Annotated in this window: 44 protein-coding genes and 1 other RNA gene (1 of these 45 only partly in view); 14 read left to right on the top strand and 31 right to left on the bottom strand. The window is 40.9% G+C overall.

Going from position 1 to position 40,449, the window contains the following annotated elements; all coding sequences use genetic code 11:
- Positions 1-184: 184 nt before the first annotated feature.
- The 7 genes from BSO02S_RS09255 to BSO02S_RS09225 form a co-directional block, all read right to left on the bottom strand.
- On the bottom strand, positions 185-493 hold the full coding sequence (locus BSO02S_RS09255; RefSeq protein WP_066065764.1) for a thioredoxin family protein: 309 nt from the start codon (positions 491-493) through the stop codon (positions 185-187).
- 7 nt (positions 494-500) lie between these two features.
- Positions 501-857, bottom strand: a complete 357-nt coding sequence (locus tag BSO02S_RS09250) for a toprim domain-containing protein (protein ID WP_066065762.1) — start codon at positions 855-857, stop codon at positions 501-503.
- A 232-nt stretch (positions 858-1,089) separates the two neighbouring features.
- Entirely contained in the window at positions 1,090-1,473 is a 384-nt protein-coding gene (gcvH, locus tag BSO02S_RS09245) for a glycine cleavage system protein GcvH (RefSeq protein ID WP_066065759.1), read from the bottom strand.
- A 79-nt stretch (positions 1,474-1,552) separates the two neighbouring features.
- Entirely contained in the window at positions 1,553-1,909 is a 357-nt protein-coding gene (locus BSO02S_RS09240; RefSeq protein WP_066065757.1) for an arsenate reductase family protein, read from the bottom strand.
- Between the two features lie 299 nt (positions 1,910-2,208).
- On the bottom strand, positions 2,209-3,993 hold the full coding sequence (locus BSO02S_RS09235; RefSeq protein WP_066065754.1) for an acyl-CoA dehydrogenase FadE: 1,785 nt from the start codon (positions 3,991-3,993) through the stop codon (positions 2,209-2,211).
- 68 nt (positions 3,994-4,061) lie between these two features.
- Entirely contained in the window at positions 4,062-5,237 is a 1,176-nt protein-coding gene (locus BSO02S_RS09230; protein ID WP_066065795.1) for an acetyl-CoA C-acetyltransferase, read from the bottom strand.
- A 73-nt stretch (positions 5,238-5,310) separates the two neighbouring features.
- Positions 5,311-7,698 (bottom strand): 3-hydroxyacyl-CoA dehydrogenase/enoyl-CoA hydratase family protein, encoded by a 2,388-nt coding sequence (locus BSO02S_RS09225; protein WP_066065751.1) that lies wholly within the window; start codon positions 7,696-7,698, stop codon positions 5,311-5,313.
- A gap of 204 nt (positions 7,699-7,902) precedes the next feature.
- Between BSO02S_RS09225 and BSO02S_RS26290 the strand changes: the two genes are divergently transcribed.
- From BSO02S_RS26290 to BSO02S_RS09215, 3 genes are all read left to right on the top strand, one after another.
- Positions 7,903-8,037, top strand: a complete 135-nt coding sequence (locus BSO02S_RS26290) for a YuzL family protein (RefSeq protein ID WP_084374963.1) — start codon at positions 7,903-7,905, stop codon at positions 8,035-8,037.
- A gap of 105 nt (positions 8,038-8,142) precedes the next feature.
- Positions 8,143-8,436 carry a hypothetical protein gene (locus BSO02S_RS09220; protein ID WP_066065748.1) on the top strand — a complete coding sequence of 98 codons (294 nt, stop codon included), beginning with the start codon at positions 8,143-8,145 and terminating at the stop codon, positions 8,434-8,436.
- A 19-nt stretch (positions 8,437-8,455) separates the two neighbouring features.
- Positions 8,456-8,794: a spore coat protein gene (locus BSO02S_RS09215; protein WP_066065745.1), complete on the top strand. Its 339-nt coding sequence runs from the start codon at positions 8,456-8,458 to the stop codon at positions 8,792-8,794.
- Positions 8,795-8,856: 62 nt separating this feature from the next.
- On the opposite strand, the gene BSO02S_RS09210 is transcribed toward BSO02S_RS09215, so the two are convergent.
- From BSO02S_RS09210 to BSO02S_RS09200, 3 genes are all read right to left on the bottom strand, one after another.
- Positions 8,857-9,108 (bottom strand): YusU family protein, encoded by a 252-nt coding sequence (locus BSO02S_RS09210; RefSeq protein ID WP_066065792.1) that lies wholly within the window; start codon positions 9,106-9,108, stop codon positions 8,857-8,859.
- Between the two features lie 358 nt (positions 9,109-9,466).
- The gene (locus BSO02S_RS09205) at positions 9,467-10,636 is read right to left on the bottom strand and encodes an FtsW/RodA/SpoVE family cell cycle protein (protein ID WP_066065741.1); all 1,170 of its coding nucleotides are present in this window, start codon (positions 10,634-10,636) and stop codon (positions 9,467-9,469) included.
- A gap of 99 nt (positions 10,637-10,735) precedes the next feature.
- On the bottom strand, positions 10,736-11,494 hold the full coding sequence (locus BSO02S_RS09200) for a DUF4931 domain-containing protein (RefSeq protein WP_066065740.1): 759 nt from the start codon (positions 11,492-11,494) through the stop codon (positions 10,736-10,738).
- Positions 11,495-11,698: 204 nt separating this feature from the next.
- On the opposite strand from BSO02S_RS09200, the gene BSO02S_RS09195 reads away from it, so the two are divergent.
- On the top strand, positions 11,699-12,481 hold the full coding sequence (locus tag BSO02S_RS09195; RefSeq protein ID WP_066065737.1) for an undecaprenyl-diphosphate phosphatase: 783 nt from the start codon (positions 11,699-11,701) through the stop codon (positions 12,479-12,481).
- A gap of 181 nt (positions 12,482-12,662) precedes the next feature.
- On the opposite strand, the gene BSO02S_RS09190 is transcribed toward BSO02S_RS09195, so the two are convergent.
- Positions 12,663-13,325, bottom strand: a complete 663-nt coding sequence (locus tag BSO02S_RS09190; RefSeq protein ID WP_066065734.1) for an FMN-dependent NADH-azoreductase — start codon at positions 13,323-13,325, stop codon at positions 12,663-12,665.
- A gap of 238 nt (positions 13,326-13,563) precedes the next feature.
- On the opposite strand from BSO02S_RS09190, the gene BSO02S_RS09185 reads away from it, so the two are divergent.
- The 5 genes from BSO02S_RS09185 (at position 13,564) to BSO02S_RS09165 (ending at position 17,876) form a co-directional block, all read left to right on the top strand.
- Entirely contained in the window at positions 13,564-14,505 is a 942-nt protein-coding gene (locus BSO02S_RS09185) for a helix-turn-helix transcriptional regulator (protein WP_066065729.1), read from the top strand.
- Positions 14,502-15,356, top strand: a complete 855-nt coding sequence (locus BSO02S_RS09180) for an ABC transporter substrate-binding protein (protein ID WP_066065726.1) — start codon at positions 14,502-14,504, stop codon at positions 15,354-15,356. Before BSO02S_RS09185 ends, BSO02S_RS09180 begins: the two co-directional genes overlap by 4 nt.
- Positions 15,357-15,431: 75 nt before the next feature.
- Positions 15,432-16,130, top strand: coding sequence for an ABC transporter permease (locus BSO02S_RS09175; protein WP_066065724.1), 699 nt, complete (start codon positions 15,432-15,434; stop codon positions 16,128-16,130).
- Entirely contained in the window at positions 16,127-16,912 is a 786-nt protein-coding gene (locus BSO02S_RS09170) for an ABC transporter ATP-binding protein (protein ID WP_066065721.1), read from the top strand. Before BSO02S_RS09175 ends, BSO02S_RS09170 begins: the two co-directional genes overlap by 4 nt.
- Positions 16,913-17,117: 205 nt before the next feature.
- Complete coding sequence (locus BSO02S_RS09165; RefSeq protein WP_066065716.1) at positions 17,118-17,876, top strand: (S)-benzoin forming benzil reductase; 759 nt, start codon at positions 17,118-17,120, stop codon at positions 17,874-17,876.
- Between the two features lie 35 nt (positions 17,877-17,911).
- Here the strand turns inward: BSO02S_RS09165 and BSO02S_RS09160 are convergent, their stop codons facing one another.
- From BSO02S_RS09160 to BSO02S_RS09120, 9 genes are all read right to left on the bottom strand, one after another.
- Complete coding sequence (locus tag BSO02S_RS09160; RefSeq protein ID WP_066065709.1) at positions 17,912-19,285, bottom strand: HAMP domain-containing sensor histidine kinase; 1,374 nt, start codon at positions 19,283-19,285, stop codon at positions 17,912-17,914.
- Positions 19,263-19,976, bottom strand: a complete 714-nt coding sequence (locus tag BSO02S_RS09155) for a response regulator transcription factor (protein ID WP_066065706.1) — start codon at positions 19,974-19,976, stop codon at positions 19,263-19,265. Before BSO02S_RS09155 ends, BSO02S_RS09160 begins: the two co-directional genes overlap by 23 nt.
- A gap of 321 nt (positions 19,977-20,297) precedes the next feature.
- Positions 20,298-21,818, bottom strand: coding sequence for a flotillin lipid rafts scaffold protein FloT (gene floT / locus BSO02S_RS09150; RefSeq protein ID WP_066065703.1), 1,521 nt, complete (start codon positions 21,816-21,818; stop codon positions 20,298-20,300).
- Between the two features lie 18 nt (positions 21,819-21,836).
- A complete protein-coding gene (locus BSO02S_RS09145) occupies positions 21,837-22,379 on the bottom strand; it encodes an NfeD family protein (protein ID WP_066065699.1) in 543 nt (180 codons plus the stop codon).
- A 290-nt stretch (positions 22,380-22,669) separates the two neighbouring features.
- A complete protein-coding gene (locus tag BSO02S_RS09140; RefSeq protein WP_066065696.1) occupies positions 22,670-23,404 on the bottom strand; it encodes an amino acid ABC transporter ATP-binding protein in 735 nt (244 codons plus the stop codon).
- An 18-nt stretch (positions 23,405-23,422) separates the two neighbouring features.
- On the bottom strand, positions 23,423-24,121 hold the full coding sequence (locus BSO02S_RS09135; RefSeq protein ID WP_066065693.1) for an amino acid ABC transporter permease: 699 nt from the start codon (positions 24,119-24,121) through the stop codon (positions 23,423-23,425).
- Complete coding sequence (locus BSO02S_RS09130) at positions 24,108-24,932, bottom strand: amino acid ABC transporter substrate-binding protein (protein WP_066065690.1); 825 nt, start codon at positions 24,930-24,932, stop codon at positions 24,108-24,110. The genes BSO02S_RS09135 and BSO02S_RS09130 overlap by 14 nt, the downstream gene beginning before the upstream one ends.
- 242 nt (positions 24,933-25,174) lie before the next feature.
- The gene (nadE, locus tag BSO02S_RS09125) at positions 25,175-25,996 is read right to left on the bottom strand and encodes an NAD(+) synthase (RefSeq protein WP_066065685.1); all 822 of its coding nucleotides are present in this window, start codon (positions 25,994-25,996) and stop codon (positions 25,175-25,177) included.
- 41 nt (positions 25,997-26,037) lie between these two features.
- On the bottom strand, positions 26,038-27,114 hold the full coding sequence (locus tag BSO02S_RS09120; RefSeq protein WP_066065682.1) for a serine hydrolase domain-containing protein: 1,077 nt from the start codon (positions 27,112-27,114) through the stop codon (positions 26,038-26,040).
- Positions 27,115-27,279: 165 nt separating this feature from the next.
- Here BSO02S_RS09120 and BSO02S_RS09115 point away from each other — a divergent pair, with 165 nt between their 5' ends.
- Complete coding sequence (locus tag BSO02S_RS09115; RefSeq protein ID WP_066065680.1) at positions 27,280-27,792, top strand: acyl-CoA thioesterase; 513 nt, start codon at positions 27,280-27,282, stop codon at positions 27,790-27,792.
- 240 nt (positions 27,793-28,032) lie between these two features.
- Here BSO02S_RS09115 and BSO02S_RS09110 read toward each other — a convergent pair whose 3' ends face one another.
- The 5 genes from BSO02S_RS09110 to BSO02S_RS09090 form a co-directional block, all read right to left on the bottom strand.
- Positions 28,033-29,031 (bottom strand): DUF3231 family protein, encoded by a 999-nt coding sequence (locus BSO02S_RS09110; protein ID WP_066065677.1) that lies wholly within the window; start codon positions 29,029-29,031, stop codon positions 28,033-28,035.
- Between the two features lie 114 nt (positions 29,032-29,145).
- Positions 29,146-30,126, bottom strand: a complete 981-nt coding sequence (locus BSO02S_RS09105; RefSeq protein ID WP_066065674.1) for a cation diffusion facilitator family transporter — start codon at positions 30,124-30,126, stop codon at positions 29,146-29,148.
- A 153-nt stretch (positions 30,127-30,279) separates the two neighbouring features.
- A complete protein-coding gene (locus tag BSO02S_RS09100) occupies positions 30,280-30,513 on the bottom strand; it encodes a group-specific protein (protein WP_066065672.1) in 234 nt (77 codons plus the stop codon).
- A gap of 87 nt (positions 30,514-30,600) precedes the next feature.
- A complete protein-coding gene (locus BSO02S_RS09095; protein WP_066065669.1) occupies positions 30,601-31,602 on the bottom strand; it encodes an AI-2E family transporter in 1,002 nt (333 codons plus the stop codon).
- A 101-nt stretch (positions 31,603-31,703) separates the two neighbouring features.
- Positions 31,704-32,714 (bottom strand): polysaccharide deacetylase family protein, encoded by a 1,011-nt coding sequence (locus tag BSO02S_RS09090; RefSeq protein ID WP_066065666.1) that lies wholly within the window; start codon positions 32,712-32,714, stop codon positions 31,704-31,706.
- Between the two features lie 363 nt (positions 32,715-33,077).
- Between BSO02S_RS09090 and BSO02S_RS09085 the strand changes: the two genes are divergently transcribed.
- On the top strand, positions 33,078-33,299 hold the full coding sequence (locus BSO02S_RS09085; RefSeq protein ID WP_066065663.1) for a hypothetical protein: 222 nt from the start codon (positions 33,078-33,080) through the stop codon (positions 33,297-33,299).
- A gap of 112 nt (positions 33,300-33,411) precedes the next feature.
- Complete coding sequence (locus tag BSO02S_RS09080) at positions 33,412-34,053, top strand: DUF2085 domain-containing protein (RefSeq protein WP_066065660.1); 642 nt, start codon at positions 33,412-33,414, stop codon at positions 34,051-34,053.
- Between the two features lie 79 nt (positions 34,054-34,132).
- Here BSO02S_RS09080 and BSO02S_RS09075 read toward each other — a convergent pair whose 3' ends face one another.
- Positions 34,133-35,419, bottom strand: coding sequence for a DUF4309 domain-containing protein (locus BSO02S_RS09075; protein ID WP_066065659.1), 1,287 nt, complete (start codon positions 35,417-35,419; stop codon positions 34,133-34,135).
- A 570-nt stretch (positions 35,420-35,989) separates the two neighbouring features.
- On the opposite strand from BSO02S_RS09075, the gene BSO02S_RS09070 reads away from it, so the two are divergent.
- On the top strand, positions 35,990-36,631 hold the full coding sequence (locus BSO02S_RS09070; RefSeq protein ID WP_066065789.1) for a spore coat protein: 642 nt from the start codon (positions 35,990-35,992) through the stop codon (positions 36,629-36,631).
- A 166-nt stretch (positions 36,632-36,797) separates the two neighbouring features.
- On the opposite strand, the gene BSO02S_RS09065 is transcribed toward BSO02S_RS09070, so the two are convergent.
- Both BSO02S_RS09065 and BSO02S_RS09060 read right to left on the bottom strand, forming a co-directional pair.
- Positions 36,798-37,136 (bottom strand): YmaF family protein, encoded by a 339-nt coding sequence (locus BSO02S_RS09065; RefSeq protein ID WP_066065656.1) that lies wholly within the window; start codon positions 37,134-37,136, stop codon positions 36,798-36,800.
- A gap of 108 nt (positions 37,137-37,244) precedes the next feature.
- The gene (locus BSO02S_RS09060) at positions 37,245-37,952 is read right to left on the bottom strand and encodes a DUF421 domain-containing protein (RefSeq protein WP_066065652.1); all 708 of its coding nucleotides are present in this window, start codon (positions 37,950-37,952) and stop codon (positions 37,245-37,247) included.
- A 203-nt stretch (positions 37,953-38,155) separates the two neighbouring features.
- Here BSO02S_RS09060 and BSO02S_RS09055 point away from each other — a divergent pair, with 203 nt between their 5' ends.
- Positions 38,156-38,563, top strand: a complete 408-nt coding sequence (locus BSO02S_RS09055) for an LAGLIDADG family homing endonuclease (RefSeq protein ID WP_066065649.1) — start codon at positions 38,156-38,158, stop codon at positions 38,561-38,563.
- Positions 38,564-38,901: 338 nt separating this feature from the next.
- On the opposite strand, the gene ssrA is transcribed toward BSO02S_RS09055, so the two are convergent.
- The 3 genes from ssrA to rnr all read right to left on the bottom strand — a co-directional run.
- Positions 38,902-39,236, bottom strand: a transfer-messenger RNA (tmRNA) gene (ssrA, locus tag BSO02S_RS09050).
- 187 nt (positions 39,237-39,423) lie between these two features.
- Complete coding sequence (gene smpB, locus BSO02S_RS09045) at positions 39,424-39,891, bottom strand: SsrA-binding protein SmpB (RefSeq protein ID WP_066065646.1); 468 nt, start codon at positions 39,889-39,891, stop codon at positions 39,424-39,426.
- 89 nt (positions 39,892-39,980) lie between these two features.
- Positions 39,981-40,449: the end of a ribonuclease R gene (rnr, locus tag BSO02S_RS09040; RefSeq protein ID WP_066065645.1), read on the bottom strand. The gene runs 1,889 nt beyond the window's last position; only the last 469 of its 2,358 coding nucleotides appear in the window; its start codon lies beyond the right edge, outside the window; the stop codon is at positions 39,981-39,983.

The following is a 40,449-nucleotide window of genomic DNA, read 5'->3' as shown; positions in this document are numbered from 1 at the left end:
CACTCTGGATTCTCCACAGTGCCCGGGTGCGGCTTTTTTTGGCATCGACGGGCACTCTGGGCTTTTCACAATGCCCAAGCGGGGCTTTTTTTGACCTTGACGGGCACTCTTAGGCCCTCCACTTAGTAATCGTACGATGAAGCCACAAAATTCCTTACAAAAAGCAGATGCTCTCCGCATCTGCTTAAGCTAAATAGTATTTGATTTTCTCAAGTAAAAAGGGAACTGAATGAAAAGCATATAGCGTTTCTTTTACCATGCCTTCTTGTACAAATAATAGACAGGGAACACTTTCTATAGCAAATTTTCCAGCAAGATCAGGATAAAAGTTCAGGTTCATTTTCCCCATCTTAATATCTACCAGTTCCTCAATAACCTGCAGCATCCTTGATGCAACTTGGCAGGTGCCGCATAGAGGCGTATAAAAATATATCAGGCCGCTTTCCTGTTCATCGAGGAATGTTTCTACATCATTTCGATTCCATTTGTTCATATACTCATTAACCCATTTCTAAATACTCAGAATGAACATCAATATTTGCCCCGAGGAGAACGGTCGCCAGATGGTGCACTGGTGCGGTCGCTACCTCGCGATACATCCGATCAATATATAAATGCTCAGCATCTGGAAACTCCCGTTTAAACCGCTTGCGCAGCTTTTCACCGGCTTTATCAGCATCAACAAGAATATAGACATCCTTGTCTTCGAGAAATTCAATCAATTCATCTAATTTTGTAAAACTAATGGTTCCGTTTGTACAAATAATCTCAACCGGTTCCTTTACAATTTTCTTCACTTTTATTTTATCCGACTTTCCTTCGACAATAAGAACTTTGTCAACATACGAATCATTCATATCCATCACCTGTATTAGAAGTTGTTTATGTTAACATATTCTAAAATATTGATTACGTGTGCCTTCTTCTTAGTATGTTAACCATATCATTATTGTCATTGTAAAAATAGGGATTTGTTTATAGACTGCAGCTACTTCCCTCATCGTTTTATTATAGACTCCCCTAAAATAGTCGAAGAAGAAGTGGTAATTTAAGAGAAAAAGCACCCATTAGGTGCCTTTTCCGGATTAATTAGTCTTCTTTAGTCATTTCTTCATACTGTTCAGCAGTCATTAGCTTGTCTACTTCGCTGCTATCCGAAAGTTCAATCACAACCATCCACGCTTTTTCATATGGTGATTCGTTAACAAATTCGGGGCTGTCGCTTAAATCTTCGTTCACTTCTACCACTTTACCGCTTACTGGGGCATATAGCTCAGAAACTGTTTTAACAGATTCCACACTGCCAAATGGTTCGTCAGCGGAAATTTCATCGCCCACTTCTGGGAGCTCAACAAAAACGATATCCCCTAATTCATGCTGTGCAAAGTCAGTAATCCCAACGCGCACTCTTTCCCCTTCAACTTTTACCCATTCGTGTTCTTCAGAATAACGTAATTCTTTTGGTGTACTCATTAGCAAAAACCTCCATTTTTTTTCTAAAAATTTATCATCGAAATAAATCGATTTCTATGAGTAAATATTGAAGAGCAGGTTACAGCCACATTTTCTCAAACTCTTCTTCTTTAAAACCAACTGTGACACGTTCTCCATTCGTTAAAATCGGCCGTTTGATTAACATACCATCAGATGCAAGTAAATCTAGCAGTTCATCATCTGTTGCAGACTTTATCGTATCCTTTATCCCTAATTCGCGATATTTCAAACCGCTGGTATTAAAGAATTTCTTTAACTCTAGTCCACTTTTTTGATAAAATCCCTGCAATTCCTCCCGAGTTGGAGGGTGATCTACAATATGTATTTCATTATAAGAAAGATGTTGTGCATCCAGCCATTTCTTTGCGTTTCGACATGTGCCACATTTCGGATACCAGTAAAAAGTCAGAGACATTCATTTCACCGCCTTTTACCAAAAAAATCAATGACTTACAATTTAAATTTTAACATAACGTTTTTCAAAATCCTAACGTAAAAATATCTATACTGTGAAAGATTCGACGAATTTCGTGAAAATCCTTCCATATCACAGTAATTATTTTTATAAAGAAAAATCGCCGATTGGCGAAGAAAGAGGCGTAGTTGAACTTATTCGAAATAGGAAAGTATAAACTGCCGAAGAAAGTTTATACTTTCCTATTCGCTAAAAAGAAGGGCCCCTTCACAGTAGAAGGGAACCCAGGCTAAGTTTTATTAAACAATATAACGTTCAGCTTCAATCACTACGTCGGCAGCTTCCCGTTTTTTCGCAATCACGTTGATTGGTGAGTGACGGGTAAATTTGCGAAGTGATGACAACATCATACGAAGAGTGTCGCCCACTTCAACAGCCACTAATGTTTCTTTTGCATCTGCCTCTATTTTATTAAAGGCTTCTTGACAGAAGATTTGCGTATATAGAAGCTTTTGATTATTCTTTTCTTGGCCATCTTTTGCAATCGCTTTTTCTGTGCGTAGAACAACGGATTCCATTGCATATACGTTGGAAGCGATATCGGCAATATTAGCAAGGATTTCTTGCTCTTTTTCAAGCGCTTTGCCGAATTTTTGCGCAGCTAAACCAGCCGCTAATAAGCCGATTTTCTTCGCGTTTTTAACAAGATATTTTTCTTGGGCAAGCGGCTCATCGCCAGGATCTTCCGGCATTAACATCATTAGTTCTTCTTGAAGGGCCATTGCTTTTTGGAACAATGGAAGCTCACCTTTAAACGCCTTTTTCAAGAATGTTCCTGGAACAAGAAGGCGATTGATTTCGTTTGTTCCTTCAAAGATTCGGTTAATACGGGAATCACGGTAAGCTCTTTCAATTGGATATTCCTGCATAAATCCATAACCGCCGTGAATTTGCACGCCTTCATCAACAACATAATCCAATACTTCACTGGCAAAGAATTTATTGACGGAGCACTCAATCGCATATTCAGCAATCGATTCAGCAACCTTTTTAATATCTTTTGCATCTTCAGAAGAAAGCTTGCCTTGGTTATCCTCATACAATCCAACCGTACGGTAGACAGAGCTTTCGGCAGCATAAATTTTGGATGCCATGGTACCAAACTTTTCTTTCGTTAAATTGAATTGTGAAATTGGCGTTTTGAATTGTTGGCGTCCATTGGCATATTTAACCGTCATTTCAAAGGCCGATTTGGCACCGCCAACGCCGCCGACTGCTAATTTATAACGTCCGATGTTTAAGATGTTAAAGGCAATAACATGGCCGCGGCCGAAATCACCTAATAGATTTTCGACAGGAACAGGAACGTCTTCTAAAATAAGTGTACGAGTGGAAGAACTCTTAATCCCCATTTTCTTCTCTTCTGCACCCGTAGATACGCCAGAGAATTCTCTTTCAACAATGAACGCTGTGAAATGCTCGCCATCAACTTTTGCATAAACCACAAAGACATCTGCAAAGCCGGCATTTGTGATCCACTGCTTTTCGCCATTGAGGATATAGTGAGTACCTTCCGCATTTAATTTTGCCGTTGTTCTGGCGCCAAGGGCATCTGAACCTGAGCCCGGCTCAGTTAAGGCGTAAGCAGCAAGCTTTTGACCTGATGCCAGTGCCGGTAAATACTTTTTCTTTTGCTCTTCATTTCCGAATAAAACGATTGGCAGGGAGCCGATTCCAACATGTGCCCCGTGTGAAAGGGAGAATCCGCCGGCTTTTGCCATTTTTTCCGTAAGTAGTGATGAAGTAATTTTATCTAAGCCGAGACCATCGTACTCTTCAGGGACATCAGCTGCTAAAAGACCCAGTTCCCCGGCATGCTTTAACAGCTTTACCGTACGTTCAAATTCATGCTTTTCTAAATACTCGAGCTGTGGAAGGACTTCTTTTTCAACAAAATCTTCTGCCGTTTTAGCAATCATTAAATGCTCTTCTGAAAAATCCTCAGGTGTTAACACACGATCGTAAGAAATATCTTCAACTAAAAAGCTTCCGCCTTTAATGGTCTTTTTCGTTTGGTTTGTCATGCAATTTCCTCCTAATCTTCTATTCTTGCTAGGGGACATAACTTTCTGCCTGCCCCCTCGTTATTTAACTAAAGTAATTCAAATACTCCGGCCGCACCCATACCGCCGCCGATACACATGGTAACGACACCAAATTGCTCGTTCCTGCGTTTTAATTCATGAATAAGCGACAAAGTCAGCTTGGCACCAGTACAACCAAGCGGGTGTCCTAGGGCAATCGCACCGCCATTTACGTTAACGATTTCATCATTAAGCCCTAATTCACGAATGACTTGCAGTGATTGTGAAGCAAACGCTTCATTCAATTCGAATAAGTTAATATCGGATAATTCTAAGCCAGCAAGTTTAACTGCTTTCGGAATCGCAACAACTGGGCCGACACCCATGATTTCCGGGGGAACGCCGCCAACAGCAAACGATCTAAATTTAGCTAACGGCTTAAGGCCAAGTGCTTCAGCCTTTTCACGGTCCATGACCAACAAGGCAGCCGCCCCATCACTTGTTTGTGAGGCATTTCCGGCCGTTACCGAACCAGTTACAGAAAAGGCTGGGCGCAGCTTTCCTAATGTTTGCAGATTTGTATCGGGACGAACTCCTTCGTCTTGTGAAAATTGAATTGTTTTTTCAATGAGTTTATTGTCGCTTCCGACTGTACGGATGGTTACATCGACTGGAACAATTTCATCGACGAATTTCCCTTCGGCAATCGCTTTGAATGCACGTTGGTGACTTCTTACCGCAAAGGCGTCTTGATCTTCGCGGGAAATGCCGTACTTTTTCGCTACTTCTTCCGCGGTATGACCCATGCCCATATAATATTGCGGGGCTGTTTCGGCTAGTTTAATATTGGGACGAACGACATGCCCCATCATTGGAATCAAGCTCATTGATTCTGCTCCACCGGCAATCGCCGTGTCTGTGTGACCAAGCATGATACCTTGCGCTGCATAGGCAATCGCCTGCAGACCTGACGAACAAAAACGATTGACGGTGATGGCCGGGACCGTATAGGGAAGTCCTGCCAAGGCCCCGATGTTGCGGGCCATATTATTTCCCTGCTCCGCTTCAGGCATCGCGCAGCCCATAATTAAATCATCAATAGTACCTTCGTAATTTCCTGCACGCTTTAATGTTTCCCTTACCACCAATGCTCCCAAATCATCAGGGCGAACATGGGCAAGCGTACCTTTCTTCGCTTTACCAACCGGGGTCCGGGCTCCGGCTACGATTACCGCTTCTCTCATGCAAGTTCCCTCGCTTTCTTTCAAGTTTAAAAAATACGAATCTATTTTTGTTAAGGGGTCTGACCCCATGCAATTAGTTTCTTAACGGTTTCCCCTTAACAAGCATATGCTGCATGCGCTGTTGCGATTTCGGCTCAGCAATTAGGCTTAGGAAAGCTTCCCTTTCCAAATCCAATAAATACTGTTCATCCACTTCTGTTCCGAATGGCACTTTGCCCCCGGCAATCACATAGGCAATCTTCTTGGCAATTTTCAGGTCATGCTCGGAAATATAGCCGGATAAACGCATCGCTTCCGCACCAAGTAACAGGGTCGCGTAGCCGGTTTCACCAACGACTGGTACCTTCTTGCGCACCTTTGCCTTATATCCTTGTTGGTGTAAAGCAAGGACAACCTGCTTCGCATCATAGAGCTGGTGATCGCCATTTACACTGATTCCATCCCCGCTATCTAAGAAATTGTTCTCACGCGCTTCTTCACCCGACGTAGAAACTTTTGCGGTCGCAATCGTTTCAAACACTTTATTAGCAACATTTTGCAGATCAAACGGGACACCGTTTGGAAGGTTTTCTAAATGCTTCATGTAAAGCTCTTTGTTTCCGCCGCCTCCTGGAAGTAAGCCGACACCGACTTCGACTAGACCCATATACGTTTCGGCAGATGCCTGAATGTGAGCCGCCGGTAAACAAACCTCTGCTCCGCCGCCGAGTGTCATTCCAAATGGTGCGGCGACAACCGGCTTCGAGCTGTATTTCACTTTCAATAATGCACTGTGAAGGTGACGAACAATCATGTCAAGCTCGTAAATATTGTCATCCTGCACTTCCATCAGCATCATCGCCAGGTTCGCACCGACGCAGAAGTTCTTTCCTTGGTTGCCGATGACAAGGCCTTTATAGTTTTTCTCGACTTCATCGACTGCAAAATTAATCATTTGCACAATATCAAGCCCAATCGCATTGCTTGGTGAATGGAATTCTAAGAGAGCAACGCCATCACCTATATCAATTAAACTCGCACCGCTGTTTTTTTTAATTACACCTTTTTGCTTCTTTACTTTTTTAAGATCAATCACCTTTGGATTAAATTCAACCAATTTATATTCACCGTGGTCATAGAAGTAGAGCTCGCCGTTTTCTTCCTTATAGAAAGAGGTAAAGCCCTTCTCAAGCATTTCCGTCACCCAAGCAGGAACTTCGCCGCCGGCTTCTTTAATCTTTTGAACGGATTTCTCGACGCCAATCGCATCCCATGTTTCAAAAGGACCCATTTCCCAGCCAAAGCCCCATTTCATCGCACGGTCGATAGCTAAGATATCATCAGCAATCCCGCCTAACAATTGTGCTGAATAGACAAGCGATGGATTTAAGGTATTCCATAAAAATTGTCCGGCACGATCATTCGTATAAACAAGCGCTTTCAATTTATTGGCGGTACCTTTTTCCTGCTTGCTCATTTCGGTTGCAGTCGTCGTCAGCTTTTTCCGCGGGCCATATTCTAATGTATTGGGATCTAATTCAAGAATTTCTTTGCCTTTTTTCAAAAAGAAGCCTTGTCCGGATTTGCTTCCAAGCCAGCCTTTTTCAAGCATGGCTTTCATAAATGCCGGTACTTCGAAGACTTCCTTCTCTTTCCCTGCTACTTGTTCATAAACGTTGTTAGCCACATGCGCGAATGTATCTAATCCAACGACATCAAGCGTTCTGAAGGTAGCACTTTTTGGACGGCCTACTAATGGTCCCGTGATGGAATCAATTTCGCCAACACTGTAGCCGCCTTTTAACATTTCTTGAACGGTAACAAGCAGGCCATACGTCCCAATTCGGTTCGCAATAAAGTTTGGAGTATCCTTCGCTTGAACGACGCCTTTACCTAAGACATCCTCACCAAAAGTTTTTATAAAAGAGAGAACTTCTGGTGCCGTATATTGAGTTGGAATCACTTCGAGCAATTTTAAATAGCGCGGCGGATTAAAGAAGTGCGTTCCAAGAAAGTGCTTTTTAAAATCATCGGAACGACCCTCAACCATTGCTTCCACTGAGATTCCGGATGTGTTCGAGCTGATAATGCTGCCTAGTTTACGGTATTGGTCAACTTTTTCAAAAACCTGCTTCTTGACGGCTAAGTTTTCAACAACGACTTCAATTACCCAGTCGACATCTTTTAGTTTTACTAAATCATCTTCTAGGTTCCCTGCTTCAATCAGTGCTAAATTCTTTTTAACAGCCAATGGCGCCGGCTTTTGTTTCAATAATTTTTGGATGGATGCAGTGCTGATACGATTGCGCACCTGTTTATCTGCTAATGTCAGTCCTTTTGCCTCTTCTTCTTTGGTAAGTTCACGTGGCACGATATCCAATAATAGTGTTGGAATGCCGATATTTGCTAGGTGGGCAGCAATTCCCGACCCCATGACTCCGGATCCCAAGACAGCTGCTTTTTTTATCAATTGCTTCAACATTGTCTCCCCCTTCAAACTTTGAATGAATACTCATTCATTTTTTTGTCAAAAAAAATTAACAAATGAATGAGTTCTGTTACTTCTTACTATAAAATATTTTGAAAATTTGTGCAATCAATAAACGCGGAAAATTGAAATTTTTTGAAAAATAATTCTTTAAATAATTCTCTTTAAATGGGTAACCTATTAGTTGAGGTGATAATTATGGCTAAAATGAAGAAAGACCCTTCTAAGGCTGGAGTAAGTGCGGCAAGTGTGAAGGGCGATGCCGGCCCAACTGTCGAAGGTGATGGCGGCGGCAAAAGAAACAGCCAAAATAATCAATTTAAGAAGAGGTAAGAACACAGGCTGAACTGTTCAGCCTGTTTCTTATTTTTGCATAAAAATTCCTATTTGAGAGACCCTATAGTCGTAAAGATAACATTGAAACAGGAGGGTTAATCTATGCAGCAACAAAATATGAATTTGCCAAACATGAACATGCAAAACCAACAAATGAAGATGCAGCAGCCGCCAGGGGTTATTTCAACAAAGGATTCTCTTTATTTAACCGATATGATGTCATGGAATTTACTATCTGCAAAAAAGGCCCATTTCTTCGCTGGGCAATGTCAGGATCCCGAGTTAAAAGCGGAGGCAGAAAAAGTCGGCCAAATGCACCAACGCCATTACCAGCAGCTGCTTAATCACCTTGGTCATCACGCGAGCCAGCAACAGCCTTTAAATAATATGCAATAGGAGAAGGAGATAATTTTCAATGAACCAAAACCAACAAAAGATTCAAAACCCTGAGACACAAGTTCCGAAAACCCCACAAATGAACGAGCGCGATTTCATTAATGATTTACTGACAACGGAAAAATACATGACCACATCCTATAACATGGCTTTGCATGAAGCTAGCCATCAAGGACTATATCAGGACATCATGCAGATTTTTACGGAAACCGAGCAATGCCAGCGTAATCTATATGACCTGATGTTCCGAAAAGGCTGGTATTCAATCGAAGCAGCCGAGCAACAGAAGCTGCAGCAATCCTATCAGCAGTTCCAGGGGTATACGAACCAGTTTCCGAATGGCGGAACACTGCAATAACAATCACGACAAAACCCGGTGGCTTTTCGATTGCCTCCGGGTTTTTATTTAAATCATAAAGTTTATTTCTGCGCTGAATTTCGATGCTGTTCATTCAGCTGTTTAATTTCATTAATCATTTGCTTCATTTCTTCCCTTGCTTTAGGGTAAAGTCCAGTCCAATGGTTGATTAACGCCGGCATCGACTTGGCAATATGCGAGTACAACGCCCATGCCTTCACCTTTTCCTTTGTTTCATCGCTAGATTCTCCAACTAATAGTTCACTATATTTCTCAAGCAAAGCTTCGAACTGATCCACAAATGCTTTCTCCATCATGACACCTTCCATCCTTGGGTAAATGCGTGCATGGAACAGGTCTTGCAGCGCTTACCTGCTGGCACCTGGTGAGAAAAGTAGCAGGTCTTTCTTACTCTAATCTCATCATCCCATTCTTCCATCTTAAGTTCTGTTTCATATGTCTAGAATATGTAGGCAGCAATATTTTCCTACTAAATTAATTATACCTTTTTATGATTGTTTCTAGCAGCGATTCTGCTCTTTTTGGCACGGCTGGGTCCTCTCGCCTGGGGATTCCGCCAACTTTAGCAGGAATTCCGCCAATCTTCACTTCGATTCCGCCAAACCCATAAAGCAAAAAAAGAGCGAAAACCCATTCGCTCTTTTTTCATTGTTAGGCTGTTGTCGAAAACATATATTTTTTATAATGGTAACGAATCGAAAAGATTAATCCCAGTCCCATCATGTTCCCCATTAACGCACTGCCTCCATAGCTGATAAACGGCAGTGGAATACCCGTGATTGGCAGAACGCCAATCGTCATGCCGATATTTTGAAAGACGTGGAAGGTAATCATGCTGATGACGCCGACACAAATATACGTATAGAAGTTATTCTTTGTTTCCATACCAACCTTTGTAATATGGTAAATCAATAAGAAAAATATGCTAATTAATATACTTGCACCAATAAAACCATATTCCTCGCCAATGACACTGAAGATAAAATCCGTTTGACTTTCTGGTAAATAAACTTCGCGGTTTCCTAGTCCTTTACCGCCAGTTTGGCCGGAGCCGATGGCAAGCAGGGATTTTGTCAGCTGATAGGCGTCTGTGCCCTGGTAACTATAAGGATCAAGCCATGAATAAATCCGACGGAGTTGATAATCTCCCACCCCAAAATACTTTGCCAAAAAATCTGGGTTCCAAAGAACAAAATAAAAAACAGTTCCAATAAGCGCAATTCCCACTGAAAACATGGGCACAAGTAGTTTCCATGAAATACCGGAGATAAAAATCATCCCTACTAAAATCGCTAGGAAAACAAGCGCAGTTCCTAAATCCTGCTTGACAATAAGTAATAATGGAAACATTGTGACCATCCCCATCTTGACCAAAAGCCAAAGATCGGATTGAATCGTCTTTACCAGGTTTTTTTGATGATGTTTGTCAATGACCCATGCAAGACCTAAGATAATAAATATTTTCATAAACTCTGAAGGCTGTATAGAACCGATCTTAGGAAGCACAAACCAGTTTTTCGCTCCATTAATCACTGGAGCGATGCTTTCAGGTGCAACAATTAAGAATCCCAATAGAAAAATTCCAAAACCATAGGTGTACCAGGTAATCTTACGTAACTGATCCGAATCAAGGGTCATTACGACTCCAATAATAACGCAGCCGACCACATACCAACCAATTTGGTAAACCAAAAAGTTTCGATCGTATTGACCACTTTGTTGGGCACTATATATGGCTAAACAGCTCGCCAAAAATAGAAGTAATAATATAAGAACAAGACTGTAATCCAGTTTAGAAGTTGTATTGTTATTTGAAGTCATTTCGGTTCCACCTTACTAAGAACTTGTACATTACTCCATTATATTTTTAAAAACAATAAATCACAACTTATAAACAGCGAATGGTTTATTTTACATGCCTTAATAATAAATTCGCTTTACCTCCTCCGCCATCCACTCCAGATTATTAGGTACCTGGGGAATGCCGTATCCGATATACAACGGGGTCGTGACAAACCTTGAGACCACTTTTGCATAGATTTTATTATCAATATGATGGAAAAAGAGATTATAACTCGTTGCCTTGAATGGAAAATGGTTGAGGATATAATGAACAGCTATTTGCAAGTATTCTGAAAAACCTTCTTGATAGCTGGAATCTTCCATCTCAATATTAAACTCATAGAAGCCAACGCGCGGCTTTGTCGAGAGCGTAAACCGGACACTATCTTTTTCAGCAATCACAATCCCGTTAAACATTTCATGGCTGTCCCTTTCCTTATAATCAATATCATCTAAGCCAATAATCTGCATATGTGGATGGGCAAGCGTGCCCCCTGATAATGGACCATGATTTTTGAAAAAAATAACCGATCGATAGCGGCCGGTTTCCTCCAGGTCTAACCAATGCTTGATCCCAAACCTAATCAGTCTATGTAGATGCTCTTTTGGATAGGTCGAGAGTTCACCATGGCAATCGTCCGTTTCAATTAACACGGTTTGATAAGCATTTTCTAAAACAGGGTATTTATTCTTCAAAAGAATAATCGGACCATCGACAGCAATGAGGTCGGTAAGCTGATCTCGTTCGCAAAAAGGACAGGCCTGTTGTTTGTTTCGAATATTTTCCGGCTTTTTGATGCCAATAGATGTATTAAAGTGCAGATGGGAATTTTCCACACGCGTTTCTCCTCTCCAAAACTGATATGGCGCTCCGCCCCTTTTCCAAAGTGGGTATATTTCTATTTTATGGGAGGATGCGTTGGATTTGCACTTATTTTGTTTTATTAATTTCATCGGTAAATCAAAGCCTCATTAAATAGTTACATTTTGCATATATTTAAATGTACAGGCTTATCATTACGTTAGAATGAGAGGGACTTTATGTTAACAAAACTGGAAGCACTTATTCTCGGAATTATCCAAGGTTTAACGGAATTTTTGCCGATTAGCAGTACGGGACATCTTTATTTAGGAAGGAATTTATTTGGCTTGCAGGAAGCGGGTCTCCTGCTTGATACGATGCTTCATGTCGGCACATTACTGGCTGTGTTTGTATTTTATAAGGATGAATTTATAAAAATTATTAAAAATCCATTTAGTAAATTAACGTTTTTATTGATCGTTGGGACGGTTCCTGCCGTTATCTTTGGGCTCGCATTTAAAGATTATATTGAAGGGATTTCAAAGACAGGGGTGACAATTGGCTGGGAGTTTCTAATCACCGGGGTCTTCCTGTGGCTCGCTGATTCGGCAAAAAATGGCTATAAGAAAATGGACGAGATTAGCTATAAGGATGCGCTAATCATTGGTACTTTTCAGGCGGTGGCGATTATGCCAGCGATTTCCCGCTCCGGGATGACGATTGTTGCCGCGCTTTGGCGAAAATTGGACAGGGAAACGGCTGCCTACTTTTCCTTCTTATTGTCAACACCAGCAATTGCTGGTGCGATTGTCCTGCAAACGAAGGATTTACTTGGCGGTGCTGGGGAGGAAATCTCTTTATCGGCCTTGCTCGTCGCGATTGCCGCTTCTGGCGTCTTCGGTTATATCGCTGTCAAATGGATGATTGGTTACTTAAAGAACCATTCGTTAAAACCGTTTGCTGTTTATGTCTGGGTGTTAGGTTTGGCCGTGTTATTTTTTCAGTTTACGGGTAAATTCTAGCAGGTGCGGATATGGAAAAATCGATTCGCAAGTAAAAGCATGAAATTCGCGAGTAACGGGGTTAAATTCGCGAGTAAAGGTGGAGAATTCGCGAGTAAAGCCGCTAAATTCGCGAGTAAAAGAAATGTTATCTCCAATTTGGGTACTAAAAAGCGACTCGAAGGACTCGAGTCGCTCTTTTTTATAGTGTAACCGTCTGTTTTGCCATACTTCTAGCGGCTTCTGCTGCTTGTTCCTTTGCTTTTGCCATAATTTCCGGTACCATTTTTGGAAAATGGTCCATTCCTTCGGCAAAAACAGTATCCATTAAATCAAAGCCTAGGAACTCTAGTGCTTTTCTTAAATAACGGTCGCCGGATTCAAACTCAACCATGGGGCCGGTAGAATAAATGCCGCCGCGCGTTTGAATATGAATCGCCTTTCTTCCGGTAAGCAGTCCTTTAGGTCCCGCTTCAGTGTTCGTAAACGTCTTTTCCGCAATAAATAAACAATCCATAAACGATTTTAAAATAGCTGGCGCGCCAAGATTCCAAATTGGTGTGACAAACACATAATAATCAGCGGCGATAAAGCGGTCGGCCAGTGCATGCATTTTTTCAAGCTTTGTCCGCTCGGCTTCAGAAAGCTGCTCCTTTGTGTAGCCCATAAAGGATAATTTGGCTCGCCCATATAATAGGTCCATATCGATTTCCGGGATATCCATATCATATAAGTGCATGTGCTCAATTTCCACATCCGGTTGAATTGTTTTGAACTCGTTTAAAAATACTTCGCCAATCTGCATTCCTCTTGAAAGTTTCGAATCAGGTTTTGGATTGGCCGTTATATAAATTAACTTTGACATGTAGATCCCTTCCCTTTACCGACAATTTTCTTCTCTACTACTATACTACATCAATCATACTTGCTCACAATTGAACAAAAGGTGAAGTTTGTGAAATTACTGTGAATTCCACCCTACCACTTTGAACAATTCATGACAATTCCAGACAAAACTAAATGAAACTTAACAAAACTTAACAAAAATCACATTCTATGTGGTATTCTTTTTATAAAATAAAATGGAAAAAGGAGGTTAATGTATGGAGAAAAAGGCTTATACACCAGATGAAGTAGCGCAAATTTTTCAAATCTCAAAGCATACTGTTTATGAGCTGATAAAACGCGGCGAGCTTCAGGCCTTTAAAATCGGCAATAAAATGCGCATTGAACATGCCGAGCTGGAGCGATTTAAGGAGAACACGAAAGCCCCGGCAAAAAAAAATCCGCTGACACAGACTGGTACTGCCAATAATGGGCCCAGCTTGATTCGTCTTTCCGGCAGCCATGATTTTCTTGTCGAACATTTTGTCAAACAGGCAGCTGGTGCCTTAAACCGGCAAATTCAACCTACTTTTATCGGCAGTCTTGAAGGCTTAATGATGCTTTACCGCGGGCAATGCGATATTGCCGCGATTCATCTATTGGATCCGACATCCCAAGAGTATAATCTGCCATTTATCCATCAGCTGTTTGTTTATGAATCGATTTTGGTGCTTAGATTGGCGGCAAGAGAGCAAGGCTTCATTATCGCGAAGGGCAATCCGAAAAACATTCATGATTTTACCGATCTTACGAGAAAAGATGTTCAATTTATTAACCGTCAAAAAGGAGCGGGTACCCGCTTTTTACTAGACTCCAAGCTCGCTAGCTTTGGGATTAATCCTAGTAACATTAACGGATACGGCACGGAGGAATGGAATCATTTGTCCGCAGCTTCGTACATAAGCAGAGGAATGGCCGATGTCACCTTTGGGATCCAATCTGCGGCAAGCCACTTAGGGCTTGATTTTGTGCCCGTGGCTAAAGAACATTTTGATCTTGTTTTCCGTTTTACCGATGAAAACAAACAGAGTTTAACTGACTTGATCCATTACTTGCAATCTGCCAGCTTCAAAGACAGCTTAACAGATTTAGAAGGATATTCTATACAAGATTTAGGAAAAATAATCTATCAAACTAGTCAAACGGAGGAACTCGTATGAGAAAAAATCGCTTATTTATCGCCCTATTTGCTTTTATGCTCCTAGTTTTATCAGCCTGTGGAAATTCCGACACAAAGGATGCAGCCGCAAAACAGAAAAAAGCAGAACCAACATCAATGATTCTTGCAACAACAACAAGTACACAGGACAGCGGTTTATTAGATGTGTTAATTCCGATGTTTGAAAAGGAAAATAATGTAAAGGTTAAAACGATTGCTGTTGGTACAGGCCAAGCATTAGAAATGGGCACAAAAGGTGAAGCCGATGCCCTTCTTGTTCATGCTCCGGCAGCAGAAAAGGCCGTAGTCGATGCCGGTGATGCGATTAACTACAAACGCGTGATGTACAATGACTTTATTTTAGTAGGACCAAAGGATAATCCAGCAGCTGTCAGCGGTGATGACATCAATGCAGCATTTAAAAAATTGGCTGATGCGAAATCTTCATTTATTTCCCGCGGTGACGATTCTGGCACAAATAAAAAAGAACTTGGGATTTGGACAGCTGCTAATATTAAGCCAGCTGGTGATTGGTATGTCTCCACGGGTCAAGGAATGGGACAAACTCTGCAAGTGGCAGCTGAGAAAAAAGGGTACGTTCTAACAGACCGTGCAACATGGCTTGCCCAATCGAAAAATTTAGACACTCTTCAAATCGTCGTTGAAGGCGGCAAGGATTTAATGAATATCTATCATGTTATGCAGGTAAATCCTGAAAAACATGATAAGGTTAATAGTAAAGATGCTCAAAAATTTGTAGAATTTATGATAGATAGTAAGACACAAGAAGTAATTGAAAACTTCGGTAAAAAGGAATATGGTCAGTCATTATTCACTAAATACACGGAATAGATTGTAATCTGACAGGGGCTCCATTTGCGGGATTCCTGCCAGACTACTAAGGGAAATCCTGGGGGCCTTACTTTTATGGAATTACTTATTGAGGGACTTAAAAAAGCGATAGAGATGATTATATCCGGTGATCGGGAAGTTTTTGCGATTACCTGGCTCACACTCAAAGTCTGTCTAATTTCCATTCTGTTTAGCACCCTAATCGGATTGCCACTTGGCATTTTACTAGGATTAACTAGATTCAAAGGCCGCCGGCTGCTACTATTATTCATTAATATTGGCATGGGTTTGCCGCCAGTTGTTGCCGGCCTTTGGATTACGATGTTTTTATGGCGCTCCGGCCCGTTAGGCAATCTATCCATGCTCTATACGCCAACAGCGATTGTGATGGCACAAATTTTAGTATCCCTGCCAATCGTCACAAGCCTGACATGCACGGCGTTTCAGCAGATTAATGATAAAATGCTTCTGCAAATTAAAGCACTTGGGGCAACAAAGGTGCAGACCTTGATGATTCTCGTCAAACAAACAAAGATTGCGATTCTAGCTGCGATCATGGCGGGATTTGGCCGCGTGATTGCTGAGGTTGGCGCCGCGATGATGGTTGGCGGAAATATTCAAGGTGACACCCGTATCTTAACCACTTCGATTGTGATGGAGGTTTCGAAAGGCAACTTTGATATTGCCCTTGCCCTTTCGTTTATTTTACTGACTGTTGCCTTGTTGATTACGGCGGCGTTAACCTTTTTACAGCAAAGGAGGCGATTGTCATGAATCCGTTGATTGAGCTGAAAAACATTACCTTTGATGCCCAAAATAAAACGATTCTCGATATACCTGAATTCGAGATTCATGATGGAGAATTTCTTGGTATCATGGGACCGAATGGTGCTGGCAAAAGCACGCTGCTTAAGGTACTGGCATTTCTTGAAAATCAATCAAGTGGTGAAATTCTATACCGGGGCCAAGTTATTCCTGCTGGTAGCCCACCGCTTGAGTTACGGCGAAAGTTCTCGATTGCCCTGCAGCAATCATTGCTTTTAGATAGAACCGTTTATCACAACATCGCCATTGGGTTAACATTAAGGAAGGTTGCCAAAAAACATATCAAGGAACAAGTAGCTCATTGGCTGGAGCTGTTTGGAATCAGCCACCTGGCAAAAAAAAACGCGCTTTACTTATCCGGTGGCGAGGCGCAAAGAGTCAATTTAGCGCGCGCGATGATTGTCGAACCCAAGATTCTTTATTTAGATGAACCTTTTTCAGCTTTAGACTTTCCTACAAAGATTAGGTTAATGGAAGACTTCAAGCATATTATTGAAGCTTCACAAACTACCGCTGTGTTTGTCAGCCATGATCTAATGGAGATCAATTACCTCACGAATCGGCTTGCGATTATTGTAAATGGTAAAGTGAAGCAGGTGGGACCGACCCCTCGAGTCCTAGAACATCCTAATTCTTCTACCTCATCCTTCCTAAATGAGTGGAAGAAATTTTATCCGGCATCAACGGGCAGTAAATTCAAAGTCTTAAAAAAGTCAAAGAAGTATAGTTGAGTGAACAACTGCCCGTAAATGCCCGATTGGTTCAACTAGCAAACAGTGGGGAAAAGCCTCCACTGTTTGCAGTTTCACCTTACCCAGTTGCACGATAATTTGCAGTTCCATTTGGGACTGCCTTTTTTAATTGCTAAAAAATTGTCTGAGTTATAAGATATGGGATATACATACAAAGATTGAGTTTTTGAGAGGAGTTTTAACTATGAAATATGCAATTATAACTGGTGCATCGAAGGGCTTGGGTGAAGCGATTGCCAACCGTCTCATCCATGAGCAAATTGCTATTGTTTCTGTTTCAAGGTCAGAAAATGTGGAAATCAAACGTCTTGCTATTGAAAAAGGGATTTCCTATCAACACCATACCTGTAATCTTTCATTGGAAAAAGAGGTACAAGAAGTGTTTATGGAAATTGCTCACTCGATTTTTCAAAAGGAGCCGGAGGAAATACTTCTCTTTAATAATGCAGGCGTAATTGAGCCCATCCAGACAATTGGCAATTTGGACCAAACACCAATCATTTCGAACATCCAAGTTAATTTAATTGCCCCCATCTTGATTACCAATTTATTTTTTAACAAAGCGCAGGTAACCAATACGAAGGTGCAGGTCATCAATGTTACATCTGGTGCAGCACTTCGCCCGATTGAAGGCTGGACTGTTTATTGCAGTTCCAAGGCGGGGTTAAATATGTTTACGCAAACAGCTGCGCTGGAGCAAGCGGCAATGAAGACAAACAATACAATCATTGCCTTTAGTCCTGGGATTATGGATACGAACATGCAGGAGACAATCCGCTCATCCTCCAAGGAGGCATTTAAGGAGCTGGAAAAGTTCAAAGATTTCAAGGAAAATAACCTGCTGCTAAAGGCGGATGTTGTGGCAGATGCATTAGTGGACCTAGTGCTTGGTGGAAAGGTTGAGAGTGGGAAGGTTTACAATGTTAATGAACTACTAGGATAATGTGAGAAGCCCCCTACTTGTGCAGGGGCTTTCTTTCATTCGTCCTTTGGAAACCACAAGGTAACGCTCGTTCCCTTATTTATCCTACTTTTCACCTTAATAACTCCTTTATGGGCATCCATTAAGGCTTTAACAATCGAGAGTCCGATGCCGACCCCGCCGGTTTTGCGGTCCCGTGATTTATCGCCGCGGTAGAAGCGCTCGAAAATATGGGGAATATCATCCTCGGCCATTCCTGAGCCCTCGTCCTGAATTTGGAAGCCAACATAGCCCTCTTTTTCTGTTTGCACGGAAATCGTTACATTTTTCCCCTCTGGCGTATATTTTAGGGCATTATTGAGGATATTGGACAGGATTTGCATCAAGCGGTCCTTATCTGCTTCAAACAGTTCTTCCTGTGCAGGTTCACCAATATGAAGATGAACACCCTTCTCTTTGAACAACGGCATAAACATTTCCCATAATGCCGCCAATACGCTGCCAGCATCCAATTCTATTTTTTCAAGCTTAATTTGTGGATTTTCAGCTGCAAGCAGTTTCTCCAATTCATTGACAAGCCTGACTAACCGCATTAGCTCTTCATGTGTTGTCTCCAGCCGCTTTGGTGTTGGCTCCCAGATTCCATCCTGAAAGGCTTCAATTTGACTTCTCAATGTGGCCAGCGGCGTTCGGAGCTCATGGGCGAGATCGCCCGTAAAATGTTTCCGGAGCATTTCTTCTCTTGCCAGCGATTCTGCCAGATTATTAAAAGAAATCGCAAGCTGTTTTACCTCTGTTGGTAATCCGGATAGCGGGATGCGGATGTTAAGGTTATGCTGCTGCAGCTCTCCCGCTGCAAACGATAGTTTCTTCAATCCGAAGGTTAATTTTTTTGAGAAAAGCATGCTGAAAATAATCGCGAGCACAATTGTCAAACAAACGGCTGCGTAAATGTATAATTGGATGGTTTGGATAAACGTGTATTCATCATCGATTAAGCCCTTAGGATAGATAGCAACGAGCTTTCCAACAATTTTATTATCAACCTTCAGTAAATAAGACTTGGAATGCCATTCCTCGCCGGCTGGCGCGGGTTCAGTTAAACCTAAACTATTCAACATGCCGCGGATGTTGGAGGAATCCATTTGCATTTGTCCTAAACGGTCATACAATTGAAAATAGAGCTGATCGGTCATCGCGTGTTCGTGCAGCAGTCCAAACACCGGATTGCTGGTAAAATGGCCATTCTTTTTGTAGTCCTTCTCAATTTCGGTGATAATCCGGTCAATCTTTTTTTCCCGATTACGATCTAAATAGCTGCTGAAGCTCTCTTCAAAGCCATACTGTATAAAAAAGCTGACAATTAATATCCCAATCATCGAGATGAGCACTAAATAAAAGAGGATTTTAGACCGGAGTGTTTGCAACATCTAGGACCCCTCCAAATTTATAACCCATCCCAAAAACAGTCACGATAAAATCTGGCTGTCTTGAATCCAGCTCGACTTTTTTACGAAGGTTTTTAATATGTGTATCAACACTCCGTTCATAGCCTTCATAGTACATGCCCTCATCCTGAATCTTTTCGAGCAAATCCATTCGGCTGTAAACTCGGCCGGGATTCACGGCCATATTGGTTAAGAGCTTATACTCGATTGGCGTTAAGGTAACGTATTCTCCATTAACAGTTACTTCTTTTTTAATTAAATCAATCGCCAGCTTGTTCCTGTTGAATTCAAGCCGCTCGACTTTTTCCTTTTTTTTCACTCGTCTTAAGATAGCCTGGACACGAACGACCACCTCACGCGGGCTGAAAGGCTTGGTTAGATAGTCGTCGGCACCCATGACGATTCCATTGATGCGGTCATCCTCGGCCGATTTAGCGGTCAGCATCAGAATCGGTACCTCTGAATCTTTTCGAACCAGGCGGCAGACCTCTTCTCCGGAAATATCGGGCAGCATTAAGTCTAATATGATTAAATCGGGGTTTATAGTTTTTACCTTTTTCAAGGCATCAATTCCATTATCAGCGCTATGAATTTCATAGCCTTCTCTCTCCAAGTAAGCCTCGAGAACTTCTATTATTCTACGTTCATCGTCAACTAATAAAATCTTCATCATGATCACTCCCCACACCTTTACTATATCATCCCGGGTCTGTGATTTTTGTAACTTCACAAATTCACCACAACTTCTTCATAACATCTTCAATCTTTCTGGATAAGATGTAAATGTAGTTAGGAAGGGAAGATAATTCGAAGGACTCCCAAACTCGTTATCAACTCTTTGATGCAGTACATGGTTTTCAACCATCCTACTCATCCCAAATTTAACCTCTCTTTTTGATATAGTAAGGGCGTCCCGATCAGCAGGACGCCCACTTTTTTTCTTAATGACAAAATAAAAAATCCTTATCGCAATGATAAGGATTTTTCAGTATGCTTATTCGTCTTTCTTCTTAACCTCGTCTGTTAATTCCTCGATACTTCTCCGGACGTTACCCTTACCAGAGTAGTTTTCGATTAGTTCCTTTACATCAATGCCGCTTGAGGCCTTTAATGATTCTTGCAAGCTCGCCATTAAGTTGGTCGCATAGCTGGTAATTTTATTGGCACCGCCGCCATTTTCACCAGAGCCGCCCGTGTCCACAACTGTAATTTTATCAATATTGGATAATGGGGCAGCAATTTGCTTCGCATATTCTGGAAGCATTTTGATGACCATGTCCAAGATAGCCGCCTGGCCAAACTGCTCGAACGCTTCGGCAATCTTTTCCTTTGCTTCCGCCTCGGCCAAACCTTTGAGACGGATAATCTCTGCCTCTGATTCCCCCTGTGCCCTTTGAGCATCCGCTTTTGCGGTACCATCGAGGCGAACCCGCTCTGCTTCCGCTTTTGCCATCGCTTCGATGCGATATTTATTTGCTTCAGCCTCAGCCATCTGCTTCGCCTTGTCAGCGGCAGCCGCCTGCTCGACGGAATAACGGTCAGCATCGGCCTTTTTCTTCACTTCGGAGTCATATTGGCGTTCGCGACGCTGAATTTCTTTTTCTTCTAATTCGATTTGCTTTTGTCTTTCGATAATCTTGATTTGCATTTCCTGTTCCATTACTTCTTGCTTCGAACGGGCACTTTCAAGATCGTACGCTTGGTCGGCACGTGCTTTTGCGACATCTTGTTCACGGCGGAATTCCGCAATCTTCAACTGATTAACTTTTTCCGCTTCCGCAATTTCTGTTGCCCGCTCTAATTCATTTCGCTTCGCTTCTTTAGATGCTTCAGCCTTTTTGATGCGAGTTTCTTTATCTGCTTCAGCAGTGGCGATATCGGCATCTCTTTTCACTTGAGCAATCCTCGGTTTACCTAGGGAATCAAGATAGCCATTTTTATCACGAACATCTTTAATGGTAAACGAGACAATCACTAAGCCCATTTTGGCAAGATCTTGTGAGGCAACCCTTTGGACCTCTTGTGAAAATTTGTCACGGTTTTTATAGATTTCTTCCACGGTCATCGAGCCAAGAATCGACCGTAAATGGCCTTCAAGAACTTCCCTTGCTTCGCTTTCACGATCTTCCCTAGGCTTGCCAAGGTACTGTTCCGCCGCTGTCGCGATTTCACTAATAGAGCCACCAATTTTAATAATCGCGACCCCATCGGCCATAACAGGAACACCTTGTTCTGTATAGACCTCTGGAGTTGTTACTTCCAGTTTACTAGATAGCAAGCTTAACGGTTTTGCTTGTTGGAAAACTGGTAAAATAAACGTACCACCGCCGCGGATGATTTTGATTTTATTTCCTGATTCGTCGACGTGGACATTTCCGTTACCAAGGAAACTGCCCGTTACAATTAAGGCCTCGTCCGGACCTGCTGTTCTGTACTTTGTAATGAAAACACCGATTAATGCTAAGATGATAAGTACTGCAATTCCGATGATTACCCAAATAATATTGAACTCCATATTTTATAACCCCTCTCTCTAAATAAAACTCTCTAATTGATGATGGACCGTTACTTGCAGGACGCCGTCTTTCACCTGAACAACAAGCACGCTGGTGCCATTTGGAATCAAGTCACCATCAAAGCTTGAAGCCGGCTTGGCAATTCTTCCACTTATACTGTCAATCATCACTTCCCCAAAGCCATCGACGGGTATCTCCGTAATCACGGTCCCAACCCGACCTTGCAAATCTGATTCTTTATAAACAAGTGATTCCTCTGCAGAAGACAATGGGACGAGAATAAAAACGTTAAGTAAGGCGACAACAATGAATGCTGCAACAGCCGAGATTCCGAAAATGAGTAAATAATGTAGTGATGATAGCCTTTCAAACAGATAACCGCTAGCAGACAAAATAGTCAGGAAGGCAAAAATCAGAACGGGATTAAGAAAATCGAGCCCATCTCCAGCCCCATGAAAATGAAACACATCCGCGAACAAAACATACAAAACAGTTAATACACCTGAAATGATTAGTCCATACAAATAAATCGTTTCTAAAGGAATGCTGAAAGGTTCCACGCGCATCACCCCTTATTTTTGATAGAAAAATCCAAAGGAAGGTATCCGGCAGCTATTGAACTTCAAAAAGATTCAAGCATAAAGCATCGTTCCCTTCCTTTGTAATTATGTATATATGGTAATACGGATGAATAGGAAAAAGGTTTCACTATTCATCTATATTTTATCATTTTCTTCCAAGAGTAAATCTTGCTAATTTCCGACAAAATTCGCCAAAATTCGGGTGGTGACAGGCACCGCTAAAGGGACCGCCAACGAAAAAAAGTGCCATAGCACTTTGCTACAACACCTTACTGAATCATATTCAAGAACTTCCTGGTTCGTTCTTCTTTTGGATTGGTGAAGATTTCGTCTGGCTTGTCTCTTTCGACGATGACGCCCTGGTCCATAAAGATGACTTCATCGGCTGCCTCCCGGGCAAAACGCATTTCGTGGGTGACAACGATCATCGTCATTCCTTCCTGTGCAAGATCCTTCATTACTTTTAACACTTCCCCGACTAGTTCGGGGTCGAGTGCGGATGTCGGCTCATCAAAGAGCATGACCTCTGGTTCCATTGCTAATGCCCTGGCGATACCGACACGCTGCTGCTGGCCACCTGAGAGCTGGGCCGGATAAAAGTCGACTTTATCACCAAGTCCAACTTTTTCTAAAAGTGCTTGGGCTTTTTTCCGTGCAGCCTCTTTCCCCTCTTTTTTAACAACGATGGGTCCTTCCATCACGTTCTCAAGGGCTGTTTTATGAGGGAAAAGGTTATAGCTTTGAAAAACCATACCTGTCAAACGTCGGAAAGCGGCGATATTTTTTTTTGAAACAGCTTTAGAAAAGTCTAGGTTTTGGCCTTCAATGGAAATTGCACCCTTCGTAGGAGTTTCCAGTACATTCAAACAGCGGAGCATGGTCGTTTTACCAGAACCAGACGGTCCGATGACAACAACCACCTTGCCTTTTTCAACATTGAGGTCAATTCCTTTTAACACTTCTAATTGGCCAAATTGCTTATATAAACCTTTTATTAAAATCACTCAAATCGCCCTCCTTCCTTAAGACGCATAGCGGTCCAGTCTCTTTTCCATAAATCCTTGAATAACGGAAAGGAAAAAGCAAATGACCCAATAGAGGAGTGCCGCTTCGGAATAAACTAATAAAAACTCATAATTGGATGCGGCAATTTCCTGAGCCCGGCGAAACATCTCCGTTACAAGCACAAGTGACGCGAGAGAGGTATCTTTTACAAGGCTAATAAAGGTATTAGATAAGGGCGGTAAGGATACCTTCGAAGCTTGCGGCAGGATAATTCTTTTTAATGTCTGCGTGTAAGACATACCAATCGAGTAACCTGCTTCCCACTGGCCTTTTGGAATGGACAGAATCGCCGCTCGAATCACTTCTGACGCATACGCCCCAACACTTAGGGAAAAACCGATGACGGCTGAGATAAACGGATCAAGGGTAACGCCTATATTCGGAAGACCATAAAAAATGATAAAGAGCTGCACCAATAATGGCGTTCCGCGGATGGCCGAAACATAAACCCTTGCAATCATTCGAAATACTTTTACATTGGAAATACGGGCAAGGGCTGTTAGAATAGCCAAAATCAAACCAAAGATAAAGGAAAGAATCGTTAATGGAATGGTATTCATAATAGCACCCTCCAGCATAGGCTGAAGGGAACTCTTGGCAATATCAATTAATTTTGCTGTTCTTTCCGGGTCGGCAAAAATACTATTTAAGTACATCTACACCAAACCATTTCATAGAGATTTTTTTGTACGTGCCATCATCCACAATGTCTTTTAATGCTTTATTTACTGCATCTACGAGCGTATCACTTTTCTTTCTAAACATAAATCCGCTTGTCGAGGCATCATCTGACGTTGCAACAATCTTGATTGGAGCATCTGGTTTGTGCTTCATATAATCTAAATAGGCAATTTTATCATTAACAGTCACATCGACCCGTTTCTGTGCAAGCAGTTCAGCGGATTGTTGGAAGCCTTCCACTCCGACAATATTAGCGCCATTCTTTTTAGCTATATCGGCATAATTACTTGTCAACGATTGAGCAGAATTTAATCCTTTAATGTCCTCAAACGCTTTTACTTTATTATTGTCTTTTGATGTAATTAATACAGCGGCAGAAGTAATATATGGATCAGAGAAATCGTATTTTTCCTGGCGATCCGGTCTTATTCCAACTTGATTGGCAATCATATCAAAACGCTTCGCATCAAGGCCGGCAAAGATGGCATCCCATTGCGTTTCCTTGAACTCTGCTTTCACACCTATACGCTTGGCAACCTCCTCGGCAAGCTCTACGTCAAATCCTGTTAGCTTTCCGCTTGTATCATGAAATGTAAATGGAGCATATGTACCTTCCGTACCAATGACAAGCTTACCATCCGCCTTTACCTGTTTCAATACATCAGCAGACTGGTTATTATCGGATTTCTTGTTATCTTTACCAGCCTTGTTGTCATCTTTGCCACAGGCTGAAAGAATAAGCATAAAACTCATTAAGAGTGCAAACACCATAGTAAATTTCTTCATTTATAATCCCCCTAATTCTCATTGTCTTGCTTGGATTTAATAATCATAGTACAGACCGTCCTATCTGTCAAAGGAAATATCCTTTAGAATTCATTTTATTTTACCCATTTATAAAAAATAAAAACCTATCAGAGTATTTCTGATAGGTTAGGCTGATAACGCCTCTTTTAAATCCCGTCAATAAAAGATAGCAATACAAAAAGTAGGGACTACTCGTTGGGCAATCCCTCCATTAGTCATCCTTATTTCCACCACTCATCAAACATATTGGCCGGCAGTCTTCGCTTATGTTCGGTAACGAGATAGCGTTTTTCAACTTTCTCAGCGACCTCTTTAGAAACAGGCTTCCCTTCAAGATAATCATCCAGTTCATCATAGCTTATTCCCAATTCTGTTTCATCGGCCTGCCCTGGTTTCTGGTCCAAGAGATCCGCAGTCGGCACCTTTAAATAAAGACGTTCGTCCGCTTCCAGCTCTTTGAGCAATTCTTTCCCCTGGCGTTTTGTCAGGCCGCTTAGCGGAAGGATATCCGCTCCGCCATCGCCATACTTTGTATAGAAGCCTGTCACTGCTTCTGCGGCATGATCCGTTCCAATCACAAGCAGCCCTTCCATGCCGCCGATAGCATACTGAGCAATCATCCTCAGCCTCGCCTTGACGTTTCCTTTTTGATAATCACTTAATGAACCGCATTCATAGCTTGCGTCATATTCCTTTTGTACCTCATCAACAGCAGCTTTGATGTTAAAGGCGGTCTCGCGATCGGCCCGGATAAAGGATAGAGACAGCATGGCATCATCCTCATCCTGCTGAACGCCATAGGGGAGACGAACGGCAATAAACAAAGCATTTGTTCCTTCGCTGCGCAGCTCCTCCACCGCCAGCTGCGCGAGTCTTCCCGCAAGCGTTGAATCCTGACCGCCGCTGATCCCTAACACATAGCCCTTTGCTTTCGTTTTTACCAAATAATTTTTCAAAAAGTCTATTCGCTTACGAATCTCCTCTTTCGGTTGAATATCTGGATTTACATTTAAGTCTTTGATAATCTGTGCTTGCAAACTCATCTCTAGAGCCCCCTAGCTAAATCATTGTTATATGTACTTTATCATAAATGCTTTTCATTCAGCATCTGATAAACATCCATGGATACTTGATGGATGTCAATCCCTTTGTCACGCACATTCAAAAGGATGGCGATGGCCGTTTTATTTTTAAAATAAACATGGAGCGATTCCCAGCCACCGACAACACCCCTGCTATAAACCAAGCCATCTGAAACATAAAGTCCTAACCCATAGGTTGATTTCGGTCCCGGCGTCAGCATCTCCTTTAAACTTTGGTTAGAAACAAGCTTTCCGCTCATTAATGCTTCATCAAAGAGGCATAAATCATGGACCGTCGAATAAATATCCCCGCATCCAAACAGCGAATCAGTGTTCAATTGCTTGGCCGGCAGCAATTGGTCTCCAATCTTTACATAACCTTTAGAAAACACGGCCTTCTCATCCGTAATAAAACCTGAATGTCCCATCGAGGCCTTGTTAAATATATGCTTCTTTATGTAATCATGGAGCGGCACCCCGGATACTATTTCAACAATGTGGCCAAGTAGCAAATAATTGATATCATTATAATCCCATTGTGTACCTGCAGGAAACCCTATCGATTTCCGTTTAATTTTCTTGACGATTTCTATTGGTTTCTTCCCACTTAAATGCCACCGGGGAGTTTGGATCCCGGAGGTGTGGTTTAGTAAATGAATCAATTTGATGTTCTTCCCATTTGGAAAGCCGGGAATATAGGTCGACAAAGAATCTTGAATGGTTAATTTCCCTTGATCCTGGAGTTGCATGATACCTGTCGCAACGATCAACTTCGTAATCGAAGCAATCGGATGGGCTGTTGAAGACTGGTTTGTGATTCGCTGTTTTCTATTGGCAAACCCGATGCCCTCTTGAAAAATTATTTCATTCTGCTTTACAACTGCTATACTGCCGTTTACATGATGAGAGAGTAAATAGTTTCTTATCTTTTCATGCGTACTGTATCCTTTCTGATTCCCTTCATAGTGGGCAGAAACAACATGTTTCGGTTTGAGGATGTTACGATTACTTTGACAGCCTGCCGTACCGATGAAAATAGAAGCAAGCACTACTAACCATTGATAAGCTCTCCATTTCACGCCAAATCACATCTTCCTCTATCCAATTGTCTATTCATCTGTTTATTATGTATGATTAAACAATGGGTTACTCCAATTTCATGCATGAAAGGAAACTTTTTCGTTTATTGCATTACATATTGGCAAACGTTAAAATGAATTGTTGAATTTTTGGAGGGATAATAGGTGGAAACAAAAACGTGCAATGAAACCAGAGTAGTAAGAACAAGCAGAATTTTTCCTAATGATGTAAATAACCATAATACCTTGTTCGGCGGAAAGTTAATTAGTGATATCGATATGGTAGCCTCCATTTCGGCGACAAGACATTCCAGAGCGGAATGCGTGACGGCTTCGATTGATTCCGTCGATTTCCTTAGTCCGATAACACCGAAGGATTCCGTTTGCATTGAAACCTTTGTGACATCGACCGGAAACTCTTCAATGGAAATCTTCGTTAAAGTGATAGCCGAGAATCTTATTTCCGGTGATCGAAAAATTGCTGTGACAGCTTTTTTAACGTTCGTTGCCTTGGATGACTCTGGCAAGCCGACAAAGGTTCCAGGGATAGTCCCCGAAACGGAAGAAGAGAAAAAGCTTTATGAAACAGGAAAAGAACGAGCAGAAAAGCGGAAAGAGCATAGAAAAAGCAGCAAAGAACTGGCAGGAGTCTTTACTACACATAAACCTTGGGAATGAGAAAAGCGAAAGCGCCCTGGTCAGCGGCGTATGGCCTGGAGCACTCCAACTGAGATAAAGGAAACACGGAGAGCGGAGCGATTCGATGTTGACTTATCGTAGGGCGGAGAGCGAAGGACACTAGCCGCTAGGGCGCTGGAGCTAGACAATTCTCAAAGTCGAAAATTATATACTTTCCTTATGAGAAAAGCGGAAGCGCCTTTCCAACGCAGAAAAAAGGTTCGCGATTTTCGCGAACCTTTACAATTTTTGTAGATCCCTTCGGTCTGGTGCATGCGGTGGTAACTGGGCCCAGCCGCGGTCGACCAACAGATCAAAACCCTTTGCAGAGTAAACTAGAATATCTACTATGTACTTTTGATAATAGGCAGCTAAGTCTGTTCTCATAGACAATGACAACGCATGACCAATAAGCGTGATATCTATCGTGTTCAAGGAATGGAAAAGCATGACCACTAGCCTATCGGAGAAAGGAGAAACAGTCGAATCTGTCACTTCCAAGGTTGTTGAAATATTCCCAAGCAGTTCTTCCCTCATCAGGATATCATTGAAGGTTCTAATCTGCTTTTCCGATATTTTCTTCCCTTCCTCAATATAATTATGAATTTCCTTGTCCTTTACCACCTGCATTAAACCCATGCAAAGCAGGATTGAAAAATAATTCCGTTCTGTATTAAAAAAGAGTTCCGTTATTTCCGCCACATTAATCGGTCTTTTTTTTCCGAATCCGCTTAGATAGGATAGTTTTTCTATATATTCTTCTTCCTTCGGATAGGGAATCATCGGTGCCCGGTCATAAATTCCCTTCGAAAGCAAAAGCAAGGTGGATTCCTGATATAATATCGATGTTTGTTGAACCATCGTCACAAAAAAATCCAGTACGTCTTTTCTGGCAATATTCACTGTAATAAAACTTGTATTAATCATCCCCATGCGGCTCATGGAATAGACAAAGCTTAAGCCAAACGGATCATAAAATAAGGGCGGGGCAGCTAAATCAAGATCCTTTTCTGAAAATCCAATCGGCAGCGGGATGCCTTCATCTTTAAATATGGCAGCAATTTTCTGGACATGTCCTTCGGAAATTTCATATGCTTGTTGCAGGATTTTCTTTATCTCTTCATCTTGATTGTGATGGAGAAAATAGGTAAGCAAACATACAGCCATGCTCTCCTGTAAATAGGTAGCCCACAATCCGCCAATTTCTGAACTGGTCAACCTTATTTTGTGTTCAACCATTATGGATGCCCCCTAAAAAAATATTTTAAGAGTAGATTTCCAATTGACTGGCTGTTTTATTCGCTCGGTTAACACATTCACTAATCTTCTTTAGGTTATGGCGTGCATGCAAATTTATTTTCTATCAGCATCTGATTCACTGCGCGGCTGCCAAGTCATGACCTCATCTTCTTCGTCAAACTCGATTGTGACATCAACGACGCCTTTTTCTGCCAGAATTTTTTCAGCTAACCGGTCTTTAATATCGTCAGCCGCAGCTACGGTTAATTTTGGGTCTACCTCAATTTCCAGTTCAACGTGCAGGTCTTCTCCCTCTTTAATCACCGTTATTCCCTGTATATCTTTTACATCGGGATCAGCCATCACAAGCGTACCAATTTTATTTTCCATTTCTTCATCTGCCTGCCCAATCACACCAGCCGCATTGTCTAAAAAGACCTTGCCAACTACAAAGAACATCATCGCCCCAATCAGAATCGAGGCAATTCCTTCAACCTGATGGAAATTTGTGAAGTGGGCGATGATAACGGAGATGATTGCTAACAACCCGCCCATCGCGGCCACAAGGTCTTCCATGAACACAAGCTTTGTTGCCGGTTTAGCTTTGCCTAAGTTGGCAAAACTCTCCATAAACACATTTAGGCCGCTTGCCTCAATTTCTAAATCATGTAAAATTTCCCTCATCGCTTTAAACAAGACAAAGGTTTCAAGCACTGTTGACACCGCTAAAACGACAATATTAATCATAAAACCGCCAGACTTCGTTGGATGGACAACGTGATGGAAACCTTCTTTAATGGTTTCAAATGCCATAATTCCAACGATTAGCACGGCCCCTAACAGGACAAGATTTACCAACCGGCCAAACCCATTCGGAAATTTTTCCGTCGGTGCTTTTTTACTTAAAGCAGAACCAATAAATACAAAAAACTGATTGGCAGCATCCCCGAGACTGTGCATCGTCTCAGCAAACATCGCGACATTGCCTGTAAACATAAACGCCGCACCTTTAATAATCGAAATAATCGTATTAACAATAGCGGCAAGCATCGCCGATTTATTTCCGCGTTTTAATAATTGAAAAAGTTCTCCCATCGTATCCTCTTTTCTTTGATAAATGTGACTACCATTACTATTTTCCAAAATAACATATTTCATGAAAAGTTACTTTTATTAAGGAGCATAACTAAGACGATTTTTTCAAAAATAGAAAAACCCCCCTTTGAAACGAGGGGGCCCTCCTACTTATTAAACGTTTTTCAGTACCAGATATAACCGGTTCGTTCGTTCACTTTTCTCTTCTTCGGATGCCAAATCATACTTTTTCAACAAATGAAACACTTCATTTAATAAGTCCTGTGTATGTTCCTTTGCAAAAAACTGATTAAACAAAGGCTTCATCTCTTCCGGTAAAAACTCCGCCTGGGATTCATATTTACTTTTTACATCTTCCTGTGAATGATCAAGCTTGCATTCGCTCATAACAAAATTCCTCCTTCTAGTAATCACTACAATTAGCTTAACAGATTTTAGCGCAAATAAAAAAGCCCAGTAGAAGGGCCTTTATTCTTAAACTTTTTTATTTTCGGTCACTTCTAAAACATCTAAGAGGAAAACGAATACGGGAATACCAATAATTAGACCCCAAATTCCAAAAAAATGCTCTGAGAAAATCAACACGATGAATGTATAGAAAACAGGAAGATTTGTTTTTGAACTCATTAAATTTGGATTTAATATATAGGCTTCAATGCCATGAATAATCATGATCGCGATACCAACATAAAGGACTTTTATCAAACCGCCGATACTGTAGGCGATAATCGCCAGCGGAATCATCGAAATAATCACACCGGCAACAGGAATAAGCCCTAAAAGGAAAATCATAATCGACAACCCGCCAAGCTGAGGGAAATCTAGCAGCCATAAAGAAATGGTCGTTAGAATACAGTTCACTACAGCAATGATTAATTGGGCTTCAATCACTTTACCAAACGTAGTAACAAATTTATGAGCAAAAAATTCAATTTCCACATAAATAAAGGAAATTTTACTTGTTCTAAATTTCTTTGTAAACTCAATCAATCGTGGTTTTTCCAACAAGAAGAATAAACTCATCAAAAGGGACAATAATATTTGCAATCCAATTTTACTAATATCCGTAAAATACTTGACTATGAAGGTAAAGCCCTGTTCTAAATAGCTGGAAATTTGAATTTGTTCAATCCGGCTCACGATATAATTCAAGACAATATTATCATGCTGGGTTGTATAAAAAGCGGTCAGTTGTTTAATTAATGCAGTAATTTCGCCGGCAATCATTGGCAGGTACATGACCAGACTATATGATAGCAGGCCGACAATACATGCATACGATATAATGACAATCAATTTTCGATTAAACGGGATTTTCTTTTCAAGGAACTGGACTAACCGATCCATTAAAAAGGTAAAAATAAACGTAAGTAAAATTAAATTAATCATACTTTTCATTGCATAAATTAAAATGGCAATCAGAGCAAAAATGAAAATTCTCTTGAAACTGCTGCTTTGGATTAGTTTATTTATCATAGGTAATTATCGAACCCCATTATTTTTAAAATAAAATACATGAAAAGTTTTTTAACAACATATTTAGTATAACAAAGTTGCAGGTATTATGTCCTTCTTGATTAACTTCTAACTTTAAATTGGTAGGGGGTCATTGTGCTATCAATTGCTTTACATTCATAGCCATGTTTACTTAAATAATCAAGCAACTGCGGCAGATGTGCAAGTGTTTCCTTTCTCTCATGTAAAAGGATGACGATCGGGCCGTTATGGTTAGCCATTCCTTTTAATTGCTCAATCACACTATGGACATACCTTGCATCTTTATAATCCCAATCCTTACTGTCAATATTCCAATCCCACATTAAATACCCATTATCATCAACAGCTTTTCGATATTCAACAGTCATTTTTGGGACGCTGCCATATGGTGTTCTCATTATATACGAATCGATACCGGATATTTCTTTTAAAGTATTACGATTTTGGGTTAATTCAGCGATAACTGAATGGGCTGATGCATAAAACTTTCTCACATCATGTGTGACGCTATGAAGACCAACCGTCTCCCCTTTTTCAACCATCAATTTTACCGAATCAGGAAATCTGCGAATATTCTCGTCAATCAAAAAAAATGTTCCTTTAAAATGATGTTTTTCAAGAAGCGCGATAATATCACCAGAAAAGGGTGCAGGACCATCATCAAATGTTAAATAGACTGTTTTCTTAGAGCTATTTCCCGGTTGGGTATTATTTTTCACAGGCTTTTCTGTATTGTGATCCTTTTTTTGTTGTTGTGGTGTACCCTTTTCCTTTGCGGGAGGTTGTGCCTCGGCAGTATCAGTAGTAGTTTCTGGCACACTATTAGTCTCTCGTTCTTGCTTATTTCTCCAAAACATAGCTTTTTCCTGCTGCTTTTGAATCCTTTCCTTTTCGAGCCTTAAATCCTTTTTATCCCGTACAATTGTTCCAGAGCTTGGATTTTTCGTAAGTTCATTTTTATGGTGATTACCAGGTCCGCTTACTGCTTTGGCCTTAAAATAATTACTCACAAATACCCCTGCAAATAAGAACCCAACCGCAATAATGACAATTAATGTCCCTTTCGTCCATCCGCTCTTCAGTTTCCCCATTGATCATTCCCTCTTTGTTGGTTTTTTGATTTTCTTTCTCCATTATAGACGAAATTTCGCCAGAAATGTTTCTAATCTATTAAAATTATTACAATTCTATTAAAGAAAACTGAAATTAATAGAAAATTCGACAATGTATTTAGCTTAAAGCTTAATTACCCGACAGTAAGGAAGTGAAACATTTCACCAGTCCATTATACCAATAATACCCTGAATGGGGAGAAAAAAGGCAAAAATAAAATCAGGAATTTCAAAAGGATAGACAGGCAAATTTTATGATGGATTGACATAGATATCATTGTACGAGATTTTCCTTTCAAGACAGATTTCCTACGGCTTTTTTGATTAATGGAGGTGAATTTTGTGTCAGGAGGGCAAAAAGCACTTTTTTACATCTTATCGATACTTATTCCCATCGTCGGAATTATATTAGGGATTATTTGGATGAATGATCAAGACCCTGAAAAAAAGACAGTCGGCAAAAACTGTTTAATTATTGCGATTGTCGTTACGGTATTAAGCTGTATCTGTTGGTTCGCCGCCTCTGCCCTTTCGCTTGCTCCTGCATTTATGACAGGATATTAACTAGAAAAACAGACTTTGGATTTTAAGCCCCCCAAAAAAATTACTTAGAATCAGAAAGAAACCCAATTCAGCTCGGTGCGAATTGGGTTTTTTCTAATAGGAGTGATGACGGTTGATACAGGAAATATTGCATTTCTTCGGGCGGGCGATCTGCCACCAATTAGAAGCACGTTCACTCCATGTCTCAGGGGAAACACTTTCCGTTTGTGCCCGCGATACAGGTATTTATATCGGGATTTTCTCAACGCTTGTTTATTTACACCTATTCAAACGAAAGACGAAAATTACTATTCCTTCTATAAAAACAAGCCTTTTTCTTCTATTATTTCTAGTGCCAATGATGATTGACGGACTAGGTTCCTATTTGCATTTATTTGAAAGCACTAATATTCGAAGATTGGTGTCAGGCACCAGTTTCGGTTTTGCGCTGCCTTACTTTCTTTATCCATTGCTTTCGGCCCGGGCCCTTGAAAGCGAGAGTGAGCCTGTGGTAAAGAATCGGAAGGATTTGTTTGCGCCGCTGCTACTTAGTAGCATGCTTGCGATTTTAGTCTATTATGGTGTGCTCCCATATTATTTTCTTGATAGCTTGATAATCCTTCTCGTCATTGTATGGTTCGGCTTATGTACATCCTTTTTGTTTTCCGCCGTTCGAAATATCTTTTTAAAGTGCGCTTTATCCATAGGAGTCAGTATAGGTTTCCTTTCTTTCCTTTCCCTGTTACATACTTGGATTGTTTCCCTTTCCTTGTGACTTCGTTTCCAATTAACATTTGAAAATATAGTACAAATTCGTATATCGCCTATAAGGTAAAAAGGGTGGTGCCTGACACCTATTTATATGCCTTCACACCCAGTAGTGTTTCTAAGTCGACTATTTCAATGTTTTTTTCTTGGAGTGCTTCAATGATGAGCGGCAGTGCTTTTTGGGTTTCGGTTTTATCAGAATCGGAATGCATGAGGATGATATCGCCATTTCGAACATTCTCTATCACATTTTTGACAATATTATTGGCGTCTTTTTGTGACCAATCCAGAGTATCTATTGACCAGAGGACTAGTGAATATCCCTCTTCACGGGAAATAGCCGCTGTCTGTTCATTGGCATCACCATACGGCGGACGGAGAATTGCCGGTTCTTTTCCAATGACCGATTTAATCGCTTTCCCTGCCTGATCTATTTCCTTTTTAACCGCTGTTTTTCCGAGTTTCGTTAATTCTACATGGTTATAGCTATGGCTTAGGACCAAATTCCCTTTATTATAGGCGTTCTTTGCAACCTCCGGGTGGGCCATCACTTTGCTGCCGATAAAGAAGAAATTTCCTTTTACCTTGTATTCGTCTAAAATGTCAATAATTGCCGTCGTCACCGTTCCATCCGGGCCATCATCAAAGGTCAAGGCAACTTTCCTCTGATTAGGACCGTTTACATAGACATTTTCCTGCCCTTTTGAAAATAAAACAATTTGCTTCCGCCAATTTTGCATACTATTCCATGCTTTTGCGCTTAACTGATTTGAACTCCCTTTTATATCAAGGAAATAATCATTTCTTGCACTTTTGGTTATTGCACGTACTGGGTTAAAAACAGAAATGTGGTCAACACCTTTTTGCGCATTCGGAATGATAAATTTCAACTCTATTTTTTCGTTTAATTTGTAGACATAAATTGCTTCATTGTTACTTTCTCTTGTTTCAGTTGGCTGGCCAAGTGCTTTTTCAATCTGCTTGTAGGTGATCTGGTTCAGGTCCGTTGCATAGGAACGCACATCAAAGATCTCCCCAGCCTCGGTATACCCTAGTGCAACATTCTTCTTATTATAGGTCGCGTAGTAACCGGAACCCGCTTGGTCAACTTTGTCAGGTTCTCCCCACTCGAGTTTCACTTGTTTCATCGTACTTTCGTTTGCACTAAAAGGACTTTCTAAAACCATCCCATCTTCCGCTTTTCCCTTAATTTCAGCGAGTTTTTTGAAAAGAGGGTTGATTTCTTTCTGGTGTAATTCACTTTTCTTGGGTGGTAATTTATCATTTGGAACTTTCTTTTCTGAAACACATGCCGTTATCATTGTCGTAAACGAAAAGAGCAATACGAATAATATTACTTTTAACTTAGTCATGGTCTCCCCCTATTCGTAAATCCTGTAAATATCATAACACTTCCTACTGTGGAGAGATAAATTTTTTAGATAGGACAGGCGAAGGCCTTTAAAAATGTGCGAGGTTCCGCTGAATTTTGTGTGAATTCCGCCAAACTTCGGTTTAATTCCGCCAACTTGAATGGATTCCGCCAAGTTCGTATCGAATTTCCGCCAAACTTCGGATTAATTCCGCCAAGTTCACAATTAATTCCGCCAACCTATAGAAAATCTATATTCTAATCGGGATAGGGTGACATTATTCTAAACCTGATCAAAGCATATTCATAAATTTTTCAATGGCATCCTTGGTGGTTGTAAAAATTCGAAAAAGACCTGCATTTCCGCTTTCACTTTAAGCGCTCCCGAATTCAACTACTTGTCATTATTGACGGTGAAGAGTGTTTTTAAAACTCTTTTATAGGTAAATATACTCTTCTCGGGAAAAACTTTTCCTTCTTCCCTGACGTTCCAGATATAGTGAATAACTCTTCCTTCTTGTTACATAATAACTATGGCTGTCCAATACCGAATAGGAGGAGATTTTGAATGATGCAAAATCAACAGGGTCAAATGCACCAAAATATGCATACAGGGAATGTACCGCAGCAAATGAATCACGGCGGTCATGAAGTTTTTGACGTACATGAAGTGCTTTCCGGAGCGATTGGCACGATGAATCAGTACCTGTTATTACAACAACACGTAAAAGATCCAGAATTACTTGATATTCTGAATCGACAATATCAATTTATGCAGGATGAATATAATATAACAGTGGAGTGTTTCAAAACAGGACAGGATCCATCAAAACCGACACAAAGTTATAAAATGACCCAAGGGAATGATTTCGTGTATGGTTTAACACCGTCTCAGCCAAAAAAACCACTTCAATCTGTTTCAGAAATTACCGACGAGTGTATCTCGGGCTTGATGCTGGGCTGTGTGAAATCAGGTGCCTCTACAAAGACAATGGCAGCATGTGAAGTTACCAATCCAGTCGTACGCCGCGTGCTTGCTGATTCTGTCCCAAATTGTATTGAAATGGCTTACGAGCTCTCCATTTACCAAAATAAACACCATTACTATCAAGTGCCACAGCTTGCCCAGCAGGATATGACTCAGCTTCTGAACGCATTCGCACCAGCACAAGGTATGCCACAGATGCCAAATAACAATATGATGAAACATTAAAATAAAGAATATGAAACGAAAGGGAGTTACAGCTATATCAGCCGTAACTCCCAAGTTCATTTTTCTCACCCAAAGAACTACATTCTATTTTCCATCCTTTGAATCCAATAAGATAAAAGTGGATAGGGCGCCCCATGGGAGGTAGTTGTATTATTCGTTTGTTATTCTACTTATTACCCGGAGCAGCCTTATCTACACCTTTCACGTGATGCCGATGACCATCATCTTCACTAGTATGAAAATCATAATAATGAACATGCATGCCATTTCCTACCGGAATAGCTGGTCCAGAATATGCCTGATAATGATGAGAGTGTCCGTTTTCGAACATCACATACCCTTCTGTATAATGAATATGGTTCCCATCCTGGGTCTGTATCGGTGGTGAAGTAACATCTAAACATTGATGAACGTGACCATTTCCAACCGATGTGTAATCAACCGAGCCATGATTATGGTGCGGCACAAACCCGTTAACAAAATCATCCTTTCCAACTTTAGCCATACACCCACCCTTTCAAACAGCTTTATTACTATTCATATTTATCTGCTTCATCCAATATGTTTAAGTCCTCATAAAAAAAACTGCCTTAATTAGATTAAGGCAGCAACATTAATTATCTTTCCCTGGATTATAGTAATAAGGATCACCTTTATAATCCTTTATCTCGTTAGTATCAATAAATAACTTTCCGTTTTCTAAAAAAGTAGCCAACGTTATATTCTCTACTTCTTCCCCCATTTTTTTGACCTCGCTCATTAACCAGCTTTGGTCTAAGTTTAGATATTTTAAATTATGATAGACAATTTGACTGTCCATAATCAGTGGGATTGGCAGATATTCTTTCTTTACATTTAATTGTAAATCTTTAGGTTGAACTGGCCGATATTCTGACTTAGGAATTACACTAATATCTCCTGATTCTTCCATTATCGCAATAGCAATATTCTGGGCATCGGTGTACCCTTTTACCCGTAAATGTGACAATAATTCATTCACAGGCATTCGTACCCTTTTTAGCCCTCTTCGATCAATAGCGCCGTTACGAATCAGTACAGTAGGACTTTCATATAAAATCCATCTTAATTTATTGTGTAAGGATAAGCGGATAAAAATTTTATACAAAATGACAAGGATGGCAGCATAGATTAAAGCTTTTCCTACCTTACCTGTCTCAACCGGCGTACTAATAATATTAGTGAGGACAAAAATGTACAATAAATCAAACGTATGCATTTGGGCTACTGCCTTTTTTCCGGTCACTCGTAAAAACAAATACCCTGCTATAAAAACAATTAAGATGCGGTAAAAGGACTCCATAAGTATCTCTCCTGAGGAATAACTCCACGAAATATAATCCCTATTTGTTATTATTAGAAGATTTATCTGTGATTAAACCAGAAGAAAATATTTTTTACTCTTGATTATATGAATATAAAGGTGGTAAATCCCCCAAAATTATTTTAAAATAAAATAGGAACATACGTTTTATATATATTATTTTAAAATTTTGGAGGTGCAAAATGAAAGATTGGGAAGCTGCCTATATTGCAGGAATTATTGATGGAGAAGGGTCTATAACATTAACAAGAATGCATGAAAAGGAACACCGTCGCCCAAGTATTACGATTGCCTCAACCGATAAAGAACTTTTAATATATCTTCAGACAATAACCAAGGGAACCATCAATAATAAAAAGAACTATAATCCCCAACGACATAAAGATTCCTATACACTAAATATAAAGAATAAAGAAACTGTTTTATTCATATTAAAATATGTTACCCCATATCTAAGAGTAGATAAAAAAAGAAATCGTGCTCTCTTGATACTCGAAAATTATGAAAAGGTTACACCAAGGAACGGAAAATATAACTCAGTATTACTAGAAAAGAAAATCGCATTCGAAAATTCCTTTTTCCAGATATAAAGAAAGACCAGCATTTCTGCTGGTCTTTCTTATCCACTATGTAGTGGAGACGGTGGGACGTGCTCTTCCATGCTTTCGTCATGGCACTGACTATATCTTGAACCTGCCCTAAAAAACAGGTCCTCCGGCGTCTTATGCGAAACATATATTTACCTCTTCAAGGTATGGATTTCGCATCCTAGTACTACCATTTAAGGATGGCAGCCTATAAGTCGATACACGGCTGTTGGATTACTCCACATACCGCTCGGCATTGCCCTATCACATTGAAGTGACTTAGGTTTCACCGATAAAGCCGAATTTTCACTTATGTGTTACCACACAAGGCGACTAATGACTAATCGAACCCACGTCCAAAGATATCGCCACTTAAGCTTCTACGAGTGTAGTCGATATATTGGTGTTTCGCTGATTCATCTGCCTATCGACCGGCGTCCGGTCAGCTAGCCTGGTTGTTCTCTTCCTTCATCCTCAGGCGGTGGAATCCGGCGTAGCCTACTTAGAGTGAGTCCCTTACCCTACCACATAGGCAATGGAGGGAGGAACCGCTATGCAGTATTAAGCTGCGAAAGCGAGGTTGTTGTTAGTTTTGCCAGTTATGGCTTTGACGTTTTAACGAGGCCGATCCCCTCGACTCGCGACCTAAGCTCAAACTACCCCTGTCGAATCCGTAGCGTCCCCATAATAAAAGGAGCTGCAATCTAATGAAAGATTTAAGCTGTAGACGTTAGGATGCTCAACAACGTTCTTTGAGCAAAAGTAAGTGTCGCTAACTTGGCGACAAACTTATTATAACACACTGAGCGGAAATTTCAATTGTAAGTATTTGTAATATATTTCCCGATCCAACAGACACCTAATTACATCTTTTGACGATCACGAAAGGCTCGTTCGATATCACGCTTCGCTTCTTTTTGCTTTAACGATTCACGCTTATCATAATTCTTCTTACCCTTTGCTAGGCCAATTAAAACTTTACAAAAGCCATTTTTCAAATAAAGCTTTAATGGAACAAGCGCATACCCAGCTTCTTTCGTTTCACCAATTAGCTTACTGATTTCACGCTTATGAAGCAGCAGCGTTCGCGTCCGTAATGGATCATGATTGAAGCGATTTCCCTGTTCATAAGGGCTGACGTGCATCCCGAATAATATCGCTTCCCCATTTTGAATCCTGGCATAGGCATCCTTTAAATTTACTTTTCCAGCCCGAATCGATTTGATTTCTGTGCCCTGCAAAACAATCCCGGCTTCGTACGTTTCTTCAATAAAATAATCGTGGTACGCCTTTTTGTTCTGGGCAACAACTTTCCCTTCACCTTTTGGCATTTTTCTCACCTCATCTATGGATTTATTTTAGCAGAATTAATAGAGCCACACAATCAAAAGAGGCCTTGCGTAAAGGCCCCCTGAGATTATCATTTATTTTTTCGCTTGGTACTTTTAGATTTAGGGACATTATCGTAAAATTTACGTTTTCTTTTCGCTTTGTTACCCTGACCTCCGCCAGCTGATTCGGACTTTTGATTACTGTCTTTCTTACGGTCGCCCTGCTGTTTATTACGGCGCGGTTTGTGGGTATCACTGCCCGTTTTGAAAACCTTCGGCGTTTCAGAACGTTCACGACGTGGGGTTCCCTTCATCCCGACGATTTCAAAGTCTATCGAGCGCTCTTCTTTATTTACTTTTACGAGCCGAACAGTAATCTCATCGCCAATCCTGAAGACATTGCCGGTCCGCTCGCCAATCATCGCGAGATGGCGCTCGTCATAGCGATAGTAATCATCGGTCATATAGCTGACATGGACGAGACCTTCAATCGTATTTGGCAGCTCCACAAACATACCAAAATTAGTGACAGAGCTGATAATTCCATCATACTCCTCG

The organism is Neobacillus soli NBRC 102451 (genome assembly GCF_001591665.1).
GTDB classification, from domain to species: domain Bacteria; phylum Bacillota; class Bacilli; order Bacillales; family Cytobacillaceae; genus Neobacillus; species Neobacillus soli.
Note: the sequence above shows the minus strand (reverse complement) of the source record. Positions and strands in the feature narration are given on the sequence as shown.

Bases quoted from the DNA above. Each gene is read 5' to 3' on its own strand.
- BSO02S_RS09255 (WP_066065764.1), bottom strand. From the start codon at position 493: ATGAACAAATGGAATCGAAATGATGTAGAAACATTCCTCGATGAACAG.
- BSO02S_RS09250 (WP_066065762.1), bottom strand. From the start codon at position 857: ATGAATGATTCGTATGTTGACAAAGTTCTTATTGTCGAAGGAAAGTCG.
- gcvH (WP_066065759.1), bottom strand. From the start codon at position 1,473: ATGAGTACACCAAAAGAATTACGTTATTCTGAAGAACACGAATGGGTA.
- BSO02S_RS09240 (WP_066065757.1), bottom strand. From the start codon at position 1,909: ATGTCTCTGACTTTTTACTGGTATCCGAAATGTGGCACATGTCGAAAC.
- BSO02S_RS09235 (WP_066065754.1), bottom strand. From the start codon at position 3,993: ATGACAAACCAAACGAAAAAGACCATTAAAGGCGGAAGCTTTTTAGTT.
- BSO02S_RS09230 (WP_066065795.1), bottom strand. From the start codon at position 5,237: ATGAGAGAAGCGGTAATCGTAGCCGGAGCCCGGACCCCGGTTGGTAAA.
- BSO02S_RS09225 (WP_066065751.1), bottom strand. From the start codon at position 7,698: ATGTTGAAGCAATTGATAAAAAAAGCAGCTGTCTTGGGATCCGGAGTC.
- BSO02S_RS26290 (WP_084374963.1), top strand. From the start codon at position 7,903: ATGGCTAAAATGAAGAAAGACCCTTCTAAGGCTGGAGTAAGTGCGGCA.
- BSO02S_RS09220 (WP_066065748.1), top strand. From the start codon at position 8,143: ATGCAGCAACAAAATATGAATTTGCCAAACATGAACATGCAAAACCAA.
- BSO02S_RS09215 (WP_066065745.1), top strand. From the start codon at position 8,456: ATGAACCAAAACCAACAAAAGATTCAAAACCCTGAGACACAAGTTCCG.
- BSO02S_RS09210 (WP_066065792.1), bottom strand. From the start codon at position 9,108: ATGGAGAAAGCATTTGTGGATCAGTTCGAAGCTTTGCTTGAGAAATAT.
- BSO02S_RS09205 (WP_066065741.1), bottom strand. From the start codon at position 10,636: ATGACTTCAAATAACAATACAACTTCTAAACTGGATTACAGTCTTGTT.
- BSO02S_RS09195 (WP_066065737.1), top strand. From the start codon at position 11,699: ATGTTAACAAAACTGGAAGCACTTATTCTCGGAATTATCCAAGGTTTA.
- BSO02S_RS09190 (WP_066065734.1), bottom strand. From the start codon at position 13,325: ATGTCAAAGTTAATTTATATAACGGCCAATCCAAAACCTGATTCGAAA.
- BSO02S_RS09185 (WP_066065729.1), top strand. From the start codon at position 13,564: ATGGAGAAAAAGGCTTATACACCAGATGAAGTAGCGCAAATTTTTCAA.
- BSO02S_RS09180 (WP_066065726.1), top strand. From the start codon at position 14,502: ATGAGAAAAAATCGCTTATTTATCGCCCTATTTGCTTTTATGCTCCTA.
- BSO02S_RS09175 (WP_066065724.1), top strand. From the start codon at position 15,432: ATGGAATTACTTATTGAGGGACTTAAAAAAGCGATAGAGATGATTATA.
- BSO02S_RS09170 (WP_066065721.1), top strand. From the start codon at position 16,127: ATGAATCCGTTGATTGAGCTGAAAAACATTACCTTTGATGCCCAAAAT.
- BSO02S_RS09165 (WP_066065716.1), top strand. From the start codon at position 17,118: ATGAAATATGCAATTATAACTGGTGCATCGAAGGGCTTGGGTGAAGCG.
- BSO02S_RS09160 (WP_066065709.1), bottom strand. From the start codon at position 19,285: ATGTTGCAAACACTCCGGTCTAAAATCCTCTTTTATTTAGTGCTCATC.
- BSO02S_RS09155 (WP_066065706.1), bottom strand. From the start codon at position 19,976: ATGATGAAGATTTTATTAGTTGACGATGAACGTAGAATAATAGAAGTT.
- floT (WP_066065703.1), bottom strand. From the start codon at position 21,818: ATGGAGTTCAATATTATTTGGGTAATCATCGGAATTGCAGTACTTATC.
- BSO02S_RS09135 (WP_066065693.1), bottom strand. From the start codon at position 24,121: ATGTACTTAAATAGTATTTTTGCCGACCCGGAAAGAACAGCAAAATTA.
- BSO02S_RS09130 (WP_066065690.1), bottom strand. From the start codon at position 24,932: ATGAAGAAATTTACTATGGTGTTTGCACTCTTAATGAGTTTTATGCTT.
- nadE (WP_066065685.1), bottom strand. From the start codon at position 25,996: ATGAGTTTGCAAGCACAGATTATCAAAGACTTAAATGTAAATCCAGAT.
- BSO02S_RS09110 (WP_066065677.1), bottom strand. From the start codon at position 29,031: ATGGTTGAACACAAAATAAGGTTGACCAGTTCAGAAATTGGCGGATTG.
- BSO02S_RS09105 (WP_066065674.1), bottom strand. From the start codon at position 30,126: ATGGGAGAACTTTTTCAATTATTAAAACGCGGAAATAAATCGGCGATG.
- BSO02S_RS09100 (WP_066065672.1), bottom strand. From the start codon at position 30,513: ATGAGCGAATGCAAGCTTGATCATTCACAGGAAGATGTAAAAAGTAAA.
- BSO02S_RS09095 (WP_066065669.1), bottom strand. From the start codon at position 31,602: ATGATAAATAAACTAATCCAAAGCAGCAGTTTCAAGAGAATTTTCATT.
- BSO02S_RS09090 (WP_066065666.1), bottom strand. From the start codon at position 32,714: ATGGGGAAACTGAAGAGCGGATGGACGAAAGGGACATTAATTGTCATT.
- BSO02S_RS09075 (WP_066065659.1), bottom strand. From the start codon at position 35,419: ATGACTAAGTTAAAAGTAATATTATTCGTATTGCTCTTTTCGTTTACG.
- BSO02S_RS09070 (WP_066065789.1), top strand. From the start codon at position 35,990: ATGCAAAATCAACAGGGTCAAATGCACCAAAATATGCATACAGGGAAT.
- BSO02S_RS09065 (WP_066065656.1), bottom strand. From the start codon at position 37,136: ATGGCTAAAGTTGGAAAGGATGATTTTGTTAACGGGTTTGTGCCGCAC.
- BSO02S_RS09060 (WP_066065652.1), bottom strand. From the start codon at position 37,952: ATGGAGTCCTTTTACCGCATCTTAATTGTTTTTATAGCAGGGTATTTG.
- BSO02S_RS09055 (WP_066065649.1), top strand. From the start codon at position 38,156: ATGAAAGATTGGGAAGCTGCCTATATTGCAGGAATTATTGATGGAGAA.
- smpB (WP_066065646.1), bottom strand. From the start codon at position 39,891: ATGCCAAAAGGTGAAGGGAAAGTTGTTGCCCAGAACAAAAAGGCGTAC.